This window comes from Rhizobium sp. BR 250 (genome assembly GCF_047445855.1).
Lineage (GTDB): Bacteria > Pseudomonadota > Alphaproteobacteria > Rhizobiales > Rhizobiaceae > Agrobacterium > Agrobacterium tumefaciens_I.
In genome coordinates this window covers 1-57671 of sequence record NZ_JARWKW010000007.1, presented here as the reverse complement: position 1 = coordinate 57671, position 57671 = coordinate 1, and the positions used below count along the sequence as shown (strand labels likewise).

Here is a 57671-nt window from a genome sequence, read left to right as displayed (position 1 = left end):
GACCGAGGTCTTGCCGGAGCCGGATTCACCCGCCAGACCGAAAACTTCACCTTCCTTGAGCGTCAGGTTCACATCCCGCACGGCGTGATAACCGTTGCGCCTGCCGTAAATCTTGTTCAGTCCTTCAATCGTCACGATGGGCGAGCGCGTGCTTTGCACCAGATCGGTAACGCGCGGGCCATAGAGCGGCGGCACGGCGTCCAGCAGCGAACGCGTATAATCCTCGGCAGGTGCATGCAGGATTTGTGTGCATGGACCGGTCTCGACGATATCGCCGTGATGCATGACCACGACCCGGTCCGCCACCTTGCGCACGACGCCGAGATTGTGGGTGATCATCAGCAGCGCCATGTTTTCTTCGGCAACCAGCTGGTTGATGAGGTTGAGGATTTCGTCCTGCGTCGTGACGTCGAGCGCGGTGCCCGGTTCGTCGGCGATCAGCAGCTTCGGCTGGTGCAGCAGGGCGAGCCCGATCAGCACGCGCTGGCGCATGCCGCCCGAAAGCTCGGACGGATAGGCGTTCATCACCCGCTCGGTATCGGCAAGCTGTACCCGGCGCAGAACCGCTGCGATGCGGTTGCGGCGCTCCGCCTTCGACGAATTGATGCCGTCGCGCTTGTCGGCAAAACGCATGACATCATCGAGATGCGTGCCGATCCTGAAGACCGGATTGAAGGAGGAGAGCGGGTCCTGCATGATCAGCGAAAAGGCCGTACCCTTCAGGGCTTCACGTTCCCTGCGCGGCATGGACAGCACATCCCGGCCATCGATGACGATCGCGCCGGCGGTGATCGCGGCATTTTTCGGCAGGGTGCCGATGATCGCCTTGGCGGTGACCGATTTGCCCGATCCGGTTTCGCCGATCAGCGCCACGCGCTCGCCGGCGGCTACCGTGAAGGCGACGTCGCGTAGCACCTGCCGGGTACGGCCGTAATTGGTGAAGGTGACGTTGAGGTTTTCGACCTTGAGAAGCGGTTCAGTCATGGCCTTAGCTTTCCACGTCGAACATGTCGCGCAGGCCGTCGCCCAGCAGATTGAAACCCAGCGTCACGTAAAGCACGGCCGCACCGGGGCAGAGCACTTCCCACCAGAAATCCGGCATGAACTGGCGCCCGTCGGCAACCATTGATCCAAGGTCGGGTGTCGGCGGCTTGACGCCGAAACCGAGGAAGCTGAGCGTCGCGCCGAACAGGATGACGAAGGCGGCGTCCAGCGTCGTCTTGACCGATATGACCGAGACGCAATTGGGCAGGATTTCGCGAAAGAGGATGTGCAGCGGGCCTGCACCGGCAAGACGCGCCGCCTCGATGTAATCTTCCGAGGCAATGGACTTCGATACCGAATAGATCAGCCGCGCATGCCAGGTCCACCATAGCAGCGTGATCGCGATCATCGCGTTCATCAGCGTCGGTTCCAGGAGGTTTGAGACCGCCAGCGCCATGACGAGCGGCGGCATGGCCAGCATCACATTCGTCAGACCGCTGATGAGTTTTTCGGTCCAGCCGCCGAAATATCCAGCGATGAGGCCAAGCACCGTGCCAACAGGTACCGAAATGCCGAGCACGCCGATGACGAGAAGGAGGGAAACACGCAGCCCGAAGATGGTGCGGGAAAAGATATCGCGCCCGGCCTTGTCGGTGCCGAACCAGTGCTCCAGATCCGGCGGCATATGGCGGGCGCGGAAATCGACGACCGCGCCGATATGTTTCGGATAGGGCGTGAGCCATGGCGCAAAGACCGCCAGCACCAGCACCGAGAGCAGGATCAGCGAGCCGATGACCGCCGCCGGATTGCGGCTGAAGCGATACCACATCATATAACCGGCGCTTAGACCGCGATCGGTGGGTTCGAGCATTTTCATATCAGCCATCAGCGAGCCTCCTTGCGGCGCAGGCGCGGGTCGATGATCGAGATCAGGACATCCACGATCAGGTTCGCAACGATGAAGAACAGGCCGGCCACCAGCACCACGGCGGTCACGGCATTGAGGTCTTTTTGCAGGATGGCGTTCAGCCCGTAGGAGGCGAAACCGCCCCAGGCGAAAACCATTTCGATCACGAAGGCATTGCCGATCAGAGACGCAAATTCGAGACCCATGATCGTCAGCGGCGCGATGGAAGAGAGTTTCAGCAGGTAACGGAAGATGATGACCCGCTCCGGCACACCGAAGCTTTGCAGGGTCAGCACATGGTCCTTGCGCTGGTTTTCAATCATCGAGGAGCGGGTAATGCGGGTGATCTGGCCGATGCCGGCCATGGAAAGCGCAAAAGCCGGCAGTGCGAGATGTTTCAGCGCATCGAGTACGACGTCGAAACGTCCGGCCAGCATGCCATCCACAAGGATGAAACCGGTCGGGCCGCCTTGCCAGCCGAGCGAGTGATCGAGCCTGCCGATGATCGGCCAGCCGGAGAGGAACCGGGCGGCCAGCAATTGCAGCGTGATGGCGAAAAGAAAGCTCGGGATCGTCACCCCGGTGAGCGACAGGATACGGCCGATATGGTCCAGCGGCCGGTCGCGGTAATGTGCGGTGATGACACCGAGGGGTATGGCGACGGCGAACATGAAGATGACAGAGACCAGCACCAGCTCCACGGTGGCGGGAACGGTCTGCGCCAGATCGGTGGTGACGGGACGCTGGGAAACCAGCGAGAAGCCCAGATCGCCATGCAGCGCATTGCCGATATAATCGAGATACTGGACGGCGAGCGGCTTATCGAGACCCATCTGTCCACGCAGCGCATCCACCTGCTCCTGCGTTGCTGCCGGCCCCAGCGCCATGCGGGCGGGATCTCCCGGCACCACGCGGGCGAGCACGAAAATCATGACGGACAGGGCAATCATGACCAGCACGAAGGTGCCGAGCCTGTTCAAAATCGCGATCAGCGGATGTTGCTGCATCGGTGGAACGTTCCTTGTGCATCGGTTGGCTAAGCACAAGTTTTCATCGTCAACGCATTTCAACAATCTCCAAAAGGTATAGTTTTTTGAAAGATTGGTATAGGTTTTGATGCTTAAATCTTTTATCCCTCGTGAATGTTGCTTTTGCCCCGTACCCGCCTTTGCCGTCGTATCGCCCGCGAAACCGTGGGCGTCATTTTCCTGCGGGCCCCGGCAGGAGCGGGAAAAAGCGTGCTGCTGGAGATGCTCGCGCAGGAACTGGGCACCACCATATGCCGCACCCACCAGCCGCGAAGCGACGAGGTGGCGGATGGCTGCCTTCTGTGGGATGTGCCGGTTTTTGCACGGGCAGCGCGTATGCCTGCCGGCATCCTGGAATCAGTGCGTTTTGTGGTCATCGCCTGCCGCCCCGATCAACGGATCAGCGGGCTGGCGCGACAAATCCTGCATCGCGGCTCGCTCACCATTGGACCGGATGAACTGGCGCTGGGGAACGATGAAACCGAAAGCCTGCCATTCGAACAGCGACGCATTGCCCTTGAGGATTTTGCGGGATGGCCGGCCTTCCTGGCGTTGGCCCGGCACCCGGACGAAACGCTGTGCGCTGAGTATCTGCGGGAAAACTACCTGCCGCATCTTTCTCCCGCCCAGACGGTCGAGCTTTGCTTCTGGCTCGAGAATCCGTCTGTGGAACCCAGGGCGGAGTGGACAGAATTGCTCCCACCTTTCGTCACCCGACGTCCCGAACATCATCCCACGCTCATACGACTTTTGACCCTGGCGGCGCGCGACCGTCTCGCCACCCTGCAGGCCGGTAGCGCCGTGGTGGAGGTCGCGTCCGCTTTTGAGAGGGCAGGGAAGTCGCTTGCGGCGATGGCGATGCTGCTCGACAGGGGCTATGAGACACACGCCGCACAAATGCTTGAACGCGCGCATGGCCGTGAACTGATCTACCGAAGCAGCGTCGACAGGTTTCGTGAGATCATCATGCGGTTCTCACAGGATATGATCGCGACGAATGAAACCGTGCTTTTCGCCGTGACCCGCGCCCTGCTGAAACAGGGGGAGTTGCAGCGCGTGCGGCATCTGGTCGGCAAAAGCCTCGGGTCGGACTATCTCGATCCGCTGAAAGTGCTTTCCCGGGACTCGCGGTTTTCTTTCGCCGCCCGAACCTTCCGGCTGAACCTGATGATCGCCGAGGATCTGACGCCCAATGACGCGATGATAACGCGCCTCGGCGAATTCATGGCCGATTATCCGTTGGACGATCACGGCAAGTGGGCAGCCTACTACAATGCGTTGCTTGAATTCGAAATCCGCCGCCGCAATTTTCGCGAGGCGGAGGCCGCTGCCGCCCGCGCCCTCATCTGTCTGCGCAAGATGGGTGGGCAGCCTTTGCTTGAATTCTTCATCCACCTGCACCAGATCGTGCTGCGGCTGATGAGCGGTGACGTGCTTCTGGCTCGCCGGGCGGCGCAGGAGGCTCGCGCCAGGCTGGAACAGGTGCCGCATGATGCCGTGCAGGAGTTCCGGATGTTGCGGCTGGCGGAGGCCTGTCTCGCCTATGAGGCGGGAAAGCCGCGCGACCTGCTGCATTTCGTTGAGCACGAATTCGATCAATTCGCCGCCGCCGAAATCTGGCCAAGCCTGATGCAGTTTGCGCTGTTTTATGCCTCGCAGGTGCTCATCGATCATTTTCCGATGACCGTCCGTGCGGGTTTTCTGGACGGCCTTTGGATCCATCTGTCGGAAGGGCTTCAGTTTCATGCGATGATGGAGATCAGGACGGCCATCGCCTATCAGAATGCCAATCGCTGGGCGGATGCTGCGGCCACTCTTTCGGCAATCCGTATGCCGATGGGCCGCAACTGGGTGGAAAGCGCGCATGAGGACCTGTCAAGGCTGACGCGCCGTGATGAAATCGCCTACGTCATGGCGTGGCTGCGCGACGCCGTGCATCTTTTCACGCCGCGTGCCTATCTCTCTCGCCAGATAGACGCGATGATCGCCAATCCCAAGGTTACCAACCGGGAAAAAGTGGCACTCAGGATCTGGCAGAGCTATGCCGCGCATCAGCGCCGCGACAATGCCGCTGCCCGGGCGCATATTCTCACAGCCCTTGAATCGGCGACCCGCCTTGGCTGCAGGGGTGTGTTGTCGGAGGAGCGAGTCTTCCTGTCACCGCTCTTGAACAATCGTCGCATCCGCAGTTTCATCGAGACCTCTTCCGATGTCCGCACTGCGCTGTCGATATTCGCCGACTCGGTAAACTCCCCGCAGGCACGCGCCCTGCATGGCGGGCTTTCCCAGAGGGAAGCGCAGATGCTGCAGCTGCTTGCCAGCGGTATGTCGAACAAGAAGATCGCGCAGACGCTGAACATCTCGGAAGTGACGGTGAAGTTTCACCTGGGCAACCTTTTCCGTAAGCTCGATTGCAAGCGGCGCTCTGAAGCCATTCGAGCAGCAAAGGCGCTGGATTGGCTTTAATGTGTTAGTGCTGATCTTCCCTGGTTAAATGTCCTGGAGCTTGTCTTTCGGTTATAAGTAATTCGAACGTGACACAGACGGGGTTTTTGCCGCGCACCAGCCGCCCGCCGCTGATATGCTTGGTAAGATCGACCATCGAAATATCCAGCGTCGCCTGGTCACGGCCCACAGAGGAGTGGCCGATACGCCCATCGCGGATGAGGATTTCGCTGGCATACGCGGTGAGGCTCGTCCCGTCGTCATAATCCGCACCGATCAGGCTTCCGATACCATCGACTTTGGCCTCCCGGAGGCCAAATTGCGCGGCAGCCGTTTCAATTGCCTCGCAGATATCTGTATTGGGCCGCACCGTGCATAACAGCGCCCGTAATCCTGACGCCACGCGGCTGCGAGGTCGTGCGACTGGTGTGAAGAGGGGGAAATTGGTTTCCTCATCCTTCTGGACGTCGAGGATCGCACCATCCAGCGCCAGCGCCTCAAGCGGCGTTTCCCCGGCAAATTCGGACTCGAAGGGTAAAAGATGCCCCATCGAGACGATGCCGTCGGCGCTTCTCCATGAACCGTGGCAGTGCAGAAACGGCTTTCCATCGCGCCGGCCCATATGCAGGCCAGCATCGAGAATAATGCCGCCGGGCATGGAAAAGGTTTCGCTATACCACGCGGCATGTGTGTCATCTGGTGCCGCCGCGGGCATGACGTAATGCAGTCGCTTCATCGGCACGTTTTTCAGTCTGACGTAACCGCCCTCGAAGCCCAGCTGCGCAAAGGCCCCGCCAATCGCCTCATTGACGCTGAGGCCGGGACTTGCCGTCAGAGCGACGGGATGCGCGTGACAGCCGATTGCGCGAAAACGTTCGGGCGTTATCGGGCCGGGATGGACGATCCGACGGGTAAGCGCTGATGTGCCCGTGTCGATCATACCGCAAGCCCGGCAGTAATGAAGCCGCCGTCCACGGCAAGCACCTGGCCGTTGACGTAGCTCGCGTCCTCCGACACGAGGAACGCCACGGCGGAGGCGATCTCGTCCGTCCGGCCATAGCGATGCATGGGAACGCGGCTATGCCATTGGCTACGCACATTCTCCGTATGAACGGCCTGGGTGAGGGGGGTATCCACAGGACCGGGAGCAATTGCATTGACGCGGATGCCGGATTGCCCCAGTTCGTTTGCCATCACCATCGTGAGGAGATTAACCCCGCCTTTCGACGCACCATAGGCGCTGCGGCCGCGATTGCCGCACATGCCGGAGACTGAGCTGATATTAACGATGGAGCCGGCAATATCGCGCTCCAGCCAGTAACGTGCGGCGGCGCGCGCTACCGCGAAGCTGCCGACGAGATTGACATCGACGATGCGCCGAAATTCCTCGACGCTGGTTTCGATGGAGAGCTTGTCGATGCCGATGCCGGCGCTGTTGACGACGGCCACCAGATCCCGGGCGTGATCCGTGCCGCCCGAGGTCAAGGCGGCGAAAGCCTGCTCAATCGACGCCTCGTCCGCCACGTTGCAGACGATGCCGCGCGCCCCATCGATGCCGAGCTTTTCGCAGGCTGCATCCAGTGCCTCGCGTTTGAGGTCCAGCAGCCAGGGTTGCCAGCCGCGCTCCATCAGAAGCTGTGCGGTGGAAAAACCGATGCCGGATGCGCCGCCGGTGATTGCGACAGCGCCTTTTGTCCCTGTCATCTGCTGTGTCATGCCGTCTCCTCCGGGTTGATTGCAATGTCGTCAGCCTGTCCGCTTTTCCTCGAAAGCCGGCATCTGGCCCCGTTTTTCCAGCTCCTCGCGGATCATTTTCTTGGTGATCTTGCCATAGGCGGATTTCGGCATGGCGTCCCAGAACACCACGGTTTTCGGCAGCTTGTAGCGGGCCATCTTGCCTTCGAGATAGGCTTTGAGGTCGATGCCTGCGATGTCCGCGCCCGCGCGCGCCACACAAACTGCCACGCCCACCTCGCCCCACACCGCGTCGGGCACGCCCAGAACCGCAGTCTCGCTGATATCGGGGTGCATGAGGATTTTCTCTTCGATCTCCCGAGGATAGATGTTCGACCCGCCCGAAATATACATGTCGGAGGCGCGGCCGGTGATATAGACGAAGCCGTTTTCATCTCGGTGGCCAAGGTCGCCGGTGCGAAACCAGCCATTGCGGAAGGCTTTGGCATTGGCCTCCGGGTTATCGTAGTAACCGGCGAAAACGGCAGGGCCGATCACGCAGATTTCACCGGTTTCGCCTGCACCAACCTCTTCTCCCGCCTCGTTCTGGATCTGGACTTCCATGCCGGTGCGGTCGAAACCGCAGGTGCCGACCCGCGCTTCTGGACCGTCTTCGTCGCTATGGAATGCGGGAGGCAAAACCGTGATGTTGCCGGTGACTTCCCCAAGACCGAAATATTGCACCAGTACCGGACCGAGCTTTGCCAGCGCGCGTTTCTGATCGGCGCGATACATCGGCGCACCGGCATAGATGACGTAACGCAGCGATGAATGATCGTACTGATCGACGGATGCGTCTTCGATCAGCATCTTGAGAATGGTCGGCACAGTGAAGGCGTTGGTGATACGCCATTTTTCGATCAGCGCCCAGACGGCCGGGACATCGAGCCTTTCCGAAGCTGGAAGCACCGTTTTTGCGCCGTGCGCCACCTGGACCAGCTGATGGACGCCCGCGCCGTGTGAGAGCGGGGCGACAACGATGGATGCGTCGTCCGGCCCTGTCCCGGGCATCAGGTCGCAGAGATGGTTGGTAATGACAAAAGCCATCTGGCCGTGCGTGAGCACCGCGGCCTTTGGACGGCCAGTGGTGCCCGAGGTGAAGAAGAACCAGCAGGGGTCATCCCGGTTCACAGCTTCGCTCCTGACCCTCCGGCCCAGATGACGGGCGACGATCGCATCGTAATCCTCACCGAATTCCGCAGCGCCGATTGAAATGGTGAAATCGATCGAGGCTGCCGCACGACTTGCCGTCGCATGATCGGGAAAAGCGCTGGCGCAGATCATGCCGCGCGCGCCGCTCGCTTTTGCCAGATAGGCGACTTCATCGGGGGACTGGCGGTAGTTGGTCGGCACCCACACCGCACCCACCCTGAAGCAGGCGAACATGGATTCGAACATCTGGTTGTTATTGGAAGACTGCACCAGAATGCGGTCTCCCTTCGTGACGCCGAATTCAAGGACCAGCGCATGGGCCATGGCGTCGACCCGGGCTTCCATCTGAGCCCAGCTCCACGTCTTTTCGCCCCAGACGAAGCCGATATGATCGGGGTTACGACGTGCTGCCTGGGTGAGGAAATGCGAGAGATTCATCACCCGCGTGGTGGAGGGCGTTACCCCGCCCGCGGGATGCTGCACGGCGCTGGAAATCGTCATTTCACGCGCTCCATGATCGACACGTAATTGGCAACCGCAGTGCCCCCCATGTTGAAGACGCCAGCCAGCGAGGCATTCGGTATCTGCATGTCGCCCGCTTCGCCCATTAATTGCATCGCCGCCATGACGTGCATGGAGACGCCGGTCGCTCCGACGGGATGCCCCTTCGATTTAAGGCCTCCCGATGGATTGATCGGCAGGCGTCCGGTCTTCAACGCCGTGCCTTCCTGGACGACGCGGTGGCCTTCGCCGGGTTTTGCAAGTCCCATGGCCTCATACTCAATGAGTTCGGCGATGGTGAAGCAGTCATGCGTCTCAACCAAGGAAAGGTCGTCGAGCGTCGCTCCGGCGAGTTCGAGCGACCCCGCCCAGGCGCGGCGTGCGCCTTCAAACGCCAGCGGATCGCGGCGGCTGAGTGCCAGAATGTCGTTGACATGTTTGCGTCCGCGGAAACCAATCGCGCGGTTGAGTGTGGCCGCAGTTTCCTCGTCGACAAGAATGATCGCGGCAGCGCCATCGGAGATCAGCGAGCAGTCGGTGCGGCGCAGGGGGGCTGCGACATAGGGGTTCTTCTCCGATACCGTGTTACAGAATTCGAAGCCGAAATCCTTGCGCATATGCGCATAGGGGTTGACCGCGCCATTGGCATGGTTCTTGGCGGCAATCATCGCCAGTTCCGCGGAGCGGTCGCCATAACGCTGGAAATAGGCCTGGGCGATGCGCCCGAACTGGCCGGCAAAGCCGCCGCTAATATCGGCCTCTTCCGCCCGGTAGCAGGCAGAGAGCAGAATTTCGCCAACCTCCGCCGTCGGCAGCGCCGTCATTTTTTCAGCCCCGACGACGAGTGCAATCCGCCCGCGTCCGGCCTCGATGAAATCCATCGCGCTGTAAAGGGCGGCCGATCCTGTCGAGCAGGCATTTTCAAACCGCACCGCCGGCGTATAGGCAAGCCGCTCATCGCCCATTGCCACTAAAGCGCCCTGAAAATCCTGCTTTGAGAAGCCGTTATTCATCACGCCGACGAAAATGCCGTCGATATCGCCAGCGTCGATGCCGGCATGGTCCATGGCGGGCGCGACAACCGAGGCCATGAGTTGTTCGGTATTTTCAAGGGCCGATTTGCCAAAGGGCGAATGCGCCCAGCCGACGATCTGCGCTTTGCTCATTTGCTCGTTCTCCTTGTTTGCCGCTTCGTGTCGCCTTCGCCGCGCGTGCGGGCGCGGCTGGCCATCATTTCTGCGATACGTGTTTCGATGCGGGTCACTTCCTCGCGCAGCAGTGCTGCCAGTTCCGGCTGGCGCTCCGGCCGCATGCGGCTATCGACAGCGGCGATGCTCAGCGCGCCGGCAACCGTGCCATCCGGAGCGCGGATGGCGACGCCGATGCCCCAGGAGTTTGAAAGTATGAGGCCGGGATTGAGCGAATAACCGTTGGCTCTCGTCAACGCGACGTCGCGATACAGGCCATCGATGGTGATGCCGGGATAGTTCGCTGCGATGATCCCGCTATTGGCGGCGATAACGTCGTCCACTTCGGCATCCGGCAGGGCGGCAAGCATGGCTAGCGATCCTGCGCCGATACCGAGCGGGTGTTCGAATCCGGCCTGAAGCGCATGGGTTCGTACCGGCCAGGTGCCTTCCTCGCGGTATAGGCACAGCGCAAAAGTATCACGGCGCACGGACAGGAAGCTTGAATCCTCGGTGCGGCGGGAAATGCGCGTCAGTCCGTCCTGCGCCATCTGCAGAAGTCCAAATCGGCGCGATGACAGGCTGCCGAGAACATAGGCCTCTTCGCCGAGATAATAACGCCGCGTTTCCTCGTCCTGCTCGACAAGGCCGGCGCGGATCAGCGCCAGCAGCAGGCGACGGGCCGTGGGCTTGTTCAATCCGCTTTCGGTAACGATGACCGAAAGTGCCACGCCGCGTTCCGCGTGTCGCCCCACCATGGAGAGCAGCGCCAGCGCCCGGTCCACCGCGCGCGCACCTGTCAGATCTTTCTCTACCGGGATCGTTGTTATGGCCATATCAGGAAAATGCCCCCACGGCGCAACTCTGTCCGCCATCGACCGGCAAACAAATGCCGGTGATGAACTTCGCTTCATCGGATGCCAGAAAGGCGGCGGCACGGGCGATATCGAAGGCGTCACCCATGCGACCCACCGGCACTGCGGCGTTGCGCGCCGCCACCATATCTTCGACTGTCGCATATTGGCTGCTGATCTGCTTGTAGATCAGCGGAGTGTCGATCATGCCTGGCAGAATGCAATTGGCGCGAATGCCCTGCCGGGCATATTGCATGGCCAGCGCCACAGTCGCCTGGTTGACGGCGGCCTTCATCGCGTAATAGGCGAAATAAGGATAGCCGGTCCAGCGAATGGAGGCGAGCGAGGAGATATTGACGATGGCCCCGCTGCCCTGCGCCAGCATCACCGGCAGCACCGCCTTGGCGGTGCGATAGACGGAGCCGATGTTGAGATCGACCGAGGCGCGAAAACGTTCCTCGTCCAGCTCGACCGGGCCGCCCATATGCGTCACACCGACGTTGTTGTGCAGAATATCAATGCCGCCAAAGGCCTCGCAGGTGCGGGCGACCGTAGCCGATACAGACTGCAGCACGGTGACATCGGCAGCGATTGCAAGCGCCTCAAAGCCTTCACCGCGAATGATCTCGGCGGTCTCTTCAGCGGCCTCGGCGGAGAGATCGACACAGGCCACGCGCGCGCCTTCGCGGGCAAACTGCATGGCGGCGGCCTTGCCATTGCCAAACCCCGGACCCGATGATCCTGCGCCAAACACAAGCGCGCGTTTTCCCCTCAGGCGACCTGTCAAAACAGTCTCCATTCCAATGTCAGACATAAGCAAGTCGACCCCGCTGGAAGCGGGGCCAGTTGTTCAGAAGGCCGATCAGGTCAGGCTTGCGCCGACGGCTTTTTCGAGAATGGCCCAGGCTTCATCGCCATATTTGCCCTTCCACTCGGAATAGAAGCCCGCTTCCTTCAGCGCGGCGCGGAAGAGCGTCGCATCCGTGTCGTTGAAGGTCATGCCCTTGGAAACCAGATCTTCCTTTACCGAGGCATTCAGTTTTGCCACATCGGCGCGTTCATCCTTGCCGGACTGGTTGAGGTTCTTGGCAACGATGGCGCGCAGATCGTCCGGCAGCCGCTCCCAGGCGCGCTTGTTGGCCAGGAACCAGAAACCATCCCACATGTGGTTGGTCACCGAGCAGAATTTCTGCACTTCGAACAGCTTGGCGGTGGAAATGATTGCCAGCGGATTTTCCTGACCATCGACCACCCCGGTCTGCAGCGCCGTGTAGACTTCCGCGAAGTTGATCGAGGCAGGGGCCGATTTGAAGGCCTTGAACATCGAGGTCCAGAGCGGGCTTACCGGCACGCGGATCTTGAAGCTCTCGAGATCGGCCGGCGTGGCGATGGGCTTTGATGCGCTGGTGATCTGGCGGAAACCGTTATCCCAGATCGTATCCATGGCAACGAGGTTCTGCTTGGCAATTTCGCCGCGCACATATTTGCCGAGATCGCCATCCATGGCGGCCCAGACTGAATCATAATTCGGAAATGCGAAGCCGATGCCGCTGATCGAGGCGTTCGGCACCAGCGTCGACAGGATCAGCGGCGAAAGCGTGAAGAACTCGACGCCGCCCGAGCGCACCTGGCTCAGAACGTCCGTATCGGCGCCAAGCTGGCTGCTGGGGAAGATGCTGATATTGACCTGTCCGTCGGTTTCCTTGGCGATACGGTCGGCAGCCTCCTTGGCACGAATGTTCATGGGGTGCACGGCAGGCAGGTTGTTGGCATATTTGTAATTATACTGGGCAGCGCGGGCGCGCGATACGAAGGCGGTCGCCAGAACGGCGGAACCGGCGCCGGTAAGTATGGTACGTCTGTTGATATTCATTGCTTTTTCCTCCCAAAATAAAGCAGTCGTTTAATTGGCATGGCCGGATCACCCGCCATGATCTTAGAGCAGAATGGTCGAAAATCCCGGAACTGCGGCAATTAACAGCAGGCCGATGACCATGGCCGCGAGATAGGGCCAGATGGCGCCCATGGCTTCATCCGGCGAGACGTTGCCGATCTTGCACGCGATGTAAAAACCGATGCCGATGGGCGGGGCCATCAGGCCGATATTCATGGCGACCACCACGACCATCGAATAATGAATGTCGTTGATGCCGAGCGTGCGGGCGATGGGGAACATGATCGGTGCGAGCAGAACGATGGCAGGCAGTCCTTCCAGCACACAGCCCAGGATCATGAAGATCAGGATCGACACCACCATGTAGGTCATCCAGCCGCCCGGCAGATCGGTAATCATGGCAGTGAGCTGGAATGCGAAACCGCTCTGGGTCAGTCCCCAGGCCATGGCCGAGGCGCAGCCGAGGATCAGCAGGATCGCCCCGGACAAGGCGGCTGTCTCGACCAGCATCGAATAGAGTTTTCTCAGGCTGATACCGCCATAAAGCACCGCGCCGATGATCATGGCATAGAGCACCGCAATGGTGGAGACTTCGGTTGCCGTCGCCACGCCGCCGCCCACCAGGCTGCGGATGAGAAAGGGCAGGACGAGCGCGGGGGCGGCGACAAGGGCCGCCTTGCCAACCAGCGGCCACGGGGTGCGCTTTGCGCCTTCCATGTTCTCATGCCGCGCCTTCCAGCGGGCGAGCACCGCCAGCACCAGAAGCAGCACCATGGCGATCATGAAGCCGGAGGTGAAGAGGCCGGCAATTGACACACCCGCCGCAGACCCAAGAACGATCAGCACGATGGAGGGCGGAACCGTATCGGCCATGGCGGCGCCGGTTGCCAGAAGCGCGATCATTTCCTTTGGCTTGTGGCCTCGCCGTTTCATTTCCGGAAACAGCGCCGGCGCGACGGTCGCCATATCGGAAACCTTGGAGCCGGAAATGCCGGAAACCAGGAACAGCGAACCGAGTAGCACATAGGACATGCCGGCGCGGATATGACCGAACATCGACGACAGAAGCTCCACGATCGCCCTGCCCATGCCGGTCGCGTCGAGCACGCAACCCAGCAGCACGAACACCGGCACCGACAGCAGAATGATGCCCGACATGCCCTCATCCATCCGCCCGATCATCACGATCGTCGGAACCCAGGTGGTGAAGGTCAGATAAGCGAGCGTTCCAAGGCCAAAGCAGAAGGCGATCGGCACGCCCAGCACCAGAAACACCGCGACGAACAGCCCGAGGAAGATCGCCAGATTGAGATTGCCGAGGGATTCCAGCATCGGCGATGCCAGATAGAGCAGGGTGGAGGCGACCGCGACGGTGGCGAAGGCAGTGATGATATCCCGCAGATTTTCCCGTCTGAACAGATTGTTGAGAACCAGGAGCAGCATGAGGCAGGCGCCCACCGGCAGCGCCGCGGCGCGAAACGACATCGGAATATTCAGCGCCGCTGACGTGACCACCCATTCCTCGATGGCATATTCCATGGCGGGTTTGATAATTGCCGCAAGAAATGTCGCCACCAGCATCAGAGCCAGCGAATTGATGTAGCCGAGAACACGTTGCGGGAACATGTTGAGAAACAGCGTCAGGCGCAGGTGTTCGCTGCGATCGATCGCAATCGCCGCGCCCAGCATGGCAAACCACAGGAAGCACAGCGACGCCGTTTCATCGATCCAGACGATCGGCAGATGCAGCGCATAACGGGAGGTCACGCCAAGCAGAAGCAGGCCGATCATCACCGCCAAAAGCACGGCTGCAACCGCCTCGATGGGGCGCATGAACCACGAACCCGTTACCGGGGCGGTGTGCAGCAACTCGCCGTCGAGCACAAAGACGTCGTCATTCGCGTTTGCGGTCATGGTCATCGGGCCTCCTCTCCCACAAAACAATCTTCGCAACGAAGATGTCCGCAAAACAGCATGTCCGTGCCACGACCGCGACATCAAGGCAGCTGTATTGCCAGACAGGCCAGACCCCTCCAAAAGCCTGAATGCACCGATACATATCCTCCACTATATGGACCGATACAAAACCATGTATTTGGGATACACAGGATATTCTGTAAAATCAACACGATTTAGGCATATTTATAAAGGCTATTCGCCGCTCTATTAGGTCCATATCGTGGATCATACTTTGTGCGCGCTTTAATTCAGGTTGCAAGGATGCGCCGCCCGCATGGCCTGCACCGGGATTTTCAGCTTGAATTGGTTTTGATGTCATTCTCTACGGCCGGTCCGGATTTTGGCCGTGTATGCTGGCACTTTTACTGGCAAAAGGGCGAGGTTATCGCGCTTCCGGCGCAACTATCACGACGCACCAGGCCAGGACGAGACCGCGCTCAACCCCAGCTGCTCCTCAGCATCCACGACAAGGTAGACAAGCCGGTCTTTCCAACCTTCCGCCAGCTTGCCAAGTCCTGGCCGCGCCTCGAAACCCGGCAACACCGCCCGGCTACCGCGCAAATGCTCGTTCATCCGCGTCCCATCCGGAGGCGCAAAATCCGGCGCACGACACCCCACAGGCGCGGGACGTCCCCAAGATCATTACGCAGACCAACACCCCGGACGCGCTCGGTGAAATAGGTCGCCCCATCGCGCGTGACGGCAAGATCGCGGATGATGGCTTCCAGCGCCCGCTCGCTTCGGCCGGGCCGGGCAGCGGCCTTACACGCCCTTTATGATGTTGCAGATACCCTCGCGAATGACGTTCTTGTCGGCGATCTGTCCTGCCTGGATGTTGAAAACAGCATCGATCCGCACAGCATTGCCTTTCTGCCGTGCCACCACCCGCAGCGTCTGAATTCTGCCGCTGCCGCTGGTTTCCTGATGGGCATCGATCGAGGAGAGTGCCTTGTTTATCTGGATGCCGGAGAAACCTTCAGCCGCGACGGCCTGGGCAAGCTTTTGAAGAACCGCGGGTGCCTTGGCCTTCGGCAGTTCCTGCCATGACTTGTAAGAGACGGCGGTCACCATCGGCACGCCTGAAACGGTGAAGTTTTTCTCGCAGGATGCTGCGAAGGCAGGGCTTGAGAAGGCGATGAGGCCAAGGGCTGTGACAAGAGATTTCATTGGCATGATCCGATTGTTGGTGAAGGTTTCAGCTGTTGCCCGCGTCAGAACGACGACCTTTTTCCCCGGTAGGTCGCAGGCGGTGGCAGGGCTTCATGGGCCTGTGCCAGCGTTTCCAGCCATGTTGCCAGCCCTTCGGGAACGGCTTCGTTGCCGGCTTCCAGCGCCTCGATCCATGAGAGCTCGCATTGCAAGGCAGAGGCAATATTGATTGGCGTCCAGCGGATCACCCGCAGACATTCATTGAAGCGATCTGGCGACATGATGATTTGTTATGTTCCCCGTCATTTTCTTAGCGAAGCTCACTCACACGGCTGCGAGAGTCAATCTTTTTTGCAACTTTTGATGGCTTCTTTTCGACTCAGTAGTTGCATCCGCCGCCGGTTACGGAGCACCACGCGCTGGAAGGGACAGGCAAGCCGCTCAAACGATACGTCTGGTCGACACTAAGGCATCTCATCCCCGGCGGATCACTCCTGCCGGGAAAACTTAGTTGATATGCTAAGTTTTCCCTTGCTCCATCGCGACGAAGCATGATAGTTAGCAATATGACTAAGCATCACCGTGAACTTTCACTGATCTTCCAGGCTCTGGCCGATCCGACGCGGCGGGCGATTCTGGCGCGCCTCGGCGGCGGGCCGGCTCCGGTCATGGAGTTGTCCGCTCCCACGGGGCTGCGTCTGCCCACGGTCATGCGGCATCTTTCCGTGCTGGAGGAGGCGGGGCTGATCATCACGTCCAAGGATGGGCGGGTGCGCACCTGCGCCATCGTGCCCGAAGCGCTGGAGCCGGTAAGGACATGGCTCGATGAGCAGCGGGACATGTGGGAGAGCCGGCTTGACCGGCTGGAGGCGTTTGCAATGCAGGCCATGAAGGAGGAATCCGAATGACAACGAAACCGGGTCAACAAAGCGCACACGCTGAACCGCATCAGCCACAAGACCGTTTTGCGACGCTCAGCTTCGAACGGGAAATTGCCGTTCCGCTATCGGCTCTCTGGCAGGTCTGGCTGTCACCCGCTGCCCGAGCGGTGTGGGCCTCTCCGTCACCCTCGGTCACCGTGGAGTTCCTGGAGGCGGACAGCAGGCTGGGCGGTCGCGAAGTGTCGCTCTGTAAGGTCACCGGCCAGCCGGATATTCGCTGTGAATGCGGCTGGCTGGAGCTGCAGCCAACTCGCCGCAGCGTGAATTACGAGGTGGTCTCATCCGGCGGTGTAACCCAGTCGGCAGCGCTGGTAACTGCCGATTTCCAGTCTGCGGAAGAGCGCAGCCGCCTGACCGTTACGGTCCAGCTTTCCTCCTTGGCCGAGGATATGCGCGATGGTTATCAAGAAGGTTTCGGCGCGGGTCTCAACAATCTGGCCAGCGTGGCCGGGCGGACCATGGTGCTGGAGCGAACGATAAAGGTGCCGCGAAACATCGTCTGGAAAGCCTGGATGAGCGAAAAGACGCTGCCGCAATGGTGGGGCCCTGAAGGATTTTCCTGCCGCACGAAGAGGATTGATCTGCGGACCGGCGGGGAATGGGTCTTTGACATGATCGGCCCTGACGGCACAGTCTTCCCGAACCATCATCGTTATGTCGAGGTCCGGCCAGAAGAGCGGATCGCCTATACGCTGCTTTGGGGCGAAAACGGGCCGAAACATGCCGACGCCTGGGCCTCCTTCGAAGATCAGGATGGCGCGACGAAAGTTGTGCTGGGCATGGTGTTCAGCACGGAAGCCGAGTTCCAGCAAGCGAAGGGTTTCGGCGCCGTGGAGCTGGGTCAGCAGACGCTGGGTAAACTGGAACGCTTCGCCAAGGCACTATAGATGCGCCGGGCCGTCAGTTCCATGTGCAGAGGTCTCGATACTGGCCTCTTGTCCAGAGCGGAAATTATTCTTCAAAGCCGCTCCGCGCGTGCGAGATCGTCTTGCAGGTCCCGCCATCCTTTTCGCCATCCATGCGTTGATCGCGAATGACTGAACCCTTGGCGATGTCGATCTCCCATGCCACCGAGCCTTCATTCAGGCTCGCTTTACCACCGGCAAAGGTGCCTTTCTCCATTCTCTGACTCCCGGAAGCCGGGACATAAACTCCAAATGTCCCGGCGGCTTCGTCGAGAGCGAAATTGAATACCTGGGGAATTCCCTTCGAAGTTGGAAATTCGCAACTGAGATATGTCGTTGTGGCAAAGGCAGCAGAGCCTGAAAAAAACAGGGTGGCAACGGCAAATCCTGTTTGTATGATGGCCTTCAATTCCTGAGCCTCATTTGTGTTTTTTCGTCCGACTCACGCTCTGCCTGGTGTTGTCGGAATTTAAAACCCGAGTGACGAATTATGGAATGCTATTTTCGCCGAACCCGCCCCAAATAATCCAGTTTCTTCACACGGCGGGCGGGCAATCCTTGATATTCGTCGATAGAGGAGCGCTCTTGATGATCTTCTATGGTCACGATGCAAGTTGGCTCAAGGTTTTTCGTTAAGAAGCGGACACCAAGCGTGCGAAACTCGGCAACCTCAACTCCATTCCGTTCGCAGAAACGGGGCAACTCCTCGCTGTAGAGTTTCAGAGCCTTCATTAGTGAAGGTGAAGTGCCACCGCCCAACGTACTACCTGTGAGAAAGTCTACATCGATGTAACCTTCCTCGGTAGAAGCAGCCTCACCGTAGATATCCATGGAGTAGACACCAACCATTAGTCCGACTCCGGAGCCGACCGAGTCAGCTATATTGTGCCCTATGGCTGTTAGAAGTCCAAGTTTTGACACGGGATTTGCCTTCCAGACTTGCCGTTCAATCAAGTGCGCAAATTTTTATGCAAATGCTGTTAGTCCTAATGCACCGGAATCGGTCCGTTTCTTGTCAGAGGATGGTCTGGCCGAAGGCTTGCGAGGCTGCCGCAGAACATTGCATATCCCGGTTATGACGCGATCTCCGACCGTGATGTTGCCGTTGCTGCAGTTGGTCACCGCCTCGCCTGTGAGGACTTCGACGCCGCGGCGTTCCAGAACCTTTTCCGCGTAGCGGCCAAGGTCTTCCCGAAAATTCGCCAGAACGCGCGGGCCGGCTTCCAGCAGGAGAACCCTTGATTCCTTCGTGTCGATATTTCGAAACTCTCGGGATATCGAGCTGTTGCGGATTTCCGCAATCATACCGGCCAACTCGACGCCAGTTGGTCCTCCGCCGATCACTGCAAAGGTCAGTAATGCGGCGCGTTCATCAAAGTCTGCGGTATTCTCGGCCTTCTCGAACGCCAGCAGAATTCGTTTCCGGATCTCGAGTGCATCTTCGATTGTCTTCAGGCCAGGGGCGGCCTCGGCCCATTCCTCGTGCCCGAAATAGGCGTGCGTCGCTCCTGTGGCGAGGACCAGCGTGTCGAAGGGGATGGTCTTGCCGTCCGACAAAAGCACGGTCCTGGCCTCGGTGTCGATACCGGTAACCTCACCGAGCAGCGTCGTTACATCCTTGCGATCCCGGAACAGGCGGCGGATTGGCCAGGCGATATCCGCAGGAGACAGGATTGCGGTGGCGACCTGATAGAGCAACGGTTGGAAGAGATGATGATTCCTGCGATCGACAAGGGTGATTTTCAGGTCTGGCCCGCGAAGGCGATCCACCAGCGTCGTTCCCCCGAAGCCGGCTCCGACAACGACGACATTATGCGTTGACATGCAGGTGCTTCCTTTTCGCTTCATATGCTTCAAGCAGGACCGCAAGGGAGAAGTAGATTGCGGCCAGAGATCCAAGGATGAACAACTGGCCGCGCACATCAGCAAGGCTTGCGCCCATTTGGCCGACATTGACGAAGGCATGTATAGCGCTGGTGCTCGGAAGGATCAGGGCCAAAGTCCGCAAAGGCTCGGGGATGGCTTCCACCGGCCATGAGAATCCGGCCAGAAACATGAAGGGCATTCCGATGGCGGCGGCCACCATCTGTACGACGACAGGGCTGCGAAACAGCTTCGCGACCACCATGCCAAGGCTTGCTACAGCGATGACAAAGGGGATGGCGACCACCGTAAGTGATGATACCGAACCTAGCCGCGGGATGCCGTAAAGATATGGCAACACGATCAGGTAAAAGGACAAAACAAATGCTTCGAGAAACAGGTAGGCGAGCATGCGCCCGGCGACCTTGTCCACGGCGCTTATCGCGCTCAGCTTCTCCCGCACGTCTGGCGGAAGGGGATAGGTACCGAGAAGACCGGTGCCGATCAGAAGGGTTTGTTGCAGGATGAGGACGAACGCCGCCGGCAGGATGTAGGTCGCATAGCCGCCCTGAGGATTGAAGAGCGGAATTGTCGTCGCCGGCATTGGGCCGGGTGCGGCTTCGGCGAGTGTGGGATCGACCTGCGCGGTAATCAGCCTGCCGGTCTCGACCTCTGCGCCGACCGCTTTTGCGAGCGCATTCACCGCTCCGGTGATACGGCTATAGATAAGGAAGTAACTGGCATCGGCATAGATCGCCAGCGGCGCAGACCGCCCGTGCAGCAGGTCGCGTTCGAAATATTTTGGTATGACGAGGATCCCGTATATCTCTCGCGCGTATATTTCCCGCTCCGCTGTCACCTGATCTGGTAAGACCGCGGCAATCGCAACGTCGGCGGAGGCATCGAGCCGTCGGGCAAATTGCCGGCTCAAATCGGTTCCGTCGAGGTCGACGAATGCGATCGGCACGTCGCGCAACGCCTCTGCCCGATAAGGTTGCGGATAGAATATGGCGTAGACGATGATCGCGAGGACAAGGACGGCAAAAGCAGGCTTTAGTGTCAGTATGCGCCTTATTTCCTCCCTGCAAACGACAATTACCCCTCTCATGCGGACACTCCCGTGACAGCGGATAGGGAATTCTTTTCTGCCTGCGCTTTGCGTCCGATCGCGTCGAGCCTGAGCGCCGTGATCGAAGCGAGAAAAACAGCCATAAAGAGAAGAACGGCAATCGGACGAACGGACAGATCAACCGGCGCGCCCCGGATCGTCTGGTCGATCCGGGCGGTCAGGTACCAGGTGCCGGGTAAGGCATTGCCCCAATAAGAGGAAAATGCGTTCATCCCGATCCGGGGAAAGCCAATTCCCATAAACCCGAAGGCGGGTGCGGTGATTAGCGTTCCAATACTCACGGCCGTCGCCATCGGTCGCAGAATCAGAGCAAGCAGCGCGCCGAAGAACTGGTTTGCGACGATGAAGAGGATGCCTGCGCCAAGGAAGAGCGCCCTGTCTCCTCTCAGCGGCAGTTCGAATACCAGAAACAGTACAGCATCCGCGATACCGAGCACGAACAGAAAAACCAGGGTGTATGGCAGCATCTTGCCGAGCATTGCCGGCCAGATACCGCCTCCAAGGCGCCTCAGGATCCGAAACCGATGCTCTGTTTCCGCATCCCGACCAATCGAATAGGCCATGACCGTCACGATGACGATCTGCAAAATCGTCGGCAGCAGGGCGGCGAGCAGAAAATGCGTATAGTTCTGGGTCGGGTTGAAGAGCGGATTGACCTGGACCGGTATCGGGGCAAGCGAGGATCGAGCAATATCGATTGGCTGGCCTCGTGCCGTCCTGAGTGACAGTCTGATGTTACCTTCGACACTGGAAAGTGCAGCGTTGACGCCGCGCAGTGTCAGGTTTCCCGTCGTCATTGTCTGGGTGTTGTAGAAGAAGACGACTTCCGGACGCCGTCCGGCGAAGACGTCACGTTCGAGGTATTTCGGGATCATCAGCAGGCCATGGACTTTTCCCGAAAGGATAAGGTGCCGACCTTCATTCAGATCGCTGACATTTGTGACAATGGCAGCATCCGGCGTGGCGTCAACCGTCCGGAAAATGGTTCGCGAAAGATCGCTGCCATCGAGGTTGAGGACCGCAATGGGCAAGCGCGTTGCGATCCCTTGGCTGAAAACGACCGTGAGCACGCCCATCAAGGCCAGCGGCAAAACGACCGTAAGGAATGGCAGGAACGGTTGTTTTCGAAACTGAGCCGCCTCCCGCAGGAAAACCAGCGTGAAACCTGGTCTGGAGTGCGTCCTCGGCATTTAGCGCTCGCTTCCATGCCAGGATGCGATAACGCTCATACCCGGCCTTAGACCCTCGATTGGCTTGGTGGGAACCGCGCGCACTTCGAATGTCCTGAGGTCGAAATCTCCCGTTGCCCGTGTCGCGCGCCATGTCGCATATTGGCCCTGCGCATTGATGACGGTCACTCTGACGTCGATCTCGGCGCCGGTGAGGGCAGGAACGGTTACCCGAAAATCGTCGCCGACCTTCAATCCCTTGAGCAGGTCTTCACGAAGGTTGAAGGTCAACCATGGGTGACCGATATCGACGATCGAATAGAGTGGCGCTCCCGCGCTGAAATTTTCGCCGGGTTCGGCTATCCTTGTCGTCACCTGCCCGTCGATCGGCGCGTAGACGGTGAGTTCCTCGACGTCCGTTTCCTGTTGGCCGAGCGTCGCTTTCGCCTGTTCCACCTTGGCTGCCACAAGCGCCCGCTCTTCCTTGCTCGCCCCTCTGACCGCCAGATCGAGATTGGCCTGGGCGGCCTCGCGGCTCCGGATGGCAGCCTCCAGATTGCGGCTCGATTGCTCGACGCGGGCCTGCGGAACCGCGTCGGTCGTGGCAAGGCGCGCTTGTCGCGCCTGGTCGGTCTGATAGAGGACTACGTCGGCGTCGGCAGCCTCCACCTCCGCTTTCCTCGCCGCGATCGTTTCAGGTCTCGTGCTGTTGACCCTGTCAAGATCGGCGATCGCGACGGCAAGCGCTGCTTTTGTGGTTTCGAGAGCGGAGACGAGTTGCGGACTTGTCAGTTCGGCGATGACCGCCCCTCGCGTCACCACATCGCCGACATCTGCATGAAGATGTGCAATGCGTCCCGAGATACGGGCGCTGACGTCGACCCGGTCTGCTGAAACTTCGCCCTGAACGATCAGCGGTGGTGGACGTGTCGCAAACCATAGCAGCGTTCCAAGTACCGCGAGGCAGACAAGACCGATAATGAGGCGTATGAGCCGGGCCATTCAACAGCCTCTGTTCAGTGTTCGGCGAGAAAATCGACGCCGGTGACGGCGGAAGACGATTTTGCGACGTCGGGATCGACGCTGGCATTGCTCGGATTGGTTTGGCTGACAATCTCCCCGGCGCGCGCGCGGATATACGGCTCCATATGTGCGGCATGCGTCAATATCCAGAACTGCTTGGCCGCGATGGCTGCAAAGACTTGGATGGCGACATCCGACGGTTCCATTGCATGCGAGGATTTCATCGCGTCTGCATCGGATGGCTTGCCGGCCGTTTCGGAGTTCATGATGTTCGTCTTGACGAGAGCCGGGCAAAGAACGGAAACGCCAACAGCGGATTGGCTGGCGTTCAGTTCGCGATAGAGCGTTTCTGAAAGGCCAACGACGGCGTGCTTGCTCGCGACATAGGCGGAAGCCGCCGGGATCGTGACCAGGCCGGCAGCTGAAGCGGTATTGATAATGTGGCCGGAGTTGCGTTCACGAAGGCCGGGAAGAAATGCCAGAAGACCGTTGAAGACACCGCCAACGTTGATGTCGAACATGCGCTTCCAGTCCGCCTCGGTGTGATCCCACGTCAACGACAGCTTCGTAATCCCGGCATTGTTGGCCACGAGCCAGGGCGCACCGAGGGTCTCCGTAGTCCGGTCTCGCAACCGCTCGACGTCAGCGAGATTGCTCACATCCGTCGCGACTGTAATCGTCTCGGCCCCGGCGGCTTTAACGATTTTCTGCGCTTCATCCAGCCGATCCTGGCTGATGTCGGCCAGCGCGACCTTCATCCCCCTGCGTGCTGCCTCGACCGCAAGAGCCAATCCGATTCCACTCGCCCCGCCGGTAATGACGGCGACTTTCCTAGACAAGACTTCACTTGTGTTTTCCACGGCGCTGGCTCCTGTTTCGCGTCGTGGGGCAGGGTAGACATCAATAGCGGTTGGGGAAGTTAGGTTGAAAAGCTAACGTCTCAAGTAACGGTGTGTCTGTCAGCTTACAGGCAATCTTGCGGTCGACAAATGAATTGACCGGGGTCAAAACCCATCGCAAGATTCAAAGAAGGTTGTTCGAGGGAAGAGAATGGACGCAGCATCAGGTCCGTCACCATCGTCCATAAGAGATCAAATGGAAAGGCTGCGCAAAAGTGCAAGCTTTAACGGGTCCGACAGGTTGCTCGTGTTGCTGAACTATGTGGTCGAAGCGACGCTCGATGGGCGGGGTAAGGGTCTCAAGGAGGCGACAATCGGCAACGAGGTTTATCGCCGCGATCCGCCTTATGATCCTAGAATAGATTCTACAGTCCGCGTTGAGGCACGCCGGCTGCGCAGAAAACTTGAGGAGCATTTCTCAGGTGACGGTTTGCATGATCCTGTCGTCATCTCGATCCCCAGTGGCAGTTACACTCCGTTCTTTGAGCTGAACACGCAAGATCGCGTTTTGCAGGCTGGTTCACCGTCGCCTGCAAAAGATATCTTTCGCCCAGGGCCGGGCACCCGTCTGGCGGTGCTGCCCATTAAGGTTATCTCCGGAGGAGCGGCGATCCAGGAGTTTGCGGACTCCCTGACAGACGAACTCGTATTCGCCTTCGGCTCGGAGCCGGGGCTCAGGGTTCCGTCCCGCGCCACGACCTTCACTTACAGGGACAGGGAGCCGGCCATTCCGGCGATGTCGGCGGAACTGAATCTGGATGCCATCGTCCAGGGAACCGTGCGTCAGGTGAACGGACAGATCAAGGTCACCGTTGAAATCTCCGATCCGCGTGGATTTGTTGTGACGTCGGATCGCTTCGAAAGCTCGTCACCCAATCTTGGTGAGTTGACGGCACGTATGGCAACGACATTCGTCAGCAGGCTGCGTTTCGACAGCTCCAAGATGCGAAATCTCCAAATCAGCCCAGGCCCTGTCGCGGTGGATTCCCACGCAAAAATCTATCGGGCCCGTCAGATGCTCGACAGGCAGACGACGGAAGGGATCAAAAGCGCGTTGCAGATTTTCCGGGATGTTGCGGCAACAGCCCCCGACTACGCTCGAGGACACTCCGGAATAGCTGATTGCTTCTGCGACCTTTTCCGGATCGGGGCAATTGACGCCCCGGCAGCGCTCGCCCAGGCACGGCCTGCGGCCGAGGAGGCACTGAGGATCGACCGGGACTCGCCGGAGGCGTATGCGGCACTCGGAACCATCCATGCCTGGCTCGAGCGTGACCGCTCGATGGCGGAAGAGTGCTTCGAAACCTCGCTGTCGCTCGGACGCAATGCAAGAGCTGCGCGGATTTACGGATCCTATCTTGCGCTGCTGGGATTGACCGAAGAGGCCGAAATGCTTTTCCGGGAAGCCCGCACGATCGAACCGTTTTCGCAACAGCAGGATATCGCGGAAGCCGTCAGCCGGTTTCAGGACCGCAGATATGACTGGGTTGCCGGCGATCTTGTCGATATCGAGGTTGCAAATGCGCCCGCCGAGGCACTTTATTACATGGCTCTATGCAGCCATTTCGGCGGCAGATCGTTTCGGGAGGAGTATTCATCACCGCTTGAAAGGCTCCGAATTGGAAACCCCCAGATGATCTTTGCGTCTGCGGAGCTTGCTGCCTTGCGGGGCGTAAAAGAAACGGCAAAGCGCATGCTTGGTATGGACAATCCGAGAGCCGGAAAATTTGCCTATGCCACACTCGCATCTGCGGTTGGAGACCGCGAACAGACGCTTACCTATCTTTCCGAAGCACTGGACGCCCGCGAACTGGCCACCGTCTGGATGAGAACGGACGCCCGGTTCGACTTTCTGCGTGGCTCGGGCGAATTCGAGGCCCTTATCGACCGACTGGAAGCGCTACGGCTGTCATGACCAGAGCTAACTGGTCAAACGGTTAGCCGATTCATACCTTACTTTTGTCAATTCATGCTTGGCTCATACCCTCGCGCCACCGATCACAGGAGGCTTCGGACGTGAGCCAGAACAGTCAGTATCGTAGCGCAGATCTCATCGTTGACCGCATTCACGGCGTTCTCGGCCACTACCCTGGCTACCGGACACTTCACGCCGACGGTAGGTTGTATAAAGGGTATTTCCAGGCCTACGATGTCGCCCGGCAATTCACTCGAGCCGTGCATCTACAGGGACAAGAACTACCTGTCTCTGTCCGCTTTTCCAAAGGCGGCGGAAATCCGCATGCTTTTTTCACTTCCACCGTCGGTATGGCCACCCGGTTCTATCTTGCTGATGGGCGCGTGACGAACCTCGTTATGCTGAGCCAGAAATTATTCTTCGCAAACACGATCGAGCAATTTGTCGAGCTTGTGAATTCGGCACAGCCAGTTGCCGCGGGTGCCGGGCCAAATAAGGCCGGCCTTGATGCCTTTCTGGCATCTAACCCGAATGTGATGAACGTGTTCAAGATGCGGGCTGCTGCCAAGGCGCCTATCAGCTTTGGCAATACGGAGTTCCACGCCGTGCATGTCTTTCGCTACCTGAATGCGGGTGGTGATCTGCATCATGTTCGCTGTCATTGGATACCGGTCGATGGGGTCAAGGGGCAGGATCCTGAGGCGCTCACCCATGAGAGCGTCGACGTGCTGTTCCTTGAACTTAATGAGCGCCTGAAATCCTCCCCTGTTGAGTTTGAGCTCGAACTGGAGATCGGAAAGCCCGGTGATCCGACGAATGACGCAACTGCACTCTGGCCGGAGGATCGGCAACGCGTTCGCATCGGCCGCCTGCGCGTGACGGCAACAACCACCGAAGAGGAGATGGGTGACCGTCTTATGAACCACGATCCAACCATGCTCGTTGATGGGATCGAGGCAACGGATGATCCGATTCTCCAGATCCGGCGCGGTGTCTATGAGGCATCTGCTGCCCAACGGAGTGGGGGCTGGCAGGCCAATAGAGCTCAACCCGCAGGAGGAACGGATGGGACGGCGAAACCTTGACCACATGCGCGCACTCGATACGGCCTGGAACAGAAGGCAGTGGTCCGATTATGCCGCATTGCTCGACGACGATCTTGTCGCCTGGAGATCAGGCGAGCTCGAATCTCACGGCAAGCAGGAGCATGTTCTTCGAGCCCAGCGCTTCTGCGCAGCCTATCCTGCAAGCCGCGTTCAGGAACAATATCTGGATTTTTTTCTAAGCGCGGACGGTCACAAGACCTGCTCTATCGCAGTCCTGTCAGACATCACCGATGGGAAAGCTCCCGCGTTTGAAGTCACCTTCAGCGCAATCTGCACGTGGCGCGATGGTCGCGTCGTGGAGCAGCGCGAATACGTCGATGACCAGCTTTTTCAAGAGCATCTTCACGAATACATGCTGACAACGGAGACCAATCATGAGTGACACCATAGCCCCCCTGGAAGCGCGCCTCGCCATGGCGCAGACAGTCACGGACCAGCCCGACGGTCCGGGAAAACGTATTGGCAAGCGCGGTGAGTTGACCATGATCGGAAATGTCCTTCCTGGCGGCGCGGCCCTGTTTCGAGAACGCCTCCCGCGGTTTCAGGCCGAGGCTGCCTACTGGGAGGATCGTGTGGGCACAGTTCAGGATTTCCGGATTTTGCTCTTCGACAACGATACACGGTTCCTTCTATCGCTCGTCTATGATGGTGATTTCGAACCCTATCTGGTCGATATCACCACACAGGCGCACCAGTGGCTCGACTTCTTTGCGACGGATGTGCTGGAAGGCTACCCAGGATTGACCAGTCCGACGGCTGCCGATTGGGTCAAAAGCCTCATGCATCCCGCCGAGTTCTTCTATGTCGGAGCACCTGACGCGAGCGTCCGGGATATCAAGAAGATGGAAAAGCTCTCGAAGGCGGTCAGCGATCTTCTCGACGCGGCAAGTTGATACGATGGCTTTGATGCTCGACCTCGCCGACATACAGGGAACGGTCCTGCGCAGCCGGCCTATGCCCTATTTTGGCAGCTACCTGATGTTCACCATCCATGAGGCAAATGCAGCGAGAACCCTCCTGAAACGCCTTGTTCCGCATATCACATCCGCAGCTGACTGGAATGCGCCGGCGGAGAATGCGTGGATCAATGTCGTGTTCTCATATGCCGGCCTGCGAAAGCTGGTCGGAAACGAGCTTTTGGACGGCTTTCCAAGGGAGTTCCGGCAGGGGATGGCCGCACGTTGCGGCTATCTCGGTGATGTCGGCGCCAATGCACCGGAACATTGGGACTTGCCTCACGGAGGGAATGGATTTGATATCGGGCTTCAGGTCATGGCCGGAAGCCTCGAGCTCAAGGATGCCAAGCTTGCCATCGGACGCGAGGCTCTGGAGGGGATTCCGGGCGTCGAGCTCATCAATCGACTTGATGTCGGCGTACCGCCGACACTCCGGGAGCATTTTGGATATGCAGACGGAATCAGCCATCCCTTCATAGAGGGACAGGGCGGTAGTCCATTGCCGGGGCAGGATGTACTGAAACCCGGCGAATTCATCCTCGGCTATGAGAATGAGTTGGGGATCGTCGCGTCGCTCGACGCTCCGGAAGCCCTATGGCGCAATGGAACCTTTGTCGCGATCCGCAAGATCTGGCAGGATGTCGCCGCATTTCGCCGGTTCCTCCTCGAGGCCGGCGGTGGAACTGCAGAGGGTGCCGAACTGCTTGCGGCAAAGATGATGGGCCGTTGGCGAAGTGGTGCACCTCTGGCCTTGTCACCGGACAAGGATGATCCCACCCTTGCTCAAGAAAGCTCGCGCAACAACGCATTTTCCTACCATGAGGCTGACGCGGAAGGCAAAAACACCCCAGTCGGCAGTCATATTCGCCGGGTCAATCCGCGCGATGCGCTGAAGGACTCATTGACGAACATCCGACTGCATCGGGTGCTGCGCCGAGGTTTCGCATTCGGTCCATCGCTTCCGGAAAATGTGATGATCGACGACGGGGTCGATCGCGGAATCATGCTGGCCATCATCAATGCCAACCCGGGCAGACAGTTTGAATTCGTCCAGGCTCAATGGGTAAACGACGGCGATTTCATAGCGCAAGGTGCCAGAACAGACCCCATTGTTGGAAGGCGGGACATAGCGGACGATTATCAGTATCCGGCGAAACCCGTCCGAAAGCGAGTGCAGGGGATACCGGCCTTTACCGCAACACGAGGAGGGGAACACGTATTTCTGCCCAGTATCTCTGCGTTGGAATGGATCTCATCGAGAAACTGATTGCTGAATGAATTCGATCGTGGAAGCAGATGCACGTGTACTGAAGCTGATGAACGTGGGCGGGGCGGCACTTTCCGGCGTATCCTGTATCATGTGGTAGTTCGTCAACTTCTACAGAGAGCCAGACTAGGAAACCAAACCTGAACGGCGGGCGTAGAACTGAGGCGAGGCGCTAAGACTTTCGGGTCGAAGATCGGGATGATCAGATCCCGCTTCCAGATTGATGGGTGCTGCAGAATTAGCGTGCCACGTTTACGCAGCGCTACGAAATAGGCCCATTCGATTCTCGGCATCCAGAAGCATAAGTAAGGGGTCCGCTGTCCTTGAAGATCGCAAGTTAAGATGAAATCCTGCCCCCGCAACCAAATCCTACTCCATACTATCCCACAATAGCCCGAAACTACGCGCCTCTGCGCTAAACAGCTACGATCATCGGCGCTAAATCCCCGTCATAACACATAAAATCCAAAATCATCAGGCCTAAGCCACGGCGTGTTCGATACGTCTGCCAGCGCGGCGACGCAGGGGCGTCGCTTTTCTTTTGACAAGTGTATGCACAACTTCTCCTTTCCGCCGGTGCTGACGGGAGCGCTTCTTTGAAATGCCAGGAATAGGCATCGCTCGTTCCAAGAGCAGATGACTGCTTGACGGGTGTACCCAATTATGATTGATTGTTGACAATCGATCAACGACGAAAGGACCTGTCGTGAACGCCCGATCAGCTCAAAATTTCGTCCGTATTCCGAAGGCGACCTTTCGCGCTCATATTGTCGACAGTCTCCGTAGCGCGATCTTGAGTGGTGAAATCGCGCCCGGTGCTCAGGTCACGGAGTCGAGCCTTGCCGAGCAATTCGGTGTCAGTCGCGGCCCTTTACGCGAGGCCATGCGGCAACTCATCGACGAGGGCTTGCTTGTCACGGTCCCCTATACTGGGACGCATGTGGTCGAGCTTTCGGTTGATGACATCCGCGAGATTTACTCGATGCGCGTCAATCTGGAGATTTTCGCCTTTGAGCTTGTCTGGGGTCGCCGCGATCAGTCTTTCCGCGAAGGTCTCCATGCCCGTCAAGCGGCGCTGACCCGCTGCATCGATGCCGAGGATGATGTCGCAAGCATCGACGCGGAACTCCAGCTTCACGGCTTCGTCTACGAAGTTTCCGGACACAAGATCCTTATCAAGACCTGGGAGAGTATCCGTGGGCGCCTCCAGCTCTACTGGGCTGCGCATCACCGAGCCCACGGCATTCGCGGCCCCCGGCGCGAGGGGCACGACAGTTATGTCGAAAATGCGCTCGGCGACGACTTGGAGGCCATGCGTTCCGAAATCAAAAATCACATGGCGCGCGGTGGCCAGCAAACTGAAGAATTTCTGCTCGGATTGGCACCTCAAGCTCCAGACCAACGACATCTTCGCGCCGGAGCTTCGAAATGACGGTTGCCGAGCATCACAAGCTTTCCGTCCTGATGATTGGATGCGGAAATATGGGGACGGCGATTGCAAGCGGCGCAGCCATACGCCTGCCAAGGATCGATATTACCGCCATCGACCCCAATGTCGAAAGAGCCAGGCAGCTTCTGCCTCAACAGGCTCCCGTCAAGGTGCTTGCCGATTTCGAGGAGTTGGGTGAGCGCCATTTCGATGTTTGCATCGTGTCGGTGAAACCACAGCATGTCGAGGCCGCGCTTCAAGCAGCACAGCAATATCTGTCTGGCGCGCTGATTATCTCGATTGCCGCTGGAATTCCCATTCAAAAATTGCAGGACGCCACTCCCGACCTCCGGCGCTTCGTCCGCGTGATGCCCAATCTCCCGGCTTTGGCGGCCTCTGCCATGAGTGTCGGCTTTGCCGATGCAGACGTTCTTTCCCAAAGCGACAGGAAAATCGTGGAGGAGATTTTCGGCGCGATCGGACGGTTTTGCTGGCTGGTCAGCGAAAACGACATTGATCTTGCGACCGGCGTGACGGGAAGTGGACCTGGCTACGTGTTCGCTTTCACCGAATATCTTCAACGTGCCGCCGAACAGATGGGTTTTCCGGACGACGTGGCCGAGCAGTTCGCGCGTCAGACCGTTATCGGCGCGGCGCGGCTTCTCGAACAGGATACGCGATCCGCGCATGATCTGAAAGTCGCCGTAACCAGTCCCGGAGGAACGACGGCCGCCGGACTGGCGGTTCTGGAGGCGCCGGAAGCACTTCCGTCACTTCTCGCCAAAACCACGGCAGCAGCGGCCGACAAGGCCGCAGAACTCGCAGACACCCAGCCATAAGAGCCGAAAAGGCCGAAACCGGTTATGAACCACAGAGGAACAGAGTAATGAAAACGACACGCAGAACTATAGTTGCTATGGCCGCCGCAGCGATCGCTGGTATTGCCATGCCCGCAATCGCTCAGGATGCTTCCACACTCGATCGTATCAAACAGGACAAACAGCTTCGCATCGGCGTTACATCGGCCGAACCGTGGTTCTTTAAGGATCCGATGACCGAAAAATGGACCGGCGTCGGCGTCGCGATGGGCGAAAAACTGGCAGCCAACCTTGGAGCCACACTGGTGCCGGTCGAAACCACCTGGGCGAATGCTGTCGCAGCGCTTCAGGCCAATCAGATCGACCTCATGTTCGTCCTTGATCCGACGGAAGAGCGCAAGAAGGCAATCGACTTTCCGGAAGCTCCGCTCTTCTACTATGCGATGGGCGCGCTGATCGCGGCAGATTCCGAGGCAAAGACCTGGGAAGATATCGACAAGGCAGGTACGCGTATCGGCGTCACGCTTGGCACTTCGCTCGACAAGAATGTAACGGCGCTGGTGAAGAACGCCGAGATCAACCGTTTCTCCAACAACGATGAGGCGATCGCAGCATTTGCATCAAAACGCGTCGACGTCGTCGTGCAGTTTCATCCGGCGCTCGTCGTTCAATACTCCCGCTTGAAACTTGGCAAGGTGATACTGCCGACACCCGTCAACCCGGTGCCCACAAGCGCCGGTTTGCGCAAAGAATCGAATTCCGCGTTCCGCGACTGGGTAAGCGAGCAGTTTGCAGCGCTGTACAAGGATGGCGTTCCAGATCAGATCTTCGGTGCCTATCTCAAGTCGAAGAGCATCGATCCCACCGGAATTCCTGGCCTGGTTAAAGAAGCCTGGAAATAACTCTCGGGCCCGCAGGAGGGGAGCGCTCGCTTCCCCCTCCTGCGTATCTCACATTTCGGACGAAAGGATGATCGCCAGCGATGCTTGCGCGATCACGGCTTCGCTTATCCAAGGATCTGCTTCTCATGAGCTATCAATGGGATTTTTCGGGCGTATGGTCCAGATGGGACATATTGGCGGTCGGACTCGTCAACACCATAAAAATCGCCGGAATTTCAATCGTTCTCGGCGTGATCGTCGGTCTGTTTCTCGCTTTTTTCAAGCTTTCGCCAAGAAAATATCTATCGGTTCCGGCCACTGCTTTCATCGAGTTTTACCGCAACACCCCACCAATCATCCATTTTTTCTGGTTCTATTACGCGCTGCCGGTGCTGGCGAATATCAGTCTCGACCCATTCGTTGCGGCGGTCCTGGCTCTTTCCACGCAGTCGGGAGCGTTCTACGCGGAAGTTTTCCGTGGTGGCATCATCTCGATTGAGAAGGGACAATGGGAGGGCGCGCGTTCGCTTGGCATGCGGCATTCGCAGCTGATGCGGCGCATCATCCTGCCTCAGGCGATCACCCGAATGTTCGCTCCGTTCGTCGAGCGCTCTTTCGAGCTGACGAAGACGACGGCGCTCGCATCGACGCTTGCCTATGCGGACCTTCTCTATCAGGCGATGATCGTCAATAGCGAGACCTTCCGGCCTCTCGAAGTCTATACGACGATTGCCCTGATGTACGTCATCCTGCTTGTAACGGCCAGTACGCTTGCCCGTATCGCTGAAGCACGCCTGACGGCCTATCGCTGAGGAGCACGACAATGGACTATCAATTTGATTTCGAACTCGTCGTCCAAAGCCTGCCAGTGCTTTTTCGTGGATTGCTCGTAACGGTCCAGTTGTGGCTGCCGAGTATCCTGATCGGCCTTGTGGCGGGCTTTTTCCTCGCTCTCGCGCGGCTGTCAAGGAATGTAGCCCTTCGCGTACCGAGCCTGTTCTACATAGAGCTGTTTCGCGATACGCCCGTTCTGATCCAGCTTATCTGGTTCTTCTATGCCTTCCCGATCATCATCGGGGTTCAGTTATCGCCGTTTACAGCCGCGCTGCTCGGCCTCGCCCTCAACACCTCAGCCTATTCCGCGGAAATCTTCAGGGGCGGCATACAGTCGATCGCCCAGGGGCAGTGGGAGGGTGCGCGAGCACTGGGCATGCGACACTCAAAGATCCTGCGACGGATCATTCTGCCGCAAGTGTTCAAGCGAATGCTGCCAGCCTTTACGAACCGCGCCATCGAAGTCGCCAAGATGTCATCGCTCGCATCGGTGCTGTCCGTGCACGAACTGATGTATCAAGGTCGGCTGCTCAGTTCGACGTACTATCGTCCGCTCGAGATTCTGACGACCGTCGCCGTCATCTATTTCATCCTTATCTATCCCGGCACCTGGCTGTCCGCGCACATCGAGAAGCGCCTTGCAGCGAAAGCCTGAGCCGAACAAAGGAGATATCGCAATGAATGAGCCTATCCTTCGTGTCTCGAACCTGCAAAAGTGGTTCGGCGACCACCATGTCCTCAAAGGCATCGACTTCTCCGTCCAGGCAGGAGAACGCGTTGCAATCATCGGTGGCAGCGGCTCCGGCAAAAGCACCTTCCTTCGCTGCCTGAATTTCATGGAAATGCCGACGACTGGCACCATTGCCCTGGACGGCAAGGAAATCGGCAGGCTGCATGGCAAGGACGGTGGACGCCGATATCCGGAATCCGAACTCTGCACCGTTCGCGAGCGCGTCGGCATGGTCTTCCAGCAGTTCAATCTCTTCCCGCACATGACCGTTCTCGAAAACGCCATGGAAGGTCTGGTGACCGTCAAGGGCGTAAAGCGTGAGGTTGCCCGAGAACGGGCCGCGGCGGAATTGGAGAAGGTCGGCCTGAGCAGCAAGTTGGACGCCTATCCCGGCCGTCTTTCCGGCGGGCAGCAGCAGCGTGTCGCAATTGCCCGATCCCTGGCCATGGAGCCGGAAATCCTGCTGTTCGACGAGCCCACTTCCTCGCTCGATCCGGAACTGGTCGGCGAGGTTCTGCGGGTTATCCGGCAGCTTGCCGAAGAAGGGCGCACCATGCTCCTGGTGACGCACGAACTTGGGTTTGCCTACCACTTCGCAACGAAGGTTATCTTTCTGGCCGATGGCGTCTTTCAGGAAGTGGGCACACCCGACGAGGTTTTGAAAAAACCCAAGCAGGAGCGTACCCGCGCGTTCCTTAACCGTTTCACAGAGTTCGCTTTCTGAACCTGCGGATCTAAACAATTTCAAGAATGAGGAAGTTAGGAAAATGAACGCAGTCACCGCCAGCGATACGAGTTCTCAAGGGTATGTCGCGGACAGCCGTAATGAGGACGTGCTCGTCTATGTGAATGGTGAATTCTTCAAGCGCGATGAAGCAAAGGTTTCGGTCTTCGATGCAGGTTTCGTCCTTGGGGACGGGGTCTGGGAAGGCGTCCGTCTCGTCAATGGCAAAATCATCGCCCTCGATGAACATCTGGACCGTCTCTACGAGGGCGCGAATTCGATCCAGCTCGATATCGGCATGGATCGTGGGGACTTGACGGCATCGCTGCGGCAAACCTTCGAGAAGAACGGCATGACGGATGGGGCGCATGCTCGCCTGATGGTCACGCGCGGCAAGAAGAAGACGCCGAACCAGGACCCGCGCTTCGCGCTCGGCCAGGCCACCATTGTCATCGTTGCGGAATTCAAAACGCCGAAACCCGAATCCAAGACGAACGGCCTCTCGCTCCTGACATCGACGATCCGTTGCAGCACGCCCGATGTGTTCGATCTTCGCCTGAACTCCCACAGCCGCCTGAACTTCATCCATGCCCTTATTCAGGCCATAAATTCCGGCGCCGACGAAGCCTTGATGCTCGACCCACATGGTTTTGTCGCAAGCTGCAACTCCACCAACTTCTTTATCGTTCGCGGTGGGGAACTCTGGACCTCAACCGGGCGATACAATTTCAACGGCATCACGCGCAAAAAGGTGATCAAGCTTTATTCCGAAGCCGGACATGTCGTGCGTCAGCAGGATTTTACACTTGCTGAAGTCTATGGTGCATCCGAGGCGTTCGTCACAGGTACGCTTGGCGGGATCACACCGGTTACCCGGATCGATGGCCGTAAAGTGGGCGAGGGAAAGCCTGGGGCGGTCACGCAGCGGATTGCCGACCTTTACGCGGCATATATTTCGGGGTGAGGGCAGGGGAGTCTCGATGGTCACGCTCGACCCTGCCGGGGCTGGAAGTCAACCGCCTTCGCAAAGACCGCTATTCAGGATCCCTCATCGTCTGAGGGCGATCGTGCGCGCCGACGAAATCTGGCTTGTGGTTCTCGCCGGGTTCGTTGGCGTGATTGCGGGGTGTTTCGTCGCCATTATGGTGGCGATCGTTCAATGGTTGCATCATGTCCTGTTCGCCATCAAAGGCCATGAGGTCAGTGGTGCGGCGTTTATCGATCCCTGGCGGGCAGCCTGCGTTCCTGCTGTCGGCGGCATCATTCTTGGTCTGATCGGCTGGTTATCCGCGCGCCGCTCGCGCGTCTCGATCATCGACCCCGTTGAGGCCAATGCGCTGCACGGCGGGCGCATCCCAATGGCGGGAAGCCTGTTATTGGTTTTGCAGACTATGGTGTCGAACGGTTTCGGCGCCTCGATCGGCATGGAGGCCGGTTACACGCAGATCAGCTCGGCCTTCGCTTCCCGGCTTGGACAGCTTCTGCACGTGCGCCGCAGCGATCTTAGAACGCTGGTCGGCTGCGGTGCTGCCGGCGCGATCGCGGCGGCCTTCGATGCCCCCTTGACCGGGGCGTTCTACGCGTTCGAACTCATTATTGCGACATATTCCATCGCAACCTTGGCGCCGGTCGTCGTCGCCTCGATAGCGGCGGTGGGCACCATGCGTCTTTTGTTCCCGCAACAATCGTTCCAGGTGGGGTTTGCCGGAACGCTGACTGCATCGGATTATTCGCTCGTCTTCGTCATGGCGATCCTGAGCGCGCTTGTCGCCATCGTCATGATGAGAACGGTGACGCTGGTTGAGCTAATCTTCAATAAAAGCGGGCTTCCGGCATGGATGCGGCCGGCGATCGGCGGTTTGTGTGTCGGTGCCTTGGCCCTGATCACACCTGCTGTCCTGTCATCGGGCCATTCGGCTCTTCATGTGGGCTTCGGGGCATATTATACGGCGCCCGTACTTGTGATGCTGATCGGCTTGAAGGTGCTGGCCTCGGCTATTTCGATCGGCTCGGGGTTTCGCGGCGGTCTGTTCTTTGCTTCTCTTTTCCTCGGAGCCATGCTCGGCAAGCTGGTTGCTTTCGGCTGGATGCTCGTCTTCAGCCTCAAGATTCCCGGTCTGGTCGTTGGGATTGTCGGCATGTGCGCGATGGCAACGGCCGTTTTGGGGGCGCCGTTGACGATGGCGTTTCTGGCGCTCGAGACGACGGGAAGCCTGCCACTGACCATTGCGGTTCTTGCGGCCGCCGTTGTTTCATCGATCACCGTTCGACGTCTGTTTGGCTATTCCTTCGCCACATGGCGTTTCCATCTGCGGGGAGAATCGATCCGGAGCGCCGCTGACATTGGATGGATACGCGAATTCACCGTTGGAAAAATGATGCGCAGGGATGTTCGCACCGTCTCCGACGTCATGACGCTGGACAGGTTGAGGAGCGATTTCCCCCTTGGGGCGACCCAGCGTGTTACGGTAGTCGATGATGAAGGTCGGTATGTCGGAATTGTTCTCATCCCGGAAATTCACCGCGAGTTGCCCGAAGAGACAACGGCGAAAGACCTCGCTCGCTTCGCCGATACCGCATTGCTGCCGGACATGAACGTGCGTGAGGCAATGAAGGCATTTTCTACCGCCGAGGCAGACGCTTTGGCCGTGATCGATAGCAAGGCAGACAGGAGAGTGATCGGCCTGCTGGCCGAACAACACGTCCTGCGCAGATATAATGAAGAGCTTGATCGCAGACAGAACGAGGGAAGCCATAGATAGGTGGCTATTCCGTGGATCGATTGGAGATCCTGGAGTACTTTTTGATGTCCTCGAGTCCGCGCCGGGGCAAGGCAAGTATCTCGTTTCGCCGGTGAACCGGCACGACCTGAAGCTCCTTTGTCTCGATCAGACGAAGGATACGGTTGCCATATCGCGAGAGGCGGAAGAACCAGTTTTCTTCCTTGACGACTTCAAGCGGGATACCGTGCTCCGGGCATGGGAAGCCGGAAAAATCTTTTAATCATCACTTGGGGCTGCGTGACTGGAAATCAGTCTACGATCGGGGTGTCGGAAGCAAGCTGGTCCGTGGGATGAGGAGCGGAGAGGATGACGATCAGGCGGCGACAGCAATCCGGGCGATACATGGAGGTCGCACTGATCACTGCGGCAGCTTCACGGCGCCGAAGATGGCTGCGTCTTTCCCCAACAGGTAACGACCGACGTCGGTTTGCCGCCCCACACGCTCTGGAACTCGTCCCGACGTCGGTCACTTCTTGCACATCGAGACCCCTCAAAGCGATCGCGGAACGGATTACGGCATGGGCCGAGTAGCGGAACGCTCGTCCAGGCCGATGTCAGGACCATTTGCCGCGATGCCAAGTCAGAATACGAATGGCCAAATTTCACGGACACCGCGATAAATCATGTCCAAGGCAACATAGAGGATGGCGAGTAGGCCGATATAAGCTATCCAGCGGAAGCGATTCAGCAGGCGCGCGATCAGGCTGGCGGCAAGACCCATCAGGGCGACGGAGACGGCCAAACCGAAGATCAGGACCCACAGGTGCTCCCGCGCTGCACCGGCAACGGCAAGCACGTTGTCGAGCGACATGGAGACGTCGGCGACTACAATCTGCCAGGCCGCCTGAGCGAAGGTCTTGCTTGGCGCGTTGCCATCGCCGTTCTCGCCTTCGAGGGCGTGCTCAGCCGCCACCTCCTGTCCGTGGCTGGTGTGCAATTCGCGCCACATCTTCCAGCACACCCACAGCAGCAGGATGCCGCCGGCAAGCAGCAGGCCTACAATCGCGAGAAGTTGCGTGGCCAATGCAGCAAAGATCACCCGCAGTACGGTAGCGGCAGCAATGCCGATCAAGATGGCGCGGGTGCGCTGCTCTTTGGGCAGGCCAGCCGCGGCAAGGCCGATAACGATCGCATTGTCGCCCGCGAGCACAAGGTCGATCAGGATCACCTGACCGAGCGCGATCAGGGAAGCCATCGTCAGGAAGTCGAGCATGCAAGTAAGTTCCTTCTTCAGTCCGGGATCATGTCAGTTCCCGTCGTGGTCACAGTTTTAGGGCAGGGGTTGGCAGATTAGGCGGACGCCGACATTTCCGGCATCCGCAGCAGCACCGAGATCGCCTCGTCTAGCCCTCCGCTTCAGCCGAGGCAATTTTGCCTTCCAGTTCCTCGAAGTGACCGTGCACCTCAATGTCGTCGAGCAGGCCCATCCACAGCGATACGCACAATCCGACCATGACCAGCAGGAAAGGAGCCGCCGCAAGGATCGAAGCAGTTTGCAGGCCGCCGAGGCCGCCCATAACGAGCAGAACGCAGGCCGAGGCACCCGCTAGCAAGCCCCACAACACCACGATCGACGTCGCCGGGTGCTGGGTTCCCCGACAGGACAGCATGCCCATGACAACCGATGCCGCATCCGCACCCGAGACGAAGAAAACAGCGACGAGGAGCATCGACACGGTAGACGTCAATGTGGCCGCCGGATATTGAGCCAGCAAGGCAAACAACGATACGGCTGCGCCTTTTTCCGAGACGATCTCAACCAGCCCCCCTACACCGAGCAGCTCGGAATAAAGCGCCGTGCCGCCCATGATGCTGAACCAGACAAAAGTCACCGCACTTGGAATGAGGAGAACGCCAATGACGAACTCGCGGATTGTACGGCCGCGAGAAATGCGCGCGATGAACACGCCGACAAACGGTGCCCACGAAACCCACCAGGCCCAATAGAAAATGGTCCAGCCCGCAAGCCATTTGCCGTCGCCGAAAGCTGCGGTGCGGAAGGACATCGTGACAAGATCGCTGAGGTAGTAACCGAGCGACTCCGCAAGCGTGTCGAAGATGAACACGGTCGGTCCGATGATCGCGAGGAACAGGAGCAGCAGTGCCGCAACGATCATGTTCATGTTGCTGAGAAACTGGACGCCCTTGCCAACACCGGAGACTGCCGACAGGATGAACACCACGGTCAGTACGGCGATGATCGCAAGCGCGATAGCAGAGGATTCGGGTGTATGCCACAGGAAGTGCATACCGCTATTGATCTGTTGCGCACCAAGCCCGAGCGAAGTCGCGGTACCGAACAGGGTTGCTATGATGGCCAGCGCGTCGATTGCCTTGCCGATCGGTCCGTGGATGCGCTCGCCGAGCAATGGGTAAAAGCCGCTGGAAATGAGTGTCGGCAAATCGCGTCGGTAGCTGAAATAGGCAAGCGCCAGTCCCACGACCGCGTAGATCGCCCATGGGTGCAATGCCCAGTGAAAGTAGGAATACTGCATTGCGAGCAACGCCGCTTCCTTGGTCTGAGGTTGCGCCATGCCATGGGGTGGCGCGCCGAAGTGAGAGACCGGCTCAGCCACGCCCCAGAACATCAGACCGATCCCCATGCCCACGCTGAACATCATGCAGACCCAGGAGACGGTCGAGAATTCGGGTTTTTCGTCGTCGTGGCCAAGCCTGATCTTGCCGAAACGGCTTATGGCCAGGAAAATTGCAAGGATCAGAAAGAAGGCTGTGGAAGTGACAAAGCTCCAGCCAAACGACCGGATGATTGCATTCAAAGCAGCGGTCGTTACCACCGACAAGCTCGAAGGAGCCATCGCGCCCCAAAGTACAAATCCTCCAGTCACAAATATTGCCGGCCAAAAAACACTTATATCTATATTTTTGTTGTTTGCTGTCATTCGTATTTCCCCTTGTGTTGGTAGTCATTTTTTATGATTGTCTTCCAGAAGCAAACTCTGACGGGTTAATCAGGGCGGTTCGTGTTGTCTGAAATGGCTGCGGTGGAGAGAATTGCCTGTAGCTTGCGCAAGGCGTCCCGTTGGTATCCAGATTTGCCACGGCGGAACGACAGCGCATCCAGACACGAACCGCGCTGACTGCACACTCTCTTGTTGCTCGCAGGAGTGATGATGATCTCTGGGATGGTTTCGGGCTTAGGTGTATTCCGCCGGACCGTCGCGGCACCCTTCCAGATATTCCGTCCAGACTGCAAATGTCTTAATCTTGTTCTGACGCCATGGAGTGGGCGCACCGAGTCCTGACCGGCGTCCCCAAGGTCACACGACCCCTCGTCAGGAGTGGTGCCGTGAGTGTTCCTTATCTAACCGTAAAAACCTGTCATTAACTTGCCCGACAGCGACATGACGTCACAATATGGCGACAGCTTGCGGGCTGCCGACAAAAAATCATGCGCAGGGAGTTCCTGATGATTTTCAATGGCTTGTGATTATTTTTTTGGCAGAATGATTACATTCTTTGCATCGATCCCAAGCGCCTTGAGCATGTCAATTTGCGACCTGATACAATCTTGGCAAAAAGTGCAGACGCAAGGGAAACCCGCGCGGGCGGGTGCGTCCCCAAGATATGTAGAGCGTAAGGGAAGGGCACCCGCCCTCGGTAGAGGTCCAATGCGTCGGTGCGGAATTTTTTCCAGTAAGCCGTTATCTTGCCGCCGGGCTTTTCCATGCTGAGGGCGAATGGATATCCGCCAAGAGCAGCCGTGGCACCTTCGGCAGTTTCACTCCCTTGCACCTTCGGAAAGCAGGCGCAGAACCGAAGCAGAAATTCGGGCTATTGCCAAACTATCCCTTCTTCATCAGCTCACGTCCGATACGTTTGGTGGGCTCGCTACGCAACACAATTGCCGTGTTGACCGAGCCGTAGTGCGCAACAGCATCGATGATGTTTTCCCAGTTCGGCCGGCGACGGCACAATCCTTTCCGATGAAAGCAGTCTTCTCCTGTCAGCCTGAGGACCTCAATAACCTGTGGCATCTCGATGCTTTGTCAAACTGCGCGGCCATGCTGGTGAAGGCCTTGATACCGATACTATCATGATGCTGACCCGCGACGAAAACGAACGATTGTCGATACGCATGTCTCGCGTGATCTTGCGATGGTTTTGGCATGGACATCGTGGGGTCGACTGACAGCCTGTCGCGAGTATTCTATGGTTCAGGCGTAAATGTCTGGCGTGACGAGGCAGAGAGCACCGGGCCGTCCCGGCGAGACAGTCCGGAGTTGCGGTCTCCCTCCGATTTCGGGATGGTTGCCAAGGCTGTCCGGCAGCCATCCCCTGTTCTTTCCCGGGACCGCGTGTTGGGTGATAGTCCCGCCTTGCAGGAAAGAGGACCGGATTACGTGCTCATTCCGGTATAAGTCCATTGGCGCGGAACCAGGCCACCTCGTCACGCAGGGTTTCCACAACCGGCCGGAAACGCAGGCCGAGTTCGTGCTCGCTCTTGGCCGGGTCGTAGCGTGAGCGGTCGTTTTCGCCGGCAACGGTGCGCACCATCGCCCAGCTCAGCAGCACCGGGCGTCCCGTCAGTCGGGCGTAGACCTCGTAACCGGCGGCGAGCAGGTGCATTGCCCAGAGCGGGATGCGGCGAGCGGGTGCCGGCACACCTGCCAGCTGCGCAATCTGTGGCAGGAGGCTGGCCATCGTCATGTGACGCCCGGCCGCGAGATAGCGTTCGCCGCGCTGCCCCCTCTCGTCGGCAAGGATCATCGCCTGTGCAACGTCGCGTGCATCGACGACCGAGAAGGAGCCGGGCGGTATTCCGGGTAACCGCCGCAGCGCGACATCGATGACTGTCTGTCCCGCCGAGGTTGGTCCGATGTCGCCTGGCCCATGCATCCAGCCGGGCAGCACCATTGCGGCCCAAAAATCCGGATGAGCATTGAGAAAACCGAGCACAACGCGCTCGGACAGGATCTTGCTGCGATAATAGTCGTCGGCGTCGCGTGGGTCACGCAGCATGGTCTCATCGATGATTTTGCCTCGCGCGCCGTGCAGTACGGCAATCGAACTGGTGTGGACGAAGCGCCGTACACCCGTTTGATAAGCCTGCTCTAGCAAATGACGTGTGCCTTCGACATTGGCCGCGTAGAGTGCGTCCCAGTGTCGACCGCCCTTGTAGGAATCGCGGAAATAGGCGGCGGTATGGAAGACAGTCTGGACGCCCGCGAGCGCCGGCGCATAACCCGGCGGGTCGAGTATGTCACCCGTCACGATCTCCACGTCGAGGCCGGCGAATTGCTGACGTGCCTTGTCCGGGGATCGCACCAGTGCCCGTACGCGCCAACCGGCCAGGATCAACGCGCGCACCAGATTATTGCCGAGAAGTCCCGTGGCCCCCGTCACAAAAGCGAGGGGCGCGCCGTTCGGTGAGGTCGGATCGTCTGTCATTATTCAACTCCACAATTGAGGGAGCCTGTTCTATAAGGCTGGACCATGGTCCATGGTCAAGGAGTGACGGCAATGCTGATTGGAGAATTTGCCGAGAGGGCCGGCCTCAGCCAGGACACTGTGCGTTTTTATGTTCGCAAGGGGCTGCTGGCACCGCAGTCGGGCGTCAAGGGAGGCCGCCATCCCTATCAGATCTTCAACGAGCGGGATGTCTCTACGGCGCTGATGATCCGCTTTGCGCAGTCACTGGGCATGCCGCTCAAGGAGATTGCCACGATCGCCAGCGAACTTCTCGGCGAAGGCCTGTCCGCTGAGCGGGAGATCGGGATCATCGATACGCAGTTGGCGAGACTGGAACAGAAGGCCGCAGAGCTTGCGAAGCTGCTTGATTATCTGCACGCCAAGCGCAACTGGATGGCGCGCGGCAAGCCCGGCGACGAGCCCCGGTTCTCCGGAGAAGACCTTTGTCTGACGGAGATTGCGCCGCCGGCTTCCAGCTGTGCGACCGTCATGGCGAGCGAGGAGGATCAAGGTGCCTGATGCACTCCGCCACCGGTGATCAGCCTTCCGGTATTGTTTCATCCCCGGCGACGGCTTTCCGTGTGTATTCGGCCAGGCGAGGGCACAATCAGATTGCTGGCTTGACCACGCTGATTTCGGTTTTGCTGTCGAGGACGATATGCAGGTCCCGGATCATGGCGGCTGCCTGCAGAAGAGCGTTTCGCACCTCTTCATCACTGCGCCATCCGCGTTCGATGGAGAGGGCAATGGTGTGGATGTCGAGGAGACAGTCACGGCCGGGACCGGAGGGAATTCCAATTGTTTCACGCATGTCGCGGATTGTTGTCACTGCCCGTTCCAGCATCCGCCGCTTTTGCCAGCTGTCGAGATGATCGAGCCTGTTGGCGTCGCGGACAAGTTCGGCGATGAAGCTGTTCGTCAGGGTCATGGCACGAGGTTGCCGGGTTGGCGTCAACAGCAAGACCGGCTGCCTGAATTTCAGGTGCCGTTTTTTCGTCATTCCGTGACGCCGATGCATCACGGCGAGTTGATACTGAGGAGAGATTTCGCACCAGTTATTTTGCAAAATATTCCTATTTTTATCATTAGGTTGATGACTGTTTCATAAGTAATGTATGAGGTCTGTGTGTCGCCGGGCGGTCCCTGGATGGGCCGGCCGGAGAGAGCAAGGCAGGTCGTTGCGGATGACCGATGGCCGGACGTAGATGGCAAGAGTGTGGTGAGATCAACAGGAGTGAGGAGATATGAGAAAAAGAGCGTGCGAGATCCAGAATCGGTATCTCAAGGTTGCGACAATCAGCAGCTGTTTTGCCGCATTTTTGAGTTTCGGGGAAGCCGCGGCCACGCCGGCGGATATGACGGTGGAGCGCCTTCTCACCATCTGTGAAGCGTCCACTGTGCAAGAAGCGATGGTAAACGGCGACGAACTCGGTTGGAAGCGTTTAACCGATGCGGACATTGATGAGTGGCGTCGTAGCTTCGTCGGCTATAATAGCGGTTCTGTTGATGTCGTGGGGTGGCGACATGAGAGGGGAGGCGGCGCGGAGTTACTGTCGTTTTGGATTGCCGTTGGTCCTGATGGACACAAGGCGTGCGCCTTTACCACGCCAAGACCCGCCGGCTTTCTGGATGCGTTATCGGATCGGCTTGGGTCACCAGACAATCTCGACAAGAATGACGTTATCGAAAGTGTAACCGCGGCGTGGAAGCGGGGTGCGGTCGATTATTCCTTTGTTCAGGTAGGCTCGTCCGCCGTCATCAACATAAGCTCAAGTCGATGAGATGCACTATTCCCGAGGCACAAAAACGAGCACGTTAAAGCCCTCGTCAATATTGAATGTCTGCGGATTGAGCAGTTTGTCCCCATAGGTGGAACTGAACCAGCACGCGGTCTTCTCATCATAAATTGCCGTTACGGTTTCCCGGACGCTGCTGTTGATCGCGTTGACGATTTCGGTCCCTGCCTTGCCGCGCGTGTTGAGATGCATGAGTTTTTTCCGCGCGGGGCTTTCTGCATCGGAAACTGCGATGGATACCCTGTCTGTTGAATAGCTTTTTACCCGAACCCGCAGTCGCTTCGGGCGAGACGCATCAAACTGGTCGTTAATTTCTTTGATACGCGCCTCGATGTCAGCATCGGCCAGACGCACCTCCGGCAAAACATCATACGCCGGCGCAAGCCCGTCGCCAAACTGCATACGCGCCACTTCTGCAGCGTGATGGGCATAGGCGAGATGGGTCACGGGCAGCGCCTTCAGCCATTTGCGGCGTTGTGTGATTGCCATCGATTTTGCCGCTTCCTCGCCCAGTTTGGCGATGGAGAAGTTTTCTCTTTTCTGCCCCTCACGGGTCATCAGCGTTGCCTGCCAGGCATCGCCGTCGGCGGTCTCGACACGCCTGACGCCGGAGATGCCGCTTCGGTTGTTCGTGCGCASAAGTACGGCCTGCTCGAGGTTGGTGGCGGGCGGAATGGCAAGGATGATGGCGTCGCGGTAGGCGCGTGCCTGACAATAGGCGGCATGGCCCGAACCGTAGATGCTGTCCTTGAACAGCCTGACAATCCTGTGGCCACGCCGCCTCACACTGACCCACCAGCCGGCGCCGTGGCGGACCCCGGCAGCTTCTTCGCGGCGCAAACCGTAACTGTCGGCGTCGTGTTTCGTCTGCCTCGGTTGTTTTTCGATCGTCACTCCGTGCCCCGGCTTGTCAGATTTCATCGATGGAATTTTGGCATATCCAGGTTGCAGAATTCGTGGTGAATCCTTGGTTTCGCCACAATGTTTGATTGCATTCTGTCGAGATTTTGACAGCTGATTGATTTTTTTAGCTCTGCTATCGAGGTTCGCAATGAATGACCAGCCCTCATCCTCTGACTTCATTCAGGCGAGCCGCGTTCTGAAGGTGTCTTCGCCACTCGGCGAGGATCAGCTTCTTCCGGAGCGCCTGTCCGTCGAGGAGGGCGTGTCGCAGCTCTTCGACATCCGCCTGACCGTGCGAGCCAAGAAAGAAGCGGTGAAGCCCGAGGAGCTGATCGGGCGGCTGGTCGATGTTTCGGTCGAGATAAGCCAGGGAGACGGGGAAGAGGGCAGCGGCATCCGCCGGCCGTTCAACGGTCTGGTGACGGAACTGCATGAAGGCCCGCCGATTACCCGTGGCATGCGCTCCTATGCGCTGACCATCCGGCCGCAGATGTGGCTGCTGTCGCGCCGGTCCGATTGCCGCATCTGGATGGACAAGACGGCGGTCGAGATCGTCGAGACGCTGTTTTCCGAACACGGCATTCCCGCCCCCGATACATCAGGCATCATCTCGCCGCCGCCTGCACAGCATTATAGCGTCCAGTTTAACGAGACCGATCTCGATTTTCTTACCCGCCGTTTCGAAGAGGACGGGCTGTTCTACTGGTTCAGCCATGAGGATGGCTCCCACAAGCTGCATGTGGCCGATAGCGCCAGCGGYTGGCTCGGGCCATCACCGGCCGCACAGGGCGAGGGAACGGTGCGGCTTGCGCAGGGCTCGTCGGATCGCAACCACATCAATGACTGGGCGCGGCGCTTTTMTTACGTCTCCGGCCAGCGGGCGGGTGCGGACTGGAATTTCGAAACGCCGGGCATGGTGCCGGGCACGATGACGCCATCGCTGGTGCAGATGCCGGATGCGACCAAACGCGAGCTTTACGAATATCCGGCCCGCATCAGGACGGTGGAAGAGGCGGAGCGGGCGCAGAAACTCAGAACCCAGTCCATCGAAGCCGATCATGACCGGGTGTTCGGCTCGTCGACCGCGCGTATTCTGGAGGCTGGCCGGCGCTTCACGCCTTACGAGGTCGCCCATCCCGAACATGCCTATGAGGAGCATGTGATCATCAGGGCAAGCCACAGCATCGTCGACCTGTCCTATGAAACAAACAGCAACGAGCCGGAGTATCGCAACCACTTCGAGGCGATCCCGGCCCGCGTGCCGCTGACGCCGCACCGGACGACGAAGCGTCCGCGCATCGAAGGCACGCAGGTGGCGATCGTCGCCGGACCTGAAGGCGAGGAAATCCATCCTGACCAATATGGCCGCATCAAGCTGTGGTTCCCGTGGGACCGCAAGGCGAAGAAGGATGGCACGGATACGTGCTGGGTTCGTGTCAGCCAGGCATGGGGCGGCGGCACATGGGGTGCGCAGGTCATTCCGCGCATCGGCATGGAAGTCATGGTCGCCTTTGTCGATGGCGACCCGGATAAGCCGCTGGTCATCGGCGTGGTCAACAATCCCGCCAATTCCGTGCCTTACGACCTGCCCGCCAACAAGACGCGCATGGTGCTGCGCTCCAACAGCCACAAGGGCGACGGTTTCAACGAAATCACCTTCGAGGATGAGGCCGGCAAGGAGAACCAGTTCTTCCACGCCCAGAAGGACCAGACGACGCGGGTTCTGAATGACCGGACCAAGCGCATCGACCGGCATGAGGTCGCCTCGGTTGGCGGCAACCGCGCGGTGGAAGTTTCCGGCAACCAGAAGCACGAGATCGGCGGCTCGGTAAACACCGTCGTCGGCGGCACGGGGCCGATGGCGATGATGGCCATGGCCGGCGTGCAGGCGCTCTCCGGTCAGACGGCGGGGCTGCTTTCGCAGGCCGCCCAGATCGCCGGCGGCGGTGGCCCGGGCGTTGCGGCCTTCGCCACCACGCTCGCCTCATCCGCCCTCGGCTTCCTCGGCGCAGGCGGTATTTCCTCGCGTGAGGGCGTCGTTTCCGGCCCGAGCCCGCGTGCAGATGCGGGTACGGCGCTTGCCGGCTCCGGCTCGGGCGTCGGTTCCGATGCTTCGGGGTTATTCCCGCTGCCGGGCATCATGAACACGATCGTCAGCACGTTCAAATCCGATAGCGTCGGTGTGGCGCAGGCTGAACAGATCGGGGTCAGCAAGGTTACGAATGTAGGCCAGACGTCGCTGGAGAGCGTCGGAAAGTTTAAGAAGATTGCAGTCGGTGAAGAGTTCGTCATCGAATGCGGCGATTCCAAATTCATCATGAAGGCGAATGGCGAGGTCATCATTCTTGGCAAGACCTTCAACTTCGTGGCGACGGATCATTTTCAGCTTCGCGGCAAGCCGATCGATCTGAACTGACGGAGGCCGGGTCTTGGAACTTCAGAACCGCCTGCCGTTTCCCGCGATGGCTTTCCGTCAGTTTGATGCCGAGGGGGAACTTGATTGCATTGTTTCCGTGCGCGCTACCTTCACGCATGTGCAGGACGGAACAATGGAGATCGCTCGTGAGCAGGAGAGCTTTCAATGGGAAGACGCTTACGAGGACGATCCGCATCAAACAGTCCTCCTGCGGCAGAGCGATCTTACCCCGGACAAGCCCGGCACGGATATAACCTTTCTCGGGAATGCGTGGTCTGCGAGTGGCGAGCCGGAGAAATCCTGGCGTGCCTCCATCCGCGTTGGTGGAATTTTCAAGGAAATCGAGGTTTTCGGCAGACGCTTCTGGCAACCTGTCGTTAAGGAGAAATGGGCAGGTTTTACCGCCAGGGAAGCCAAACGTGTCGTAGCGGATTGGAAACTGAGCGATCCTGAACCGGCTAGAAGCGTGGCCATATGCTGGCGCAACGCTTATGGCGGCGCGATCCCTGGCACAGGTGACGCGGGGACGGAAACACCGATTGACGTGGAGCGCCGAAACCCGCTTGGGTGCGGCATCGTCAATCTTGAGATGCCTGCCGACGCCGGGCCTGTTCCAGCTCCGCAGATCGCTGCCGTTGGTGAGCATTCCAATTGGCGGAGCACGCCGGAACCGCAGGGATTTGGGCTCGTTTCGCCTTGGTGGCAGTTCCGTCAGCAATATTCCGGAACCTATGACGATGCATGGGTTGCGGAACGGCATCCGCTTTTGCCTCGTGATTTCGATCCACGCTTCTGGCAGGCCGCCCATCCTGATCTCGTCGCGACGCCTCACCTCAAGGGTGACGAGAACTACGAGCTCGTTAATCTGAGTTCTAAGCATCCGGTGGCGAAAGGCTCGTTGCCTGGCCTTACCCTCGGTGTCCATTGCTCTCGCGAAGATCGCGATGAATGGCATGTGCTGAAGCTCGATGGCGTGCAATTCGACTGGCGCAATGACGGACGGGTGCTTCTGACCTGGCGCATCAGGTTTCCTCTTCCCGATGCCGGTGAAACAAAACTTATCCTGACCCGGGTTCGCCTGAAGGCTCCTGAAACCGAAGCGGCTGCAAGGGAGACAGCATGAGTATCCCTCGCGACGACTATATCGGCGAGCCACAATATCCCGATACATGGACGACGAAGACGCCGCGCGAGGGGCTGCGTGACATTGATGAGGCGCGTATCGTCTCTTTGGCCCCGGATGTATGCCTGACCCCTGTCGGGTCATCTGTGGTGCCTATTCCCTATCCGGTCGTGGATTTTTGTGGCCACGATAAAAATTACACGTCTTCCGTCCGGTTTACGGGTAAGAAGGCTATGGTCATGCGTTCGTGCACAACACATGTCCATGGCGATGCACCCGGTGTCCGAAAAGGTGTGAAATCCGGCACGGTGGAGAGCATCTGCGAACCGATCGGCCATGCCGATCAGGTGCGTGCAGAGGGTTCGCACGTCATTCGCCACCTTGACCGTTTCCATATGAACAACAGGAATACCGAGGGAGAGGCGATCTTTGTCCGCAGCACGAAGACCTATGATCCTCCCAAGGATGATGATCCTGTACGAGGATCGCTTCGTGCAATTGAAGTCGCCGATGCTTCAGAAAAGCAAAAACGTTCATCTGACGCTGCTCCTTCCGGTGGCGCTGCTCTAGGTTTCCTCGTCACGCCAGGATTTGCTCCACTCGTTCAAGGTGCGGGTGGAGCCGCGGCTGGAGGAGCAAGTACCGCTGCCGGTGCAGCAACCTCCGGTGCTGGAGGGGCTGCCGCCGCGGCGGGAGGTGTCAGTCTGGGAACGATATTGGCGGGGATCGGAATATTCGCCGCCGGTGTGCTTATTCCGACCAACAAAATGAATTTTTCCGATACCGTCCCACAGGATGATTTTGAACAGAAATTGCTTTTAGATGCGCAACGCAGAATAAACGAACTTCCATTCTGGGACAGTGGTGCTGACATCCGAACTGAGACGTTTGCAAAAATTCAGGAACACAGAAAGGAAAATAAACCGACGCAGGACCCGGAGCCGAAACCTGTTCCTGTGCCGCCACCTGGATCAAATGTTCGTATCGATGAGGATGAAAACCGTAGATGCCGTTTATTGATAATCTGCTTTATGCCCACAAAAAGTACGATCGATCTCGATGAGTTCAAGCGACAAATGGAATTGCAGGAACAAGGGCTCAACAATATGAGTCCGCAGCAGATGTTGGCCAATCAAGCAAAGTATTTGGCGAATCCGGCGGGTATGCGGGCTTTGTCAGAGCCGCTGCAGGCGAAAGCGCGCCAAGAATATAGGAATGATCCGCGCATCCAGAAAATGTACGTTGATAAGTACGGTCCAGTCCAGGGTCCGATAAAATTGGGGCAATATCTGGATTCGGCGGCCGCACTGCATAATCCGGACATGATCGCGGGTGGTAAATATAATTCTGTGGTCGATCAGACCTTGCCAATTGAAAATCGGATAGGTGGCCTTTCCGAGAATAGTTCTATGGGAAGTCAATGGATCAATCCAAATCGAAACGGACATACTCGCGCCAGCCGACTAACAGAGCATGCTAAGAGACAAGCGGCGAACAACTGCCCCAGTGTGCAAGTTGATCTTCGACTTTGCCCCAGCAACCCCAGTCGCCCCGGTGAGCCATTAACAGGAACATAACAATGGTAGAGCAGCCGAACTACAACGTATTTGAAACCAAGTGGATTGAGGAACTCCTCAATGCATACGAAATCGACCACATAGTGAAGCCTAGTGCGCAAATAGTAGAGCGCTACAAGGATCGTTTGCCTGAAATTCTGGTAAAATTCTGGATCGAAAAAGGTTGGTGCAGTTGGTCAAAAGGACAGTATTGGATATGCGATCCTTCTATATTTCAGCCGGTTATCGACTATGTGTTTCTCGGTGATCCCGAGCTTGATCCAACGCGCATGATTGCCTTCGGATACAATGCGTTCGGTAACGTCGATATTTGGTACGGCGATGCGACGATACGGTTAAATTTGCCAAATGGCATGGTCCGGGTGGAGCCCCGCGGATATGACGAAGATCAAAAGCGCCAATGGACCGACGAAGTGATGATTGGTCTAAAATTGTCATTCAACGTCTCTCCATATGTGGCTCCATGGGAGGACGAAAAATACCAAAACATGATGCCCTTGGCTCTTGAAAGGATTGGGCAACTTGAACCCGGTGAGATTTATGGTTTCGCCCCTGCACTTAGTATTGGTGGCCGGAATAATGTCGAACATCTGCAAAAGGTGAAAGTAGCGGAACATTTACTTTTGCTGGCTTCACTCGATTCGCCCACGCTTTATGATTATTCACCGCCAAGCGACGGGGACCGCAGCTTGGGTGTAGTCACTCCTCGCAGGAAAATCGGTTCGGCGAGGTAAGGCATGCGCGTACGACTCACTTCCGCTTGTGCGCTCAGCAAGAATACATTCTGCGCTGCATTCAGTGAAAGTGAATACGATGACATGTATTCGTTCATTCTTGTGTTTGAGGGAGATTTCGAACAACCTTGGACACGGGTTGGTATTCCCCGTATTGTCGACAGTACTACGGGCTGGTTAGGGGCGGATGGCAAACCTGTTGTTTATGTCAAAAGCGATGAAGGCGATGTGTATTCTCTTTCTGCCGGCGAAGAGCCTCGGCATGAGAAAATAGAAGGATCGGGTGTTTATAGTGAGGACGCGGAGGGGCTTGGCTACACCAACCGTATTGTCGCTATAAACGAAACCCTGTTCGTAACGGGATACCATTCACAATTGTACCGGCGAACTGGTTCCGCGTGGGAATGGTTCCATAGGGAAAAGCTGCCGAGGCCTGAGGCAGGGTACGAGTATCTTATATTTGGAGATTTGGCCGGGTCATCGCAAAATGACATCTATATGAACGTAACCTACAGCCCTGCAAGCACAACGAGAAAACTCACTGAGGAGGAGGAGGAGCGGGCTGCCGAACTCTTCGATCTTGGAAGAGTTGATGAAGCTCTTGCTATCCATCACGCAGCCGAGGGCGAAAGCAGGGTTCTGGAGGGTAGATTATATCACTGGAATGGAACGGATTGGCGTGTTGTTGCTACACCGCGTTCGGGAAAATTCTACGCCGAACCCGCAACGCTTTCGGACATTCTTGTAGAGGATAGCGAAAGAGTGTGGGCCGTTGGAAACAATGGTGTCATTCTTTTCGGCAACGCACGTGATGGTTTTCAGGACGTATCTTTCAAGGGGAACGATGAGGATTTGCGGTCCGTTACAAGATTTAAGGATCGGATGGTCATTGCATCGGACTATGCTCTTCATTGGTTTGACGGCCACGTTCTTTCGCCGCTGAAGCCCGTCCTCGATCCAAGGATCAACAAAAGTGTTCCAACTCCGGTCAAGGTTCAGGCGATTGACGACGTTCTCTACTACTTCGATTCAAAGCATGGCATTCACAGGTTCGATGGCACCGCATGGAACGAGATAGAGGTTCCTCCGGAGTTGTTGGAACGAAACTCCAAGAGCGTGACGAAATGAGCCGTGCTCATGCGATGAGACCAATTGTGATCCAGTAAGACTGGGCCGGTTCAATGACCCCTTCTCATCCAGAACGGCAACAACAGCGCTGCGAGGCCCGTTCGGCGTTACGGCGATGCCCGACTGGCGTTTTCCAACAAGTTCCACCGATCGGCTACTTGGGTTGCGTCCGGCAGCGCCTTGGCTGCAGCAAAGGCGTACGGTGTCAAGATTGCTCAACCTGCCGATGGCAACGGTTTTTCAAGTTCAACGAGACGAAACCCTACCCGACGGAACCAAGGTCGACGGAATTGCTTACAAGGACGGTTTTCCGGACTTCGACAAGTACGTCGTCGGCGGAAAGCAGGACATATCGGTTGGTAGCGGGGAGGTAGGCGCGGATGACCGCTTCGCGCTGCACGACAAGGATGAGCGGCTTGCGGCAAGCGCCTCACTACACTGAACAACGTGGCTGCGTACATTTGTGCGCAGCCATCTGCCCGCGAATGTTGCCTCTTGGTTTGTTCCAAGGTTGAATGATTCCAAGGCAAAAGCTGCAAGCAGGGCTCTGGTGTGAAGCAAATTCTCCTGTGTGAACTTGTCAAAATTCGAACAAATAGGGAACAAACGGTTTGTTTGCTGAGTCCCTTTGTGCCAGAGTGGCAAAAATCGACACAGCGGAGATTCGGGAATGACGCATCAGGACGGCAAGACAGAGTTCGCGCGGCTCAGGGAGCAGGCCGGACTTACCCTTGAGGAGGCTGCGCGCGTCACCAGGGCTTCCATCCGCTCCGCCTACCGTCACGAAAACGGCGAATGCTCTCCGTCGCCGCTTGCTCTCGATATGCTCCGGCAGATGGCCGAAAGCCACCGGTTGCCGGAAAAGCCGGTCCGGTTCCGCTTTATTGACCTCTTCGCCGGCATTGGTGGTCTCAGGGTCGGTTTCGAGAGCATTGGCGGTAAATGTGTTTTCACCAGCGAGTGGGACAAATACGCGGCAGAGACCTACCGGAAAAACTTTCCCGAGGATGAGGAACACGTCTTCGCCGGTGATATCCGGGAGTACACAAAGGATGATGAGGCGCTGGCAAGGATACCCGCGCACGACGTGCTGCTGGCAGGCTTTCCCTGCCAGCCGTTCTCGATCGCCGGCGTGTCGAAGAAAAATGCACTGGGGCGTCCCCACGGCTTTCTCGATGCCACACAGGGAACATTGTTCTTCGACGTGGCGCAGATCATCCGCTACCACAAGCCGAAAGCCTTCCTGCTGGAGAACGTGAAAAACCTCCAGCGCCACGACAAGGGACGCACGTTTGCAACCATCATGAAGGTGCTCGAAGAGGAACTCGGCTACAAGGTCGTGATCCGGGTGGTCAGTGCCCGGCCATGGGTTCCCCAGGGAAGGGAACGCATCTTCATTGCCGGGTTCCGCGATCACAGTGCCGGATTCTCGTTTGATGACGTCGCTGTGCCGGAAGGCCCGGAACCGACCTTGAGCAGCATCCTGCAATCCGGCGTTGACGCCAAATACACCCTGACCCCGAAGCTCTGGGAATATCTCCAGAACTACAAGAAGAAGCACGAGGCCAAGGGCAACGGCTTCGGGTTCGGTCTGTTTGGTCCCGGTGACGTCGCCCGCACGCTTTCCGCCCGCTATTACAAGGATGGCTCCGAAATCCTGATCGATCAGGGGCAGGGGAAGCGTCCGCGCCGGCTTACTCCGAAGGAATGTGCCCGTCTGATGGGGTTCGAGCGGGGAAACCGCGCTTGGGAAATACCGGTGTCCGACACCCAGGCCTACAAGCAGTTCGGCAATGCGGTCGTCATGCCCGTTGTCGAGGCCATTGCAGAGGCCATGAGCCCGTGGCTGCCGGAAGCCCGGCTAGGTCAGGTGCTTCATCTTCCCGAGGCGGAGGAGGAGAAAGCCGTCGTCAATGGCTGATATCGTTTCTGCCCATGTCCGCAGCCGGATGATGTCCGGCATCCGTGGCAAGGACACGAAGCCGGAACTGCTTGTGCGCAAGGCCCTGCATGCGGCCGGCTTTAGATACAGGCTGCATGAGCGCACCTTGCCCGGAAAACCCGATATGGTGTTTCCGAAATATTCCGCCGTGGTCTTTGTCCATGGCTGCTTCTGGCATGGCCATGACTGCCATCTCTTCCGTATGCCCTCGACGCGCACGGAATTCTGGCAGGCCAAGATCTCGGGAAACGTGGCGCGTGATGTGAGGGCGATTACTCTTCTTCGGGAGACCGGCTGGCGCGTGGGTACCGTGTGGGAGTGCGCGCTCAAGGGCAGGGAGAAGTTGCCGGTTGATGATATTGCTGCCACCCTTGCCGTATGGCTGCGCGGTGAAACACCCGAACTGGAAATCCGGGGCCTCGCAGCATGATTGATACCCTTGAGGCCCTTGCCGGGTTGATGCGCGAGGGTGGCGCCGAGCGAATTTACGCCAAAAAGCTTGCACCGAACGACAATTCGAAGAACCAGATTTACCTCGGCGGCGACTTTTCTGCCCTGAACGTTATTCCGCACGGTGCTGTGGAGACCGATGAATCTGATACGGCCGGGAGCGTGCGCGACCGTGCCAAGGCAAGTGTCCGGTTCTGGTGGATGGATGAAAACGGCCGCTACGAGGCCCCGAATGCCCAGCTTATTCTCTACCCGAAATACCCCGAAGTGCGGATGTCCGGCTTTCTGAAGGGATGCCGCAATGCGCCGGGCGATGTCATGCGGGTTCGCGACGAGGGCAGGGTACTTTTTCTCGGGATCACCCGTGACGGGCAGGTTCTGGGCTACGCCGTGCCGGCCGGCAGTCCCCTGGCCAACGCCATATATGCATCCGTGAATCTCGAGCCTGCCGGTGTTTTTCTGGAAATTCCGGCGGTACCTGAAGCCGGCAGTACGAGGCAGCGGCTTCTGGAGACGCTCACGGCCATCTATGCCAAACACTGGATACCCTCGCAGAAGCTTGGTGCCGACGGCATCGCCCGTCCCTATGTCGCGCGAAACGGTGGCGGTTATACGCTGGAGGCCGAACTGGGTATCACGCCGAACGGCTATTCGGAACCGGACTACCTCGGCTGGGAAATCAAGCAGTATGGCGTAACCGACTTTGACCGCTACCGGCCGACGAGCCCGGTAACCTTGCTGACGCCGGAACCGACCGGCGGCTTTTATCGCGAGAAGGGGGTGGAAGCCTTTCTGCGAAGGTTCGGTTATGCCGACAAGAGCGGGAAGGCGGGGCGGTTGAATTTCGGGGGGATTTATTCGAGTGCACGCGGCTGTCACCCGGATACCGGCCTGCAGTTGCGTCTGACCGGCTACGATTTCGAATCCGGCAAGATCACCGACCTGACCGGGGGAATTGCCCTGTTGGACCAGCATGGTGAGGTTGCCGCTTTGTGGCAGTATACGGGCATCATCGAGCACTGGAACCGCAAACATGCCCAGGCCGCCTATATACCCTCGCTGTTCCGGACGCCGCCACCTGAATACCGCTTCGGGCCCCGCATTCAGCTCTGCGAACAGACGGACCTGATCCTGTTCCTGAAGGCACTGGCGGCGGGAACTGTCTATTACGATCCGGCTATCAAGCTGGAGACCGATGTCGCCGGAAACTTCCGGATCAAGCGACGCAGCCAGTTTCGCATTCGGCACGATCAACTCGGGCAAATGTATCACGCGACTGAGGTGGTTGAGCTTTCGATTTGAAGTCCGGCTTTGTAACCGGGGGTTACCGCAGTCATTAAGAGTTAGGGCTCGGTGACGGCGTGTTGATGCCCTCGGGATCAAAAGCCTTTGGGTGGGCTCTTGGAGGTCAAATCCTCATGCCGCAGGTTCAAATCCTGCCCCCGCAACCACGCTACAGTATCCTACAGCAGCCAGAACTACGATCCGCTGCGCAAAAGCACTGCGATCATCGGCGCTAAATCCCCACCACAAAACGCAAATTTCAAAATCGACAGTTGCAAATTAGGGGCCGTGCGAGTTGCGGCAGACGCCGCCGATGATGTGGGTAATTGAAAGATCCGGCGGAGGGATACTCTATGGCAAACAACGGTTGCATTAAAAATCGATATGCCTCTAAATTAGCCAGGAAAAGAAGGGGCGATAACTTGAGTTTAGTAGCTTAGCGACTTGAAGGGGGAAGAATGGACCGTCGACAATTTCTCATCGCGTCTGGCACGGCGGTGGTTGCTGGGATGTTATTGCCTGGTATCGCATCCGCAGTTCCCATCTCATTGGGCAGCGGCACTCCGGTCGACCTAAATGCCCTTAGTCGAGTGCCTACTCTTGACGAGCTACAAGACCGAGGAACCGAGGCGCCATATATGGCGGAGATCGCTTTGGCGCGCAAAATTTTAGCGTTGAGCCCAACGAACTGCAGACCAATCGACGTCGCAAATTACTTTCTGAGCGTGAAGAACGGTGAGATGGATGATGTTTTTGGTTCAGACACGAGCAGCTATTGTGACGAGTGGCCTGTCCGAGCCAATCCGATAATTGTTAGCTTTTTCGACGCAACATTGTTGCGAAAACCGGAAGGCGATCAAACGGCATGGTGCGCTGCGTTCATAAATTGGTGCATTGAAAGGTCAAGGCAGGGCAAAACGCCCCAAGGAAAATTGTTGCCCTCGACGCAAAGTGCGGCCTCTGCAAGTTTTCGTTCTTGGGCGAACGAGACGAAGTGAACCGCGCCGGGTTTGCCGGAGGCCGTTTGGTTTAAGTTATGCAGCCATGGCTGGTTCGTCCAGCATGGCGTAATACTGCTCCTCGGCTTCGGCTGGCGGGACGTTGCCGATGGGCTCCAGAAGCCGTCGATGATTGAACCAGTCGACCCATTCCAGGGTGGCGAATTCAACCGCTTCGAAGCTCCGCCATGGTCCGCGCCGATGAATGACCTCGGCCTTGTAGAGACCGTTGATCGTTTCGGCGAGAGCGTTGTCGTAAGAGTCACCGACGCTTCCGACGGAAGGCTCGATTCCCGCCTCGGCCAGTCGCTCCGAATACTTGATCGAGACGTACTGGACGCCGCGATCGCTGTGGTGAACGAGACCGCCGCCATGAACGGGACGCCGCTCATGAAGCGCCTGTTCCAAAGCATCGAGGGCGAACCCGGCATGCGCCGTTCGACTCACCCGCCAGCCGACAATCCGGCGCGCGAAGGCGTCGATGACGAACGCCACGTAGACGAAGCCTTGCCAGGTGGCGAGTGGAGTGAGAAGCGCGGATGCGCTTCTCCTCCCCGAACCGTACGTGCACCTTTCAGCGCATACGGCTCTCTATTCAAGCTTGGCCCATGGCCATAGCAACGTCATGATAGTGCGACGTGACGGTACTGCGGTCTTCAAGCCGGAAGATGTATGGATTTTCMTCCGGATTACGCCACCGGAATTGCGCCTTGGGGCTTGAGAC

At 58.2% G+C, this 57671-nt stretch carries 54 protein-coding genes and 3 pseudogenes (1 of these 57 running past the window's edge); 28 read left to right on the top strand and 29 right to left on the bottom strand.

The genetic code is table 11. The features are described 5' to 3' along the window. The 3 genes in view from nikE to QD336_RS13025 are tightly spaced (at most 4 nt apart) and all read right to left on the bottom strand, a layout consistent with a single transcriptional unit that may run on beyond the window. Positions 1–984, bottom strand: the 5' portion of a protein-coding gene (gene nikE, locus QD336_RS13035) for a nickel ABC transporter ATP-binding protein NikE (RefSeq protein WP_499171002.1). Its footprint begins 663 nt before the window's first position; only the first 984 of its 1647 coding nucleotides appear in the window; it begins with the start codon at positions 982–984; the stop codon falls past the left edge of the window. Between the two features lie 4 nt (positions 985–988). Beyond that, positions 989–1870 (bottom strand): ABC transporter permease, encoded by an 882-nt coding sequence (locus tag QD336_RS13030; protein ID WP_020813268.1) that lies wholly within the window; start codon positions 1868–1870, stop codon positions 989–991. Continuing rightward, complete coding sequence (locus QD336_RS13025; RefSeq protein ID WP_269345696.1) at positions 1870–2898, bottom strand: ABC transporter permease; 1029 nt, start codon at positions 2896–2898, stop codon at positions 1870–1872. Before QD336_RS13025 ends, QD336_RS13030 begins: the two co-directional genes overlap by 1 nt. Positions 2899–3033: 135 nt before the next feature. On the opposite strand from QD336_RS13025, the gene QD336_RS13020 reads away from it, so the two are divergent. Further along, positions 3034–5385, top strand: coding sequence for a helix-turn-helix transcriptional regulator (locus tag QD336_RS13020; protein ID WP_499171001.1), 2352 nt, complete (start codon positions 3034–3036; stop codon positions 5383–5385). Between the two features lie 4 nt (positions 5386–5389). On the opposite strand, the gene QD336_RS13015 is transcribed toward QD336_RS13020, so the two are convergent. From QD336_RS13015 to QD336_RS12965, 11 genes are all read right to left on the bottom strand, one after another. Further along, positions 5390–6304, bottom strand: coding sequence for a PCC domain-containing protein (locus QD336_RS13015; protein ID WP_499171000.1), 915 nt, complete (start codon positions 6302–6304; stop codon positions 5390–5392). Continuing rightward, positions 6301–7080, bottom strand: coding sequence for an SDR family NAD(P)-dependent oxidoreductase (locus QD336_RS13010; protein ID WP_499170999.1), 780 nt, complete (start codon positions 7078–7080; stop codon positions 6301–6303). Before QD336_RS13010 ends, QD336_RS13015 begins: the two co-directional genes overlap by 4 nt. Before the next feature lie 30 nt (positions 7081–7110). Continuing rightward, positions 7111–8751 (bottom strand): acyl-CoA synthetase, encoded by a 1641-nt coding sequence (locus tag QD336_RS13005; RefSeq protein WP_499170998.1) that lies wholly within the window; start codon positions 8749–8751, stop codon positions 7111–7113. Further along, entirely contained in the window at positions 8748–9917 is a 1170-nt protein-coding gene (locus QD336_RS13000; protein WP_499170997.1) for an acetyl-CoA acetyltransferase, read from the bottom strand. The genes QD336_RS13005 and QD336_RS13000 overlap by 4 nt, the downstream gene beginning before the upstream one ends. Beyond that, the gene (locus QD336_RS12995; protein WP_499170996.1) at positions 9914–10774 is read right to left on the bottom strand and encodes an IclR family transcriptional regulator; all 861 of its coding nucleotides are present in this window, start codon (positions 10772–10774) and stop codon (positions 9914–9916) included. Before QD336_RS12995 ends, QD336_RS13000 begins: the two co-directional genes overlap by 4 nt. 1 nt (position 10775) lies before the next feature. Continuing rightward, entirely contained in the window at positions 10776–11579 is an 804-nt protein-coding gene (locus tag QD336_RS12990; protein WP_499170995.1) for an SDR family NAD(P)-dependent oxidoreductase, read from the bottom strand. 75 nt (positions 11580–11654) lie between these two features. Beyond that, positions 11655–12665 (bottom strand): TRAP transporter substrate-binding protein, encoded by a 1011-nt coding sequence (locus QD336_RS12985; RefSeq protein WP_499170994.1) that lies wholly within the window; start codon positions 12663–12665, stop codon positions 11655–11657. Between the two features lie 63 nt (positions 12666–12728). Then, positions 12729–14606, bottom strand: coding sequence for a TRAP transporter large permease (locus tag QD336_RS12980; RefSeq protein WP_269345710.1), 1878 nt, complete (start codon positions 14604–14606; stop codon positions 12729–12731). A 444-nt stretch (positions 14607–15050) separates the two neighbouring features. Next, positions 15051–15218 carry a hypothetical protein gene (locus QD336_RS12975; RefSeq protein WP_499170993.1) on the bottom strand — a complete coding sequence of 56 codons (168 nt, stop codon included), beginning with the start codon at positions 15216–15218 and terminating at the stop codon, positions 15051–15053. 189 nt (positions 15219–15407) lie between these two features. Beyond that, positions 15408–15812, bottom strand: coding sequence for a hypothetical protein (locus tag QD336_RS12970; protein WP_269345713.1), 405 nt, complete (start codon positions 15810–15812; stop codon positions 15408–15410). Positions 15813–15856: 44 nt separating this feature from the next. After that, positions 15857–16075, bottom strand: a complete 219-nt coding sequence (locus QD336_RS12965; RefSeq protein WP_269345715.1) for a hypothetical protein — start codon at positions 16073–16075, stop codon at positions 15857–15859. A gap of 285 nt (positions 16076–16360) precedes the next feature. Between QD336_RS12965 and QD336_RS12960 the strand changes: the two genes are divergently transcribed. After that, entirely contained in the window at positions 16361–16702 is a 342-nt protein-coding gene (locus QD336_RS12960) for an ArsR/SmtB family transcription factor (RefSeq protein ID WP_269345717.1), read from the top strand. Beyond that, positions 16699–17622, top strand: coding sequence for an SRPBCC family protein (locus QD336_RS12955; protein WP_269345719.1), 924 nt, complete (start codon positions 16699–16701; stop codon positions 17620–17622). The genes QD336_RS12960 and QD336_RS12955 overlap by 4 nt, the downstream gene beginning before the upstream one ends. Positions 17623–17686: 64 nt before the next feature. Here the strand turns inward: QD336_RS12955 and QD336_RS12950 are convergent, their stop codons facing one another. From QD336_RS12950 to QD336_RS12920, 7 genes and pseudogenes are all read right to left on the bottom strand, one after another. After that, positions 17687–18049 carry a hypothetical protein gene (locus tag QD336_RS12950; RefSeq protein ID WP_499170992.1) on the bottom strand — a complete coding sequence of 121 codons (363 nt, stop codon included), beginning with the start codon at positions 18047–18049 and terminating at the stop codon, positions 17687–17689. Positions 18050–18138: 89 nt separating this feature from the next. Then, positions 18139–18489 (bottom strand): hypothetical protein, encoded by a 351-nt coding sequence (locus QD336_RS12945; RefSeq protein WP_499170991.1) that lies wholly within the window; start codon positions 18487–18489, stop codon positions 18139–18141. 225 nt (positions 18490–18714) lie between these two features. Further along, positions 18715–19464: pseudogene (locus tag QD336_RS12940) on the bottom strand (NAD(P)/FAD-dependent oxidoreductase); the annotation flags it as partial. Further along, positions 19451–20611 (bottom strand): ABC transporter permease, encoded by a 1161-nt coding sequence (locus tag QD336_RS12935; protein ID WP_499170990.1) that lies wholly within the window; start codon positions 20609–20611, stop codon positions 19451–19453. The gene QD336_RS12935 and the pseudogene QD336_RS12940, both read right to left, overlap by 14 nt. Next, positions 20608–21822, bottom strand: coding sequence for an ABC transporter permease (locus QD336_RS12930; RefSeq protein ID WP_499170989.1), 1215 nt, complete (start codon positions 21820–21822; stop codon positions 20608–20610). The genes QD336_RS12935 and QD336_RS12930 overlap by 4 nt, the downstream gene beginning before the upstream one ends. Continuing rightward, positions 21823–22803, bottom strand: coding sequence for an HlyD family secretion protein (locus tag QD336_RS12925; protein WP_499170988.1), 981 nt, complete (start codon positions 22801–22803; stop codon positions 21823–21825). It abuts the gene before it with no gap. Positions 22804–22817: 14 nt separating this feature from the next. Beyond that, positions 22818–23684: an SDR family NAD(P)-dependent oxidoreductase gene (locus QD336_RS12920; RefSeq protein WP_499170987.1), complete on the bottom strand. Its 867-nt coding sequence runs from the start codon at positions 23682–23684 to the stop codon at positions 22818–22820. A 235-nt stretch (positions 23685–23919) separates the two neighbouring features. On the opposite strand from QD336_RS12920, the gene QD336_RS12915 reads away from it, so the two are divergent. The 13 genes from QD336_RS12915 to QD336_RS12855 all read left to right on the top strand — a co-directional run bounded on the left by QD336_RS12915 (position 23920) and on the right by QD336_RS12855 (position 37145). Next, a complete protein-coding gene (locus QD336_RS12915) occupies positions 23920–25638 on the top strand; it encodes a hypothetical protein (RefSeq protein ID WP_499170986.1) in 1719 nt (572 codons plus the stop codon). 101 nt (positions 25639–25739) lie between these two features. Then, on the top strand, positions 25740–26723 hold the full coding sequence (locus QD336_RS12910; RefSeq protein WP_499170985.1) for a catalase: 984 nt from the start codon (positions 25740–25742) through the stop codon (positions 26721–26723). After that, on the top strand, positions 26704–27126 hold the full coding sequence (locus QD336_RS12905; RefSeq protein ID WP_499171097.1) for a nuclear transport factor 2 family protein: 423 nt from the start codon (positions 26704–26706) through the stop codon (positions 27124–27126). Before QD336_RS12910 ends, QD336_RS12905 begins: the two co-directional genes overlap by 20 nt. After that, positions 27119–27637: a hypothetical protein gene (locus tag QD336_RS12900; RefSeq protein ID WP_499170984.1), complete on the top strand. Its 519-nt coding sequence runs from the start codon at positions 27119–27121 to the stop codon at positions 27635–27637. The genes QD336_RS12905 and QD336_RS12900 overlap by 8 nt, the downstream gene beginning before the upstream one ends. Positions 27638–27641: 4 nt before the next feature. Then, a complete protein-coding gene (locus tag QD336_RS12895) occupies positions 27642–28967 on the top strand; it encodes a Dyp-type peroxidase (protein ID WP_499170983.1) in 1326 nt (441 codons plus the stop codon). 706 nt (positions 28968–29673) lie between these two features. Further along, positions 29674–30399 (top strand): GntR family transcriptional regulator, encoded by a 726-nt coding sequence (locus QD336_RS12890; RefSeq protein ID WP_499170982.1) that lies wholly within the window; start codon positions 29674–29676, stop codon positions 30397–30399. Further along, positions 30396–31235, top strand: coding sequence for a pyrroline-5-carboxylate reductase (proC, locus tag QD336_RS12885; RefSeq protein WP_499170981.1), 840 nt, complete (start codon positions 30396–30398; stop codon positions 31233–31235). Before QD336_RS12890 ends, proC begins: the two co-directional genes overlap by 4 nt. A 47-nt stretch (positions 31236–31282) precedes the next feature. Next, a complete protein-coding gene (locus QD336_RS12880) occupies positions 31283–32116 on the top strand; it encodes a transporter substrate-binding domain-containing protein (protein ID WP_499170980.1) in 834 nt (277 codons plus the stop codon). Positions 32117–32241: 125 nt separating this feature from the next. Further along, positions 32242–32907 carry an amino acid ABC transporter permease gene (locus QD336_RS12875; protein WP_499170979.1) on the top strand — a complete coding sequence of 222 codons (666 nt, stop codon included), beginning with the start codon at positions 32242–32244 and terminating at the stop codon, positions 32905–32907. 11 nt (positions 32908–32918) lie between these two features. Beyond that, positions 32919–33584 carry an amino acid ABC transporter permease gene (locus QD336_RS12870; protein WP_499170978.1) on the top strand — a complete coding sequence of 222 codons (666 nt, stop codon included), beginning with the start codon at positions 32919–32921 and terminating at the stop codon, positions 33582–33584. A 22-nt stretch (positions 33585–33606) separates the two neighbouring features. Beyond that, a complete protein-coding gene (locus tag QD336_RS12865; RefSeq protein ID WP_499170977.1) occupies positions 33607–34383 on the top strand; it encodes an amino acid ABC transporter ATP-binding protein in 777 nt (258 codons plus the stop codon). Between the two features lie 43 nt (positions 34384–34426). Further along, positions 34427–35347, top strand: a complete 921-nt coding sequence (locus QD336_RS12860) for an aminotransferase class IV (protein WP_499170976.1) — start codon at positions 34427–34429, stop codon at positions 35345–35347. A gap of 16 nt (positions 35348–35363) precedes the next feature. Continuing rightward, the gene (locus QD336_RS12855) at positions 35364–37145 is read left to right on the top strand and encodes a chloride channel protein (protein WP_499170975.1); all 1782 of its coding nucleotides are present in this window, start codon (positions 35364–35366) and stop codon (positions 37143–37145) included. A gap of 13 nt (positions 37146–37158) precedes the next feature. Here the strand turns inward: QD336_RS12855 and QD336_RS12850 are convergent. From QD336_RS12850 to QD336_RS12830, 5 genes and pseudogenes are all read right to left on the bottom strand, one after another. Next, positions 37159–37362, bottom strand: a pseudogene (locus tag QD336_RS12850) (methionine--tRNA ligase); the annotation flags it as partial. Positions 37363–37746: 384 nt separating this feature from the next. Beyond that, positions 37747–38379 carry a TerC family protein gene (locus tag QD336_RS12845; RefSeq protein WP_499170974.1) on the bottom strand — a complete coding sequence of 211 codons (633 nt, stop codon included), beginning with the start codon at positions 38377–38379 and terminating at the stop codon, positions 37747–37749. A gap of 130 nt (positions 38380–38509) precedes the next feature. After that, entirely contained in the window at positions 38510–40066 is a 1557-nt protein-coding gene (locus QD336_RS12840) for a BCCT family transporter (RefSeq protein ID WP_499170973.1), read from the bottom strand. A gap of 903 nt (positions 40067–40969) precedes the next feature. After that, the gene (locus QD336_RS12835) at positions 40970–41161 is read right to left on the bottom strand and encodes an Lrp/AsnC ligand binding domain-containing protein (RefSeq protein WP_269345769.1); all 192 of its coding nucleotides are present in this window, start codon (positions 41159–41161) and stop codon (positions 40970–40972) included. A gap of 370 nt (positions 41162–41531) precedes the next feature. Further along, positions 41532–42575 (bottom strand): SDR family oxidoreductase, encoded by a 1044-nt coding sequence (locus QD336_RS12830; protein WP_499170972.1) that lies wholly within the window; start codon positions 42573–42575, stop codon positions 41532–41534. Between the two features lie 72 nt (positions 42576–42647). Here QD336_RS12830 and QD336_RS12825 point away from each other — a divergent pair, with 72 nt between their 5' ends. Next, entirely contained in the window at positions 42648–43115 is a 468-nt protein-coding gene (locus QD336_RS12825) for a MerR family transcriptional regulator (RefSeq protein ID WP_269345771.1), read from the top strand. 88 nt (positions 43116–43203) lie between these two features. Here the strand turns inward: QD336_RS12825 and QD336_RS12820 are convergent, their stop codons facing one another. Further along, positions 43204–43524 (bottom strand): hypothetical protein, encoded by a 321-nt coding sequence (locus tag QD336_RS12820; protein ID WP_499171093.1) that lies wholly within the window; start codon positions 43522–43524, stop codon positions 43204–43206. A gap of 316 nt (positions 43525–43840) precedes the next feature. Here QD336_RS12820 and QD336_RS12815 point away from each other — a divergent pair, with 316 nt between their 5' ends. Continuing rightward, positions 43841–44377, top strand: a complete 537-nt coding sequence (locus QD336_RS12815; protein ID WP_499170971.1) for a hypothetical protein — start codon at positions 43841–43843, stop codon at positions 44375–44377. A 6-nt stretch (positions 44378–44383) separates the two neighbouring features. On the opposite strand, the gene QD336_RS12810 is transcribed toward QD336_RS12815, so the two are convergent. Beyond that, positions 44384–45475, bottom strand: a complete 1092-nt coding sequence (locus QD336_RS12810; RefSeq protein ID WP_499170970.1) for a hypothetical protein — start codon at positions 45473–45475, stop codon at positions 44384–44386. On the opposite strand from QD336_RS12810, the gene tssI reads away from it, so the two are divergent. From tssI to QD336_RS12760, 10 genes are all read left to right on the top strand, one after another. Next, complete coding sequence (gene tssI / locus QD336_RS12805; protein ID WP_499170969.1) at positions 45444–47711, top strand: type VI secretion system tip protein TssI/VgrG; 2268 nt, start codon at positions 45444–45446, stop codon at positions 47709–47711. The two genes, QD336_RS12810 and tssI, sit on opposite strands and share 32 nt — an antisense overlap. Before the next feature lie 13 nt (positions 47712–47724). Then, on the top strand, positions 47725–48834 hold the full coding sequence (locus tag QD336_RS12800) for a DUF2169 family type VI secretion system accessory protein (RefSeq protein WP_499170968.1): 1110 nt from the start codon (positions 47725–47727) through the stop codon (positions 48832–48834). After that, positions 48831–50411 carry a polymorphic toxin type 15 domain-containing protein gene (locus tag QD336_RS12795; RefSeq protein WP_499170967.1) on the top strand — a complete coding sequence of 527 codons (1581 nt, stop codon included), beginning with the start codon at positions 48831–48833 and terminating at the stop codon, positions 50409–50411. The genes QD336_RS12800 and QD336_RS12795 overlap by 4 nt, the downstream gene beginning before the upstream one ends. Positions 50412–50413: 2 nt before the next feature. Beyond that, the gene (locus QD336_RS12790; RefSeq protein WP_112199453.1) at positions 50414–51145 is read left to right on the top strand and encodes a GAD-like domain-containing protein; all 732 of its coding nucleotides are present in this window, start codon (positions 50414–50416) and stop codon (positions 51143–51145) included. An 84-nt stretch (positions 51146–51229) separates the two neighbouring features. Beyond that, on the top strand, positions 51230–52273 hold the full coding sequence (locus QD336_RS12785; protein ID WP_499170966.1) for a hypothetical protein: 1044 nt from the start codon (positions 51230–51232) through the stop codon (positions 52271–52273). A gap of 211 nt (positions 52274–52484) precedes the next feature. Beyond that, positions 52485–52715: a hypothetical protein gene (locus QD336_RS12780; RefSeq protein WP_499171096.1), complete on the top strand. Its 231-nt coding sequence runs from the start codon at positions 52485–52487 to the stop codon at positions 52713–52715. A gap of 228 nt (positions 52716–52943) precedes the next feature. Further along, positions 52944–54194, top strand: a complete 1251-nt coding sequence (gene dcm / locus QD336_RS12775) for a DNA (cytosine-5-)-methyltransferase (protein WP_499170965.1) — start codon at positions 52944–52946, stop codon at positions 54192–54194. After that, positions 54187–54645, top strand: a complete 459-nt coding sequence (locus QD336_RS12770) for a very short patch repair endonuclease (RefSeq protein ID WP_499170964.1) — start codon at positions 54187–54189, stop codon at positions 54643–54645. The genes dcm and QD336_RS12770 overlap by 8 nt, the downstream gene beginning before the upstream one ends. 29 nt (positions 54646–54674) lie before the next feature. After that, on the top strand, positions 54675–55967 hold the full coding sequence (locus tag QD336_RS12765; protein WP_499170963.1) for an MvaI/BcnI family restriction endonuclease: 1293 nt from the start codon (positions 54675–54677) through the stop codon (positions 55965–55967). Between the two features lie 620 nt (positions 55968–56587). Beyond that, positions 56588–56947, top strand: coding sequence for a C40 family peptidase (locus QD336_RS12760; RefSeq protein ID WP_499170962.1), 360 nt, complete (start codon positions 56588–56590; stop codon positions 56945–56947). Positions 56948–56983: 36 nt separating this feature from the next. Here the strand turns inward: QD336_RS12760 and QD336_RS12755 are convergent. Further along, positions 56984–57475, bottom strand: a pseudogene (locus tag QD336_RS12755) (IS3 family transposase); the annotation flags it as partial. Between the last annotated feature and the right edge of the window lie 196 nt (positions 57476–57671).

Coding starts and splice junctions, on each gene's coding strand:
- QD336_RS13030 (WP_020813268.1), bottom strand. CDS start 1,870: ATGGCTGATATGAAAATGCTCGAACCCACCGATCGCGGTCTAAGCGCC.
- QD336_RS13025 (WP_269345696.1), bottom strand. CDS start 2,898: ATGCAGCAACATCCGCTGATCGCGATTTTGAACAGGCTCGGCACCTTC.
- QD336_RS13020 (WP_499171001.1), top strand. CDS start 3,034: ATGTTGCTTTTGCCCCGTACCCGCCTTTGCCGTCGTATCGCCCGCGAA.
- QD336_RS13015 (WP_499171000.1), bottom strand. CDS start 6,304: ATGATCGACACGGGCACATCAGCGCTTACCCGTCGGATCGTCCATCCC.
- QD336_RS13010 (WP_499170999.1), bottom strand. CDS start 7,080: ATGACACAGCAGATGACAGGGACAAAAGGCGCTGTCGCAATCACCGGC.
- QD336_RS13005 (WP_499170998.1), bottom strand. CDS start 8,751: ATGACGATTTCCAGCGCCGTGCAGCATCCCGCGGGCGGGGTAACGCCC.
- QD336_RS13000 (WP_499170997.1), bottom strand. CDS start 9,917: ATGAGCAAAGCGCAGATCGTCGGCTGGGCGCATTCGCCCTTTGGCAAA.
- QD336_RS12995 (WP_499170996.1), bottom strand. CDS start 10,774: ATGGCCATAACAACGATCCCGGTAGAGAAAGATCTGACAGGTGCGCGC.
- QD336_RS12985 (WP_499170994.1), bottom strand. CDS start 12,665: ATGAATATCAACAGACGTACCATACTTACCGGCGCCGGTTCCGCCGTT.
- QD336_RS12980 (WP_269345710.1), bottom strand. CDS start 14,606: ATGACCATGACCGCAAACGCGAATGACGACGTCTTTGTGCTCGACGGC.
- QD336_RS12975 (WP_499170993.1), bottom strand. CDS start 15,218: ATGAACGAGCATTTGCGCGGTAGCCGGGCGGTGTTGCCGGGTTTCGAG.
- QD336_RS12970 (WP_269345713.1), bottom strand. CDS start 15,812: ATGAAATCTCTTGTCACAGCCCTTGGCCTCATCGCCTTCTCAAGCCCT.
- QD336_RS12965 (WP_269345715.1), bottom strand. CDS start 16,075: ATGTCGCCAGATCGCTTCAATGAATGTCTGCGGGTGATCCGCTGGACG.
- QD336_RS12960 (WP_269345717.1), top strand. CDS start 16,361: ATGACTAAGCATCACCGTGAACTTTCACTGATCTTCCAGGCTCTGGCC.
- QD336_RS12955 (WP_269345719.1), top strand. CDS start 16,699: ATGACAACGAAACCGGGTCAACAAAGCGCACACGCTGAACCGCATCAG.
- QD336_RS12945 (WP_499170991.1), bottom strand. CDS start 18,489: ATGGTTGGTGTCTACTCCATGGATATCTACGGTGAGGCTGCTTCTACC.
- QD336_RS12935 (WP_499170990.1), bottom strand. CDS start 20,611: ATGAGAGGGGTAATTGTCGTTTGCAGGGAGGAAATAAGGCGCATACTG.
- QD336_RS12930 (WP_499170989.1), bottom strand. CDS start 21,822: ATGCCGAGGACGCACTCCAGACCAGGTTTCACGCTGGTTTTCCTGCGG.
- QD336_RS12925 (WP_499170988.1), bottom strand. CDS start 22,803: ATGGCCCGGCTCATACGCCTCATTATCGGTCTTGTCTGCCTCGCGGTA.
- QD336_RS12915 (WP_499170986.1), top strand. CDS start 23,920: ATGGAAAGGCTGCGCAAAAGTGCAAGCTTTAACGGGTCCGACAGGTTG.
- QD336_RS12905 (WP_499171097.1), top strand. CDS start 26,704: ATGGGACGGCGAAACCTTGACCACATGCGCGCACTCGATACGGCCTGG.
- QD336_RS12900 (WP_499170984.1), top strand. CDS start 27,119: ATGAGTGACACCATAGCCCCCCTGGAAGCGCGCCTCGCCATGGCGCAG.
- QD336_RS12895 (WP_499170983.1), top strand. CDS start 27,642: ATGGCTTTGATGCTCGACCTCGCCGACATACAGGGAACGGTCCTGCGC.
- proC (WP_499170981.1), top strand. CDS start 30,396: ATGACGGTTGCCGAGCATCACAAGCTTTCCGTCCTGATGATTGGATGC.
- QD336_RS12880 (WP_499170980.1), top strand. CDS start 31,283: ATGAAAACGACACGCAGAACTATAGTTGCTATGGCCGCCGCAGCGATC.
- QD336_RS12875 (WP_499170979.1), top strand. CDS start 32,242: ATGAGCTATCAATGGGATTTTTCGGGCGTATGGTCCAGATGGGACATA.
- QD336_RS12870 (WP_499170978.1), top strand. CDS start 32,919: ATGGACTATCAATTTGATTTCGAACTCGTCGTCCAAAGCCTGCCAGTG.
- QD336_RS12865 (WP_499170977.1), top strand. CDS start 33,607: ATGAATGAGCCTATCCTTCGTGTCTCGAACCTGCAAAAGTGGTTCGGC.
- QD336_RS12860 (WP_499170976.1), top strand. CDS start 34,427: ATGAACGCAGTCACCGCCAGCGATACGAGTTCTCAAGGGTATGTCGCG.
- QD336_RS12855 (WP_499170975.1), top strand. CDS start 35,364: ATGGTCACGCTCGACCCTGCCGGGGCTGGAAGTCAACCGCCTTCGCAA.
- QD336_RS12845 (WP_499170974.1), bottom strand. CDS start 38,379: ATGCTCGACTTCCTGACGATGGCTTCCCTGATCGCGCTCGGTCAGGTG.
- QD336_RS12840 (WP_499170973.1), bottom strand. CDS start 40,066: ATGACAGCAAACAACAAAAATATAGATATAAGTGTTTTTTGGCCGGCA.
- QD336_RS12835 (WP_269345769.1), bottom strand. CDS start 41,161: ATGCCACAGGTTATTGAGGTCCTCAGGCTGACAGGAGAAGACTGCTTT.
- QD336_RS12830 (WP_499170972.1), bottom strand. CDS start 42,575: ATGACAGACGATCCGACCTCACCGAACGGCGCGCCCCTCGCTTTTGTG.
- QD336_RS12825 (WP_269345771.1), top strand. CDS start 42,648: ATGCTGATTGGAGAATTTGCCGAGAGGGCCGGCCTCAGCCAGGACACT.
- QD336_RS12820 (WP_499171093.1), bottom strand. CDS start 43,524: ATGACCCTGACGAACAGCTTCATCGCCGAACTTGTCCGCGACGCCAAC.
- QD336_RS12815 (WP_499170971.1), top strand. CDS start 43,841: ATGAGAAAAAGAGCGTGCGAGATCCAGAATCGGTATCTCAAGGTTGCG.
- QD336_RS12795 (WP_499170967.1), top strand. CDS start 48,831: ATGAGTATCCCTCGCGACGACTATATCGGCGAGCCACAATATCCCGAT.
- QD336_RS12790 (WP_112199453.1), top strand. CDS start 50,414: ATGGTAGAGCAGCCGAACTACAACGTATTTGAAACCAAGTGGATTGAG.
- QD336_RS12785 (WP_499170966.1), top strand. CDS start 51,230: ATGTATTCGTTCATTCTTGTGTTTGAGGGAGATTTCGAACAACCTTGG.
- dcm (WP_499170965.1), top strand. CDS start 52,944: ATGACGCATCAGGACGGCAAGACAGAGTTCGCGCGGCTCAGGGAGCAG.
- QD336_RS12770 (WP_499170964.1), top strand. CDS start 54,187: ATGGCTGATATCGTTTCTGCCCATGTCCGCAGCCGGATGATGTCCGGC.
- QD336_RS12765 (WP_499170963.1), top strand. CDS start 54,675: ATGCGCGAGGGTGGCGCCGAGCGAATTTACGCCAAAAAGCTTGCACCG.
- QD336_RS12760 (WP_499170962.1), top strand. CDS start 56,588: ATGGCGGAGATCGCTTTGGCGCGCAAAATTTTAGCGTTGAGCCCAACG.